Here is a 54597-nt window from a genome sequence, read left to right as displayed (position 1 = left end):
CCGCAGCCCGGCTCGGTTTCCAGGCTCACGCGTCCACCCAGCGCCTGCACCGCTTCCCTTACCACGTCCATGCCCACGCCGCGCCCCGAGAGAGACGAGGGGGCCTCCCTTGTGCTGAAACCGGGGCGGAAGACAAACTCCAGAAGTTCCTCTTTGCGCAGCCGCTGCGCCTGCTCCGCCGGCACCCAGCCCCGGGCGGCAGCCTTTTCCCTTATCGCCTCTAAGTCCATGCCCCTGCCGTCATCTTCCACCTTCACCAGGATCCTTTCCCCGCGGCGGCTGGCCGCCAGCAAGAGCTTACCCGCCTCGGGCTTGCCCGCCCTTCTCCTCTCCTCCGGCTCCTCCAGGCCGTGATCAAGGGCGTTGCGCACTAGGTGGAGGAGGGGGTCGTAAATGGCCGCTGCCACGCTGCGGTCAATGGTTATCTCCTCGCCCTGGGTGAGAAACTGCACCTTTTTCCCCAGCTCCTGGCCGACCTCCCGCACCACCCTCCTGAAGCGCTCGAAAACCATGCCCACCGGCATGAGGCGCATCTCCATTACTGCGTCCTGCACGTCCCAGCTAATGCGCGAAAGGCGGGCGTGCCGCTCTTTGAGCTCCCTGACCACCTCCGCGGAAACTCCCAGACCCTCCAGGCGGCGCAACAGGTAGAGCAGCCCGTTACTCTCAATGATCAGTTCACCGGCAAGGCCCAGGAGGCGGTCGATTTTGGCTTGCTCCACCCTCACCGTCTGCGCTTCCGCCCATTCCTTCCCTCCTCCTTCCCGGACCGCCTGTATTGCGGGGGCTTCCCTCTCCCTAGCCTGCTGCCCGAGCAGAACCTCCACTGCTTCCCTGGCCGCCCTTTCTGAAACGTGCTCCCCCAGCACCAGGCTAACCCAAAGTTCCTCGCCGCGGGAGGTTACCTCCACCTTTTCCAGCCATCCCCTGGTCTCCATTTCCGCCAGCACCGGCCAGAGGTTGCGCCCGGCAATTTCCTGCGGCCCCAGCTCCAGCAGGCGCTTTTCGCCTGCCCGCTCACTTGCCGCCATGCGCTCCCCCACCTCTTTGGCCGACCACCATCCGGCAGACGGCCTGCAGCTCCGCAGGGTCAACGGGCTTCACCAGGTACAGGTCGGCGCCGGCCTTAAAAGCCTCCAGGCTGTCCCGGGAGCTGGCCCGCGTGGAAATGACGATGATGCTTACCTTTTTGCCCTCCGGTGTGCGGCGGACCTCGCGGATGAAGTCGTAGCCGTGCATGCGCGGCATGTTCACGTCCACCAGCAGGAGGTCAAATCCTCCCTCCATGAACCTCTCCAGACCCTCGTAGCCGTTGTCGGCCACCTCCACCTCAAAACCCTCTCCGCGCAGGATCTCCGCATGGTAGGCTCTCACCGCGCTGGAGTCATCTACCACCAGTGCCCTCGCCAAGACTCCAAACCCCCTCAACCCGCCTTCTGGTATATGATGGCATTCTTAAACCTCACGGGCTTAAAAACGGTGGTGATCCTGCTCATGGACTCCGAGTGCCCCAGGAATATGTACCCGTTGGGCTCCAGGGCCTGGTAAAAGTGGAGGGCCACCCGGCGGCGGGAAGCGTCGTCAAAGTAAATGAGCACGTTGCGGCAGAAAATGGCGTGAAAGCCCTTCATCTGCCGCATCCTCGCGTCGTCCATCAGGTTTACCTGATAAAACTTCACCCTCCTCTTGAGCAGCGGGGAAACGGCGTAGCCCCCATTTACGCGGGTAAAGTAGCGCGTAAAGTAAACATCCGGCACCTGGCGCACGGCGTAATCGTTGTAAACCCCTTCCTGAGCCCTGGCCAGGACCTCGGTATTGATGTCCGTGGCGTGTATTTCCCACGGGTAGCCCTGGGCCATTTCTTCCATGATGATGGCCAGGGTGTAGGCCTCCTCACCGGTGGAGCACCCCGCGCTCCAGATTTTGATCCCCGCCCTGCCCGCGCCGTTCCCCACCCAGAGGGGCAAGACCTCCTCCGCAAAGCACTTCAGCTGGTCGTACTCGCGAAAAAAGTAGGTTTCGTTCACGGTAAGGCTGTTTAAAAGCTCCTGCCATAGCTCGCCGCGGCCAAACCTCAGGGCGCTAAAATACTCGTTAAAGCTGCTGTAGCCTCTGGAGGCCATGTGCTGCTCCACGCGCCGCTCCACGTAATACTGCTTCTGGGGCTCAAAAAGGATCCCCGTCTGCCTGTAGATAAACTCCCGCAGCCTGTCAAAGTCAGCCTTCCGCAAGCCTCCGTCACCTCAATTCTCCAGCATCTCCAGAGCGCGGCGCACCGTAAAGGACAGGAAAGGGTCCTTAAACCTCTCCGCAGCGGCGCGCAGCAATTCTGCGTCCCGCTCTTCCCCTACCTCCCCCAGGTACTCCACGGCCGCCGCCACCACGTTGACGTCCTCATCCTCGCTGATTACCCGCCGGAAAAGGTCCGCGCCCGAAGCGCAGTTACTCTTGCCCAGGGTGTGCACGACCGAAACTCTCACGTCCCTATTTTCGTCCCTTAGAAGCCTCTCCAGCACCTCTAGGGAATCCTCGCTGCAGCAGGCGCTTAACACCTCCATGGCCGCGCTTACCGCGGAGGCTTCCCCGCTCTTTAAAAGCGCGGCCATTTCCTCCGCCACCGCTCTCGGCTCGCACCCCAGGAGGGCCCCGGTAATGGCCTCGCGCACCAGGGGGCTCTGCTCCCTCTTTAAAGCCCCGGCCAGGCACCGCACCGCTTCTCCGGTTCCCAGAGCGCCCAACCGCCAGGCAGCGTCCATCTTTTCCCCCTCATCCGGAGAGGAGGCCAAAACGTGCCCCAGTTCCTCCACCGTCTCCCTCGCCGCACCGCTCACTTTCTTTTCACCTTCCTTTCCAAGATGGCCGGAATTTCATAACACGGCACCACCACCTCCGCCCCTCCCCTCTCCAAGGCCGCCCGGGGCATCCCCCACACCACGGCCGTCTCCTCGCTCTCGGCAATGGTAAACCCGCCCCGCCGGCGCAACTCCGCCATGGCTTCTGCCCCGTCGTCCCCCATGCCGGTGAGGAGAATCCCGATCATCCTCTGGGGGGAGAAGGCTTCCATGGCCGAGCGCATGGTCACCTCCACCGAGGGCTTGAAAAGGGTGCCCTCGGGCCTGTGGCTCAGGTGGCAGCGCAGCCCGCCTCCGGATTCCCGCAGATGCAGGTGGTACCCTCCCCGGGCCACGATCACCTTGCCCGCCTCCACCTTCGCCCCCTCCGAGGCCTCCTCGACCTTCACGGCACAAACCCGGTCGAGGCGCTGAGCAAAGCTGAGGGTAAAGTGGGGGGGCATGTGCTGCACCACCACCACGCCCAGGGGAAGCCGCGGGGAAAGCCGGATGAGCACTTCCTCCAGCGTGCGCGGCCCGCCCGTGGAGACGCCTATGACCGCCAGCCATTCCAACCCGGGCAGCCCCGCAGGCGCAGCCGGCTTCTGCCGCGCAGCGGTGGCATCAGGCCGGGCGGCAGGACGGCCCCTCACCCTGGCCCGTGCCGCCGCTCTCACCTTGTACACGATTTCCTCTGCCAGGTTCTTTATACCCAGGGATACGGTACCTCCGGGCTTGGCCACAAAATCCACGGCGCCCAGAGCCAGCGCCTCCAGGGTTACCTCCGCACCCTCCTGGGTCAGCGAGGAAACCATGACCACCCTAGCCCTTGTCCTGTCCACGATGTGGCACAGCGCTGTAAGCCCGTCCATCTGGGGCATGTTCACGTCCAGGGTGACCACGTCCGGCTGCAGCTCCAGGGCTTTCGCCACACCCTCCTCGCCGTCCCTGGCCGTGCCCACCACCTCGATGTCGCCCGCTGCCTCCAGGATTTGGGCCAGAGCGCGCCGCATGAAGGCCGAGTCGTCAACTACCAGCACGCGTATCTTCCTTGCCAACGCTTTCCGCCTCCGCCAGCGATGCCGCGTATTCCTCTTCTTCCCAGGAAAGCACCTGCGTGGAGTCGAGGATGAGGACGTTCCTGGAGGCGTCCAGTTTGGCAATCCCGCTCACAAAGCACCTCTGCAGGCCGGCCACGACAATGTCCGGCGCGGGCTCCACCTGCGAGAGCGGCACCTTGAGCACCTCCCTGACACCGTCCACCAAAAGCCCGAGCACCGTGCTGCGGCCCTCGCAAATGAGGATGCGCGACTGCTCGTCCAGTTCCTTCGGGGGGTAGGCAAAACGCAGGCGCAGGTCCACTACCGGCACGATGGTCCCGCGCAGGTTCAGCACGCCGCACACAAAGGGCAGGGAGCCCGGCACGGGTGTTACTCTGGTGCCGCGGATGATCTCCCGCACGCTGGCTATGGGTAGGGCAAACTCCTCTCCGGCCAGCAAAAAGGTAACCAGGTGCTGCTCAGCCTCGGAGTGCCTCCTGCCCTCCTCGCTGCCTTCTTCCGCCCCGCCTGCCGTCACGCTCAGGGCTTCTTCGCTGACGAGTTTGGAGGCGTCCACCACAAAGACCAGGCGGTCTTCCCCCACGCGGCAGACGGCGCTAACCTCCCCATTTTCACGGTCCCTGAACAACCCGGGCACCGGCTCGAGGGATTTTTCGCTGACCCTTAGCACTTCCGCCACGCTGTCCACCACCAGCCCGGCCAGGAGGTTGCGGCCGGCCCCCAGGTAGGCCACCACTACCCTCCCTCCTTCCTCCTCGGGCAGTCCGAACAGCCGCCGCAGGCTTAAAAGGGGCAGAACCTTCTGGCGCAAGGAAATCACGCCCAGCACGTAGGGGGGCGCACCAGGAAGGAAGTTAACCTTTTCCGGCAGGTGCACGATTTCCTTCACGTCGGCAATGTCCAGGCCGTATTCCTCACCGCCCACGCGAAAAGTGAGGAGCTGCTTTTCTTCCTCCACCTGCCTTGCCCCTTCCTCCTGCCCCGCAGCAGCCCCGCCGAAGGTGACCCCGCTGCCGCCCCGGCAGCTTTCTTCCCCTGCGGAGCCGAAAAGCCCCCCCGGCTCCAGCAGCAAAACGAGCCGGTCCTCCAGCTTGGCTGCCCTGGTTATCAGGTCGGCCCCTGCCGTATTGCCTTCCTCCCGGCGGAATTCCTCGACGCTGGATAGCGGCACGTCCACCACGCCGTCCACGCGGTCCACAATGAAGCCCGCCTGGCGCTCCTTAAACCTAACCACCACCACCCGACTGCCCTCATCGCCGTTGCCGGAAGGCAACCCCAGCCGCACGCGGGTATCGTACACCGTCAGGATGGTCCCCCGCAGGTTGGCCAGCCCCTTTATGTAGGGGGGTGCCAGCGGCACCCTGACCACCGCGGGCACCCTGATGATCTCCTGAAGGTACTCGATGGCTATGCCGTAGCTTTCCTCCGCCAGCCGGAAAACCACGTACTGCTTGCTTCCACCGCCCATACCTCACACGCTCCCCGGCCGCCGGCTAGCCCTGCTGGAGTTCGTCTGCCAGGGCGGCAATTTCTTCGATGGCCTGCGAAAGCTCCTTCATGCCTTCCGCCTGCTGGCGGCTGGCGGTGGCCGCCTCCTCCGCCGCCGCGCTGGCCTCGTGGGCCGCGGAAGCTATCTGCTCCACGCCCTTGGCCGCCTCCTCCACCCGGGCAAGCGACTGGGCGGACATGTCCCTGACCTCCTGCACGCCCCTGGCCACGGCCGCCATGTCCCGCTCGATTGTATCGAGGTCGGCCACGGTCTTCTTGGCCTTTTCCACTTCTCCCCTGATCACCTCACCGATAGCGGTGATGTCCCTCAGGACGTTCATGACCTGCTCCTGGATGCCCTTGACCATTTCCTTTATCTGCTCCGCGTTGCGGGCACTTTCCTGGGCCAAATTCCTTATGTCCGAGGCCACCACGGCAAAGCCCTTGCCGTACTCCCCAGCGCGCGCCGCCTCGATGGCCCCGCTCACCGCCAACATGTTGGTCTGGATGCTCACGCTGGCAATGGTGTCCACAATCTTGTCGATCTGGCGCGCGTACCGCTCTAGAACGGTGACCTTGTTGACGTTTTCCAGGTTGGTGGCCGCTGCCCGGGATATGCCGTCAATCAACTCGTTGACCCTGACCTTGTTGGCTGCCAGCAGCTGGCTGAGTTCCTCCGTCTGCTTCAGGGACTCCTCGGCCTCCCTGGCAATGACCTGCATGGACTTTTCCACCTGCTTTATGGCCGCCGAGGATTCTTCAGCTGCCGCCGCCTGCTGCTGGGCCCCCCTGGAAATCTGGTTCAGCGCGGCGTTTATCTCCTCCGCCGACTTGGTGGCCTCCTCGATGGCCGCGGAAAGCTCTTCAGCTGCCGCGGCCAGCGCCTCGGCGCTCTTCACCACATCGGTGGAGGTCTTAAGATCGTCGGCCATGTCGGCCAGGCTCGCGCTGCTCTCGCTTATCTCCGCAAGGGCTTTCGCCTGCTGCTCGACACCCCGCAGGGCTTCCTCCGTGGCGCCGGCCTGTTCGGCGGCGGTGGCGGCTATCTGCTCGCTGCCCTTCTGGAACTCCGCAATGGCCTTTTCCACCTCCACCATCAGCCGCTCTACGTTCCCGGCACCTTCCACCACCCTGTCCATTGCCTCGGCTATCTTGGCCAGCTCGGCCGTAATTACCTTACCCTTCTCCGTTTCGCCCCGAGCCACCTCCGCCGCCCTGCTGATGGCCTCCGCCACCACTTTGACGTTTTCCTGAATGCTGTTCACTATCTGCCGAATGTCGCTGGCGGCCTTTTCCGAAGTCTCGGCCAGCGTGCGCACCTCGTCGGCCACCACGGCAAAGCCCCGCCCGTGCTCCCCGGCGCGCGCCGCCTCAATGGCTGCATTTAGCGCCAGGAGGTTGGTCTGGTCGGCTATTTTCACCACCGCCCGCACGATTTCCCCGATCTTCTCCGCCTCCTCCTCCAGCTGGGCCACCAGGCGGGCCGACTCCTCGCTCCTAGCCGTGTTGTCGTCCACGCCCCTGACCAGCCCTTCAATGTCGGAAGAGGTCCTTGTTACCAGCTCCTTTATGGCCTGGCAGCGCGCCAGGGACTCCCCGGTCATCTTCACCGCGTGACGGGCCTGCTCGCCGATGGCCCTCACGGCCGCCAAGGACTGCTGGGTGGCACTGCTGGCCTCCTGCGCCCCGCGGGCGATCTGCTCCATGGAAGCGCGGAGTTCCTGCACCGCCCCGGAGGCCTGTTCCACGCCGGACGACAGTTGCTCGCTGGCGCTAGCTATGCGCTCCGCTATCTGCTGCTGCTTGGCATAGGTGCGCGCCTGCCTCTTGCGCGCCTCCGCCGCTTTCCTCTCTGCAAGCGTTGCACTTACGACCCCGCCCTTTCTCTCGCCAGGAAGCGGGGCCAACGTCCTCCTCTCCTCCACGCAAGTACCCTCCTCCAGATTAGGTATACTGGCAAATTTAGCCTTTTACCAAAGTTCCGGTGTGCCAATACCGGCACCAAATCCTCCTATATTTGAAAAAATTCGGAATCATCTGTATCGTCTGTGCAACTCATAAAAACTTGCTCCGTTCCCTCCCCCTCCTTGCTACACGTATCGACATTTTTCGTCATGGAAATACGTCGGGGCGCCATCCTCTGCCTCCCTTCTGCAGGAATGACGCCCCGCACTTTTCCTGCTGCGTGCCTCTAGAAAGTACGACTCTTTCTTCTTCTTCTTCTTCTTCTTTTACTGCTCCCTCAAGAAAAGCCACGAGACGGAGACAACCCAAAGCACACCAACAGAAGGAAGCCCTTACCCCCAAATAAAGCCTTTTTGATTACCGCAAGGAGCCATCTCTACAAGGCCCGCTACCGGGCTCAGCAAATTATCCTCGTGCGTTTCCCTCCGCAAGGACTTCCTTAAACAACACCTGTCGAACTACTGTCCTAGAACGCCCTTGTATCGGTTACTCCCAACACATTAGCAGTCGGCTATGCCGGACAGGTTATGCATATCGCATCTCCTGCATTAAGTTATTATGCGATATGTCTATTTTTGAGGAAATTATCTCCCGTATGTTTAACAAAGTCAAAAGCCCGGGGGATCCAGTTTTCATTGTATTTAGCTTTTAAACACCAATTTACTCGTCGAATCTCGTTTTTTCTCCCTTTTTGTCAGATAGAACCGGCCAGGGAACTCTGTTAACGCAAAAACTACTGCAACTAGGTAAGCAAAAAGGAGGAGGGAGAATTTTTTACTATTAAGCTCTTTGTCATACATGCCATTTTTGGTTAAAGTGAAATCGTACAGAATTATAGAAGCTTGTACATAGACCAGCTTCGGCCAAAAGAAAGGTATTATCAGAATTTGCATAGCATCACGCCAATCTAACCGCATTCCGTCAAGAGCCGGTGTAAGCCTTCGATCCGGCTCTCGTTTTCTTTTGGGGATATTATGCAATTTATCGCCAAAGTTCTACACATTTTTACCAATCGCCTAAAACTTTTCCGGGAGGTGAACCATAAGCAAAAGGCCTTAAGGCCTTTAGCCCAGCATCGTCATGGGAGGGAAGAACATGTTGGGAAAACGCCTGCGGTTTTACCGGCAGCGTAAGCGTCTGACCTTAAAGCACGTGGAGGAAAAAACCGGCCTGCACGCCTCCACCATCTCCGGCTACGAGCGCGGCGTGCGCGAGCCCTCCTACCAAGTGCTCCGCCTGCTGGCCGAAGTGTACGGCATCCCCGTGGCCTACCTGGCACTGGACGAGCGGGAAATCAGGGAAGTGATACCTGCAGAAATTGCCGGAACCCTGGAGCTTCTCACCAAGAGGCCGGACATTGCCGACTTCGTGGAGGAGATTAAGGACTTCCCGCAGTCCCTGGTGAAAAAACTGCACGAGGTCGTCCGCGACATCAGAAACCTCCAGCAGAGCCCGGGAAAGTGAGAAAAGCCCCCTGACCCACAGGGGGGGAGGAATCCTGCCAAAAGAAAAGGAATCCTGCCAAAAGAAGTAGAATTATTGTAGACAAAACGCCAAGCGAGGGGAGAACAGGCAAAAATGCACGCTCCGCAAAATTTGTCCGCGCTGGCCCGTAAAATCGGCCGCACACCGGCCGAAACCCAGCTGTGGGAGGAATTCCTGGGAAAACTCTTTGCCGCTGAGGGCGCGCAGGAGGAAGCGGCCCTGACGTCCACGCTGCGCTCCCTGGCGGAAGAGCTTGAGGAAGAGCCGCTGGCGGCGAAAATTGCCGCCCTGGCCGCAGAGCTGCCGGAGTTCCCGGCCACCAGGGTCTTTCAGCTGGCGCTTAAGGCCTGCGGGGAAAAGCGCCGCGAGCAGGAGGAAACCCTCAGCCACCTAAGGCAGATGCTTGCCGAGCTGGCCACCCCCATCATCCGCATTTGGACGGATATGCTCCTGGTGGCCATGATTGGCAACATCGACAGCCAGCGCGCGCAGGACATTGCCGAAAGGCTCCTAAACCGCGTCAGCTCCACCAGGGCCAAGGTAGTCATCGTGGACGTCACCGGCGTGCCCATGATCGATACGGTGGTGGGCGGCTTCCTCATCGAGATGTTCAACGCCACCAGGCTACTGGGGGCGGAAGTAATCCTTACCGGCATCAAGCCCGAAGTGGCCCACACGCTGGTCAAGCTGGGCGTGGACTTCCAGACGGTGTCCATCGCGCGGGACCTGGAGGACGCCCTGCGGCGGGGTATTGCCCTCACCATGGAAGAAACCCGCAAGAGGCGCGAGCTGGCCCTGAGCCTGGCCAAAAGCGGGGTGGGGGAGAACGATGAAAGAGGCGCCTTCTAACCCCGAGCAGGTGGTGCCCGTTTTACAAATTGCCGACTTTTTGCTGGTGCCCATTCAGATAGACCTGGACGATAAAACCGTAGGCCTTCTACAGGAGCAGCTCTTAAAAGAAATCGCGCGCACGAGGGCAAAGGCCATCATCCTGGACGTGCGCATGGTGGAGGTCATCGACAGCTACATCTCCTACACCCTCTCCGAAACCGCCGCCATGGCCCGGCTCATGGGGTGCCGCACCATTCTGTGCGGCATCCGCCCCCCCGTGGCCTTAACCCTAGCCCAGATGGGCATAGCGCTGGGAGAGCTGAGCATAGCCCGGGACCTGGAGCACGCCCTGGTTCTGGCCCAGGCGCCTTAGAAGCTGGTGGGTGAACCATGGATTTGGAAAAGCTCGAGGCCATTCTGGCCAGCCAGTCCCACGAGTTTGACGTGGTGGTGCGCATAGCCAAAGAGGAGGACATTGCCGTGGCCAGGCAGATGGCCAAGAAGCTGGCCCAGGAAATGGGATTTTCCCTGGCCGACACCACCAAGGTAGCCACCGCCGTATCCGAGCTGGCCCGCAATATCTACCGCTACGCCCAGCAGGGGCGCATCATGCTCCGGAAAAAAGAAGAGGGCAAAAGCGGCCCCTCCATGGAGATCATTGCCGCCGACCAGGGCCCCGGCATCCCCGACGTGGAGCTTGTGCTCACCAAAGGCTACACTACCTACGAGCGCAGCCTGGGCATCGGCCTCTCCGGCGTGAAGCGCTTGATGGACTCCTTTGCCATCTACTCGGCCCCCGGCAGGGGAACGGTGGTGGTGGCCGAAAAGAGGAGGCGCCGCTTTTGAGCCTCCGCACCCTGCAGGCGGAAGGGCAGGGCTGGAGCTTCTGGGGCTGCTGGAGGCCGCGCAGGGGAGAAGAGGCCGGGGGAGATTTTTGCTGGGTGCGGGCGGCAGAGGGCGGCGTTCTGGCCGTCGTGGCAGACGTCCTGGGGCACGGCGAGGAAGCCCACGCGAGCGCCCGGGAAATGCTGGAAGCATTGGAAGAGGTGATGGGAAGTTCCCCGGAGGCCTACTTCGGGGCAGCCGAGGCTGTGGCGGCGCGGCGGAGAGGGTGCGCCCTCTTCGTGGGTTTTTTCGCGCCTCTTGTTTTGCGGTACATCATGGTGGGCAACATGAGAGGGTGGCTTGTGAGGAGCCCCCGCAAAGCAGATCTCCTTTTTACCCAACCCGGCGTGGTGGGGGGGCGCAAAGTAACGCCCGCGGTGAGGGAAGTCAGCCTCGCCGGGGTAGAAGGCGTCATCGTTTGCTCCGACGGTATAAGGAGGGGGTTCGTGCCCGCCCTGCACCACGGCCTGCCGGAGCGGTGGGGAATGGGGCTGGTGCTGTGCATCCTGGAGAAGTTCGGCCTTCCGGAAGATGACGCCAGCGTGCTGGTGGGAAAGAGGTGGAGGTAAAGGTGGCCGTAGAAAGCTTTTACGAAACTTACAAAAACTATCTGGAGCGCTACGTGTGCGAGGGCGGGGCAGAGGGCGTTCTCCTGGAAGCATACAGCTACCTGACCGGCCAGCTCGGCGAGCACCAGATCCAGACGTCCAACATCCTGGACGTGCACACGCGCGCCTTAAGAGAGATTATGGGCGTCCGCCGCGACAGCGACGCCATTCAGTGGATCTACATCGACCGGGCCACGGAGTTCCTGGCGCAAATACTGGTGGTCATAGACACCTTCCTCCTCCAGCTCAAAGACCGCATCGAGCGCGACCCTCTCACCGGCCTTTACAACCGCCTGGCCCTCTACCCTGATCTCAACCAGATGCTCAAAGAGGCCCAGGAAAGGGAAAGCCCGCTGGTAGTGGCCATGCTGGACCTGGACAACTTCAAAACGGTCAACGACGAATACGGCCACCACGCCGGCGACGAGGTGCTGCGCGCAGCAGCCGTGATCATCAAGAAAAGCCTGCGCGGCGGCGACAAGGTCTTCCGCTATGGAGGGGAAGAGTTCCTCGTCGTGCTGCCCAATACAGACCTCAACAGGGCGGTGATCGCCCTGGAAAGAATACGCAGCCAGATAGCCGCCAACCTCACCATCCCGGGCACGAAAAGCTCCATCACCACCAGCATCGGGGCAGCGGGTTACCGCGGAAAAGGATCGATATCCCCCAACGACCTGATCATGCTGGCTGACAAAGCCCTCTACCAGGCCAAGAAAAAAGGCAAAAACGTGGTTGTCTGCGAAGGGGAGGTACCTCCCAAGAACTGAGAGAAGGGAGTCCGCTCTTGTCAAGATGCTGACGGAAAAAGCACTGGCCAGCTTACTAAAAATTTTGCAGGAACAACCTCCCTTGCTCCCCGAAGCCGAGCACAAGCAGCTGGAGCACCTCCTCGCCCGTATAAAGGGGGCTCTTGGTGACCTCCCCCGCCTGGCTTGCTACTGCCAGGAGGCCTTCCAAAAGGGGCAGGCCCTCTACGGGCAGGAAAGGACCGTGGAAGAGGTGCTAGGAGCGCTGGTGTCCATCGGCAACCTTTTTCTCCGGGAAACCCTCCAGCGTGCATCTTTTCCTTCCCAGCCGCAAGAACTGCAGGCGCTCTTCATGGCCGCCCTCCTGGAGCTGGGCTGCCTCTACCTTGGTTACCAGGAGGAGTCCCTCAAATCCCTGCGCCTGCTTACCGAGGTTGACCCGCTGACCGGGCTTTTAAACCGGGAGCCCTTCCAAAAGGAACTGGACAGGGCTCTGGAGTACGCCCGGCGCCAGAATGAATCCTTAAGCATCGTGTGGGTCGACGTGGACAACCTGCGCTTCATTAACGACATTTACGGGTACGTGGTGGGGGATGCCGTGCTGAGGGCCGTTGCGGGCACCATCAAGGAGATTTTTTCCTCCCCGGAGATGGTCACCTCCAGAACGGGTAGCAACTCCTTCGGGGTCATCTGCCCGGCTAGGGACCTGCGCGAAGCGCTCTCGCTGGCCGAGCAGCTCCGCCAGGAAGTGGAAAGGCAGCGGCCCGTGGAGGAGGACCTGGGCGTCACCGTAAGCGTGGGCGTCTCCTCCTTTCCCCTCCATGGCTCCTCCGCCAACGACCTTTTAACGGCTGCGGAAATGGCCGGAATTATGGCCAAGCGGCGGGGGAAGAACCGCGTGGAGGTACTGGAGGTAAGCAAGGGCCAGGCGGAGCTGACCCAAAAACACGAGAAGAGCGTCCTCTTAAAAGAGGCCCTGCTGCACGACGATGGCATCATCCCCTACTTTCAGCCCATCGTCGACACCACCACCGGCAGTACCGTGGGCTTTGAAGTGCTGGCCAGGATCTCCCTCCAGGGCCAGCTTTACCCCGCGGCCTTTTTTGCCGAGCTAGCCGAGGACACCAACCTCATCCACCAGGTCACCATAAGATGCCTGGAAAAGGCCCTGGCCAAATTCAGCCAGAGGAGTGCCGAGCACCTCATCTTTATCAACTGCGCCCTGCAGGAAGTGGAGCAGGAGGACGTGGTGAACAAATTCCTGGGCCTCCTGCGTCGTTATCACCTGCGGCCGGAGCGCCTGGTGGTGGAGCTGACGGAAAGGCAGGCCGTGAGGGACATAGGCAAGGTGCTTGCCTTTGCCCTGGAGCTGCAAAACGCGGGCATCAGGCTGGCCCTGGACGACTTCGGCAGCGGGTTTTCCTCCTTCCTTTACCTGCGCTACTTCGACTGCTACTTTGTGAAGATCGAAGGCTCCCTGGTGAGGGACCTCACGCGCAGCTCCAGGTGCAAGTTGATTGTGGAGCAGATGGTGGCTTTGCTGCGCAAGCTGGGTATTGAGCCCATAGCCGAATGGGTGGAGACGGCTGAGACGTGCGAAGCGCTTAAACGCCTGGGGGTCACCCTGTGCCAGGGCTATCACCTGGGCAAGCCTTCTCCGGAGATCTCCGCCTGAAATCCTCCGGGCAGGTAAAATATTTTGCGGGAGGTAAATTATGGACGGCATCTCCCCATCCGACTTCGCTCAGGCTGTGTGCGAGCTGGCGGACTATTTTCCCGTGGGCATAGCCCTGGTCGACGAAAGCGGTGACGTGCTCTTTGCCACTCCCATGGCGGAGAATATCTTTAAAGAAACAAAGATGGGGGCAGAAGAGGTTGTCAAGTGGTGCGTGGCGAAGCCTGCCCAAACCATAAAATCTTCCCCCCAGAGGTACTACCGTTGCTGGAGCCGCAAGCTCAGCCCGGTTCCGGGGGCAAAAGACAGGTACCTCCTCGTCTTTTCCGACGTTTCGGCCGAGCACAACCTCATGAACCTGCTTAAAACCGCCAAGGAAGAGGCGGAGCAGGCCCTGGCCGTCATGCTTCCCGACCTGCGCCTGGCCGCCCGCCTGCAGTCAATTGTGGAGTACACCGACGAGTACGACCCCCGCACAGGCAAAATCCGCATTACGGGCATCATCTCCCAGGGCGTTTACCGCCACGTCATCAACATCCTCAAGCTCATTGCCGACACCTTCAACCAGGGGCTGATGGAACTGCCGGGCATGGAAAAGAACTCCCTCGTGGCAGCGGCCATTTTCCACGACCTGGCCAAGGTGCAGCCCGTTTTAAAGCCCGGCGACGTGGTCAACCCGCGGGAGGTCTTCGAGCCGGGCCACCTGCACGCCTTTAGGAGCGCCGCCCTGGCCGAAGGCATTTACAGGCTGAGCCCCGATGTGGTGCTCCTCATCAAGTACCACCACCACTCCGAGGAAGAGCTGCCGCCGGAATTCCCGCCGCACCTCCTGCCCATGTACCGCTTCTTTCGCCTCATTGACGGGCTCTCCGCCGCCATCACCAGGCGCGGGGCCAGAGTGAAAATTACGGTGGAGGCCACGAAAGTTCATGTGGCGGAAAACAACCCCGTACCCGCTTACAACCGAAACCTGACCATGGATCTCTACACGGGCCAGGCCATCGCGCAGCCCCTCGGCCCGTAAAAAAGCCCCGGTGGCAGGCTTTCACCGGGGCTTTAGCCTTTACAGGCTGCCGACGGGCGGTACCGGCGGCCGCGGTGGCATGGTGGGCGGCATGGGCGGGCCAGCTAGAGGAGCACCCACGGATACGGCCCCCACGGCATGGATAGGGATGACCACCTGGGTGGCCGCGCCTCCGGGGGGCATCACGTGGACCTCCAGGTAGTCGATGCCCACCGCGTGCAGCATGCCCGTCACTTCCAGGGAGCCCACCTGGTGCCGCATCACGTGGCTCACGTACACCGTTACCTGCCTGCCCACCAGCTGGCGCAGCCGCTCGATGATGGTGAGGGTCACTTCCAGGTTCCCGTAATACTGCAGCTGCGGCTCGGACACAAAAAACACCCTCCTAGCACAAAATGGTTCAATAGCCATTTTATGCGGGAGGGTGGGGGAAGGTGTGACCCGCTCTCCCTTAAAGGCCGAGGTAAGCCGTCTTCACGTGCGGGTTGTTCAGTAACTCGTGGGCGGTCCCCGAGAGAACAACGGTGCCGTTTTCTAAAACATAACCTCTTGTGGACAGTTCGAGGGCGTGGTGGACGTTTTGCTCTACGAGTAGAACCGTAACTCCTTGTGCGGCAATATTTTTAATTAATTCCAGCACATGGTCGACCACTTTTGGTGCCAGGCCCAGCGACGGCTCGTCAAACATGATTAACTGCGGGTCGGCCATCATAGCCCGGCCAATGGCCAGCATCTGCTGCTCGCCGCCGCTCATGGTCCTGGCAATTTGTTTCCTTCTTTCCGCCAGCCGGGGAAGTAAGGTAAATATCTTTTCCAGGTTTTCCTTTCTCTTCTTGCGGCTCCGCGGCGTATATGAACCCAAGAGGAGATTTTCCTCAACGGTCATATTGAGAAAAAGCCTTCTGCCCTCCGGGACCTGGATTATCCCCTTTTCTACAATTTGGTAGGGCTCTAAGTGAGTGATCTCTTCACCATTAAAAATTATTTTGCCGGACCTGGGCTTTAAAACCCCCGATATCGTGTTTATCAAGGTGCTTTTTCCTGCGCCGTTTGCTCCCACGACACAAATGACCTCTCCCCTCTCCACCTGGAGAGAGACGTCCCTCAACACACACATTTCCCCATAAAAAACGCTTATTTTTTCAATTTCTAGCAGCGCCATATCTCTCACCCAAATAAGCTTTTATTACTTCCGGATTATTGGTTACCTCTTCCGGCGGGCCCTCGGCAATTTTTCGCCCGTAATCAATTACCACCACTCTCTGCGACAAGGCCATGGCCGCTTTTAAAACGTGCTCGATAAGCAAGATGGTAACGCCCGCACGGTGGATTCTTTTAATTACTTCAATTGCCTCATTAACCTCTGCGGGATTTAGACCCGCTAACACTTCATCCAGCAAAAGCAGTTTCGGTTCTGTAGCAAGGGCCTTGGCCACTTCAAGCTTTTTGCGGTCGACAATGGTAAGGTTTTTGGCCAGCATATCCTTTCTATGGTGTAGCCCAACCAGCTTTAAAACCTCCAGGGCTTTTTCTCTGCTAACATGCGTGTTATTTGTATGCAGAAAAGCGCCAACCATGACGTTATATAGAACGGTCTTGTTGCCAAATGGCTTCACTAGCTGAAATGTGCGCCCGATGCCCTTTTGGCACACCTGATATGGCTTTAAGCCCACGATATTTTCGCCATTAAAGTAAATTTCACCCTTTGTTGGCCTGTAGACACCACTTATAAGGTTGAAGACTGTCGTTTTTCCCGCCCCGTTAGGACCAATCAGGCCGACAATTTCGCCTTCGTTTACCGTGAAACTCAGATCATTTACCGCTATCAAGCCGCCAAATTTAATGGTAACATTTCTTAACTCAAGCAGTGCCCTATGCGGCATGCTTCCCCTCCCTTCTTTCGAGCAAATTAACCAGCCTGTTCCACAGGACCTCGAGAAACTCTATTAAGCCCCGCGGCTTGAAGATAACAAACAAAACCACCAGCAGTCCGTACAAGAACAGGTGCAGCCCCATTATCTGGTTGAAGACTACCCTGGTGATTTCACCTATAAGCGTCAGCACCAAACCCCCAAGGGCCGGGCCGAGTACGGTACCCCTGCCCCCGACTATGGCCAGGAAAACAATCTGGTTAGACATGATCGGCCCGGCAATGGCATTTGGTTCCAGGTAACGAATCAGCTGGGCGTAAAACACACCGCCAACACCGGCAAAGAAGGCGCTCAGCGTTGCGGCCACCAGTTTAACCCTGGCTGTATTTATCCCCAGGGCCAACGCCGCATCCTCATCCTCCCTCAGTGCCGTTAGGTAATAACCCAGCTTAGAACCGTCAATCCACCTGCAGATCAAGACGAGAATTAAAAACAACACTAAGATCAGGTAATAATAAGGCACTTTAGAAATAAATTGCATGTGCTGGGGAGCATTGCCTAACAGCGGGATCATGAAGCCTTCTGCCCCGCCAGTTTTCCACTTTCCTATGTGCGTGGTATTTGTCAGAATAACCCTGAACCCCTCAGCAAAGCCCACCGTGGCCAGCGCGTAATAGGCACCTCTCAGGCGCAAGGTTGGATACCCCACTAAGAAGCCCATCAAACCGGCCACAAGCCCTCCGATGAACATGCCAAACCAGGGCGAAATGCCCAGGTAAGCAAAAAGAAGCGAAGATGTATATGCCCCAGCAGCCACGTAAGCCCCGTGCCCTAAAGACAGCTGGCCGGCAAAACCGCCCACAATGTTCCAGGCCGTCGCCATATATGCCCAGAAAAGGACCATGGCCATGATATGGAGGTAATAAGGGCTTTTTACAAATAGCGGCAAGGCAAAAAGCAAAAGGATAAGTAATACTGGCAAGTAGTATCTTGGGGAAGCCAAGCGTGCCAACTTTTCATCACCTACCACTCGTATCTTGAACCAAACAGCCCGGAGGGCCTAAAGAGCAGAAACACCAAAAAGGCGAAATAAACCAAAATAGCTGTCCATGTAGCTGTCATATACTGGGCGGCAACAGACTCCACCAGACCAATCAGCAGACCCCCTACGAGGGCTCCGGGAACGCTACCCAGACCTCCCAGGACCACTATAATAAAGGCCTTGGTAATAAAGACCTCGCCAACGGTGGGGTGGGCGTAATAAAAGGGGATTAAAAAGATGCCCGTTAAGCCGGCAATGGCCGTACCAATCCCAAAAGCAATACCGTAAACTTTAGGCACATTTATGCCCATCAGTAATGCGACACCGCGGTCCTGGCCGGTTGCCCGCATGGCCCTTCCCAGCTCCGTTTTATTCAAGAACTGATAAAATAAAACGGTAACAATTAATGTTGCTATAAAAGCATATAGCCGGGGTACACTGATGGAAAGGCCGGAAAGATTGATACTGGCCCCCGAGTACGATGTCTGTGCCATCAAGTAATCGGCCCCAAAGACCATGAGGACAAAATTTTCTATGGCCACCGACAAGCCCGCGGTAAGCAACAAAGCACCTATAGGCTCTCTCACATCTTTTTCGGCATCAAGAACGGGCTTGATAAGGTAACGCTGGGTTAAGTAGCCTAATACAAACATCAGAGGAATTATTACTACTATGCTCAGGTAAGGGTCCAGCCCCATAATTCTCCATAACCAGTAAGACAGGATCATGGCCACCATTAAGAAGGCACCGTGGGCAAAGTTAATAATCTTCATTATGCCAAAGATCAGCGTTAAACCAAGGGCCAGTAAGCCGTAAATCCCGCCCATCAAAATGCCGTTAACCACTGCAGACAGCAAGCCCATGCCACCGACCTCCATAATCTTGCTTCAAGCGAGGGACAGCCGCAAACGGCCGTCCCTCGCTTCACTTTTAGCTACTTCTTGTCCCAGCCGGGGAACGGCCACACAGGCTTCCAACCCGGGCGGGCATCCTTTTCCGGCCACACCGTTACCCGCTCCATCTTTCCGTCCACTTTCCGGAACTGGCAGATTACCAGCGGAGCGTGAATCATTTGGCCGCTTTCATCAAAGGCAATTTCCGGCGCGTACATCTGCGTGACACCGCTGGTTAATTTCGTTTCCGCCAAAGCCTTGCGTATTGCTTCCGGATCCAGGGAGCCCGCTCTCTCCAAAGCGTCTTTAATTACATACATGGCTACATAGGCCTTTACGGCTTCGGCATTCATGTCGTAACCGTACTTTTGCTTGAACTTCTCGTTAACTTCCTTTGAAAACGGCCGGTTCACATCAGGCTCCCAGGTGGATATATCGAAGAAGTATTCGCAATTGTCCCCTGTGGTTTTAAAGTATACCGGGTCGGCAAAGCCGCCGCTTGTCCCAATAAAGGCCAGGGGCTTAACCTTGTGCTCGGCAAAGGTATTGGTCAGCAAAGCCGCGTCTGACACATATGAGCACAGGAAGATGATGTCAGGCTTTAATTGCTTTACTTTCAACACCACCGGTGTCAGGTCAGAAGAGTTGCGCGGGTAGGGCTCCTTTAGCACAATTTGCAGGCCTGCCTCTCCCAGGTATTTTTCCCAGCCCTTGGCTGCACCCTGGCCCCAGGCAGTATCTTCGTATATGAGGGCCACTGTTTTAACAGGTGTACCGAACTTGCTTGCCATATCCTGGATAAATTTTACCTGTTCCCTGTTCCTCCAGCTGGTTTTCTCTGCCAAGCGAAACACGTACTTAAAGCCACGCTCCGTGATTACGTCCTCAGAGGGAACGGGGACGAAGAACGGCACCTTGTAACGCTCGGTAACCTCGCTTACGGGAAGCGCCACACCGCTTTGATAGGTACCGGTTATAAGGGCAACCCTTTCCTGCGTGATAAGGCGTTCGGCTTCGGCCACCCCCGTTGCCGGGTCACCTTTACTATCGGCAAAGATCATTTTGATTTTCGCCCCGCCCAGGGACTTGATGCCCCCTGCCGCGTTTATTTCCTCCACGGCCATCTCCCTGGCTTCTTTGCCGATCTTGCCGAGAGGCGCTGCAGAACCTGAAAGTGGCAGAATATTGCCTATTTTTACTTCCTTTACTTCTCCCTTAGAAGCACCGCCGCCTCCGCAACCTGCCACCAGCAATGTCACCAAGAAAGCAACTAGCAGGAAAACTATCCCGGTACGCGCTTTAAAAAACATATCTACCAACTCCCCCCTTTTTTCCTACAGAACCTTGCGATAAACGGCCTCAATGTCCTCCCGGGTCATGGCCCTGGGGTTGTTGCTCAAAAGGCGCGTCTGCTTTTCGGCATCGACAGCCAGCTGCGCAATATCCTCCTCGGAGACGCCCACCTCGCGCAGGGACTGGGGTATGCCCACATCCTGCACCAGCTCCCTGACCGCCTTTACGGCCAGCATGGCGGCCTCCCGGAGAGACTTCCCGCCAACCGGCTCGCCCATGGCCTCGGCAATGCGGGCAAACTTGGGCAGGCTGCTCACGCAGTTAAACTCCATGACCGGCGCCAGGAGAAGGGCGTTGGAAACCCCGTGGCTCACGCCGAACCGCCCTCCCAGCGGGTAGGCCAGGGCGTGGACGGCCCCTACGCCGGCGTTGGCCAGAGATACTCCGGCAAAGAAAGACCCCATGGCCATTTTCTCCCGCGCCTCCAGGTCGCCGCCGTTAAACACCGCCGCCCGCAGGCTTGAGGAAATCAGCCTTACGGCCTCCAGGGCGTAAATGTCCGTGTGGGGCGTGGCCCGCCGGGCGGTGTAGGACTCGATGGCGTGCACCAGCGCGTCCACGCCGCTGGCGGCGGTGATCTTAGGAGGGCAGGAAAGGGTCAGCAGCGGGTCGATGATGGCCACCTTGGGCAGGAGGTAGCGGCTCACCACCCCTTTCTTTACCTTTTCGTCTTTGAAGGCAAAAATGGCGTTTTGCGTAACTTCGGAGCCCGTCCCCGCAGTGGTGGGAATCAGGATGGTGGGAAGGCCCTCACGCGGGATCAGTTCAATGCCCGCGTAATCCCTGATGCTGCCCCCGTTTGTAGCCAGGACGGCGGCTCCCTTGGCCACGTCCATGGGGCTGCCGCCGCCCAGCCCCACCAGCAGCTGGTAACCCCCTTCCCGCACCAGCTGCCCTACCTTGTCCACCGTCTCCGTGCTGGGCTCCGGCTCGACCTCCGCAAAGACCTCTACCCTTGCACCCCCCTTCTCGATGGCCTCCACCACTTGCCCGTCCAGGCCGGCCGCCTGCACCCCCGCATCGGTAACCAGCAGGACCCTGCCGGCCCCAAATCTCTCCACCTCCCTGCTCAAATTTTCCAGGGCGCCCCGCCCCATGTAGACGACTTCAGGCAACCTAAAGGGAAACACCAACGCCGCTCACCCCTTACCTTATTTTTCCACCAGCCAGTCCAGGTCCAGCTCATACAGCTTAGCCGCGGTGGGCCTCCCCGTGCCCGGGTCCCATCCGGCCATCTCGTAGAAAAGCCTCACGGCTGCTGCAAACCTGCCGGGGTCCAGGCCCGGCTCCCCGTCCCGCGGGCCGCCCTTTAAGGGAGAAAAGAACTTCTCCGGCAGCCTGTCGTCGGCAACGGTGAACCCCTGGCGGGCGTTAAACTCCTTGGCCATAGCTAGCATTCTCTCTCCCGCTTTTAAGAGTTCCCACCAGCTGGTCTGCCAGCCCGTCACTGCCTCCACAAGGGCCAGGAGCTTGTCCAGGGGGGTGACGCTCCTCGCCACATAACCGAAAACGCACACGCCCAGCATGTCGTAGGCGCCGTTTAAATAGCTGGTGTAGAGCACCTGCCTCACCTTGCGGTGGTCGAGATCCGTGGCGCCCACGGGCTCGCCCAGCCCTATGGAGGCCATCCCCCGCACGCCAAAGGAGTCCCGGGCGGTAAAGAAGGGGTCGTGCTGGGCAAACCAGTGGTCGGCGCCGTTAACCGCCAGGGCAAACTGGAGGCCGAGGCCGCTCTTCACCCGGGGGTCGTGCATGGGCACCTCCTGCCCCTTGACTTCCAAGAGGTATTTTTCGCTCTGCCTACCGAAGCGGGCCGCCGCGGCCCTGCTGCCCTCCGCCAGGAGGTTGCCAAAGCCCTCGCGTCGGGCAATCTTTTCGATCAGGGGCAGCAGCACTTCCTCGCGACCAAAGCGCAGCTCCAGGCCGTCGGTGAGGCTTTGGTCGATAATCCCCTCCTCGTAGCACTTCATGGCAAAGGAGATGGTCATCCCCACGGAGATGGTGTCCAGGCCGTAGCGGTTGCACAGCTCGTTGGCCTTGAGGAGCAGCGCTAAATTGCCGATGCCGCAGTTGGAGCCCAGCGCCGCCAGGGCCTCGTATTCCGGGCCGCCGTACCTGCTGTCCACGCGCAGGTCGCCCTCTTGGATCTCCACCACCCTCTTGCACCTTATGGGGCAGGCAAAGCAGCCCCCGCGCTTCACCAGATACTTTTCGATTAGCTTTTCCGAGCCGATGTCCTCCGCGCGGGCAAAGCAGCCCGTCTCCCAGTGGTTGGTGGGTAGGCACCCGCCCGCGTTGTTTGTCGTTATGCCCAGGGGCGTCCCGTGCTCGTGAAGGGCCGCGCTCAAGGGGTGGTTACGGTAGTTTTCCGCCACCCACCGCAGGATGCCGGCCACCGCTTCCCGGTCCTTCACTTCCACCGACCGGGTGCCCCTGACGGCAATGGCTCTCAGGTTCTTTGCTCCCATCACTGCCCCCAGGCCGTTTCTGCCGTTAAAGTGGGCCAGGTTATTGCAGATGTTGGCGAACCGCACCAGCCTTTCGCCCGCCGGGCCTATCTGCGCCACCTGGACCTTCTCGTCGCCCAGCTCCCACCGGATTTTCTCCTGCGCCTCGCCGGTTTCCAGGCCCCAGAGGTGGGAGGCATCCCTGATCTCGGCCTCCCCGTCCTTGATCCAGAGGTAGACGGGCCTTGCGGCTCGGCCCTTTATAACCACGGCGTCAAACCCGGCGCGCTTAAGCTCCGGCCCCCACCACCCTCCCGCTTCCGACTTGCCCAGCGCTCCCGTAAGGGGGGATTTGGCCACCACCGTGTAGCGCGGCGCGCAGGGAGCGCCGGTCCCGGCCAGCAGCCCGGGGGCAAACACCAGGATGTTTTCCGGCCCCAGCGGGTCGATAACCCTTTTGTTGCTCCTCCTTAACAGGTAATACAGGCCGATCCCGGGCCCGCCCAAATACCCGCGGTAAAACTCCTCCCCGGGCTTTTCCACCAGGATCTCCGCTTTGGTTAAATCCACCAGCAGGATCTTGCCCCTGAAACCGTAGCCCACCAAGTATGCCTCCCTGGTTTAAAAATTTAACCGCCGCCGAAGATCGGGTATAGCTCAAGGCAATCTCCCGGCAACAGCCGGCGGTCAAGCGAGGCCATCTTTCCGTTAACCAAGACCAGGCCCACCGCCCCGCAACTCACACCCAGGTCCTGCAGGACCTTCCTCACCGTCAGGCCTTCCGCGGCGGAAACCCGCAGCACGCCGCTTTGGTGGGGAAGGCAGCTTCTCAAGGCCGCATGCAGCCTCACCGTCACCATAACCGCAGCCTGCCCCTCGTACCGCAATTTCCATGGCGCCGCAGAGGTGCAATTCCGGTGCCAGAATTCTTTGACCGGCCAAAATTTCCGACAGTTCTTTATTTAACGGGCCTTGCCCGGTCCGCAGAAATACGGCCCGCCCCGGGGTGCACCCGGCCCCCTGTATACAAATGACCCACCCGGGCAAACCGGGTGGGTCATTTGTATACAGGCGAAACTGTCTTTTACGTGGGCAGGGAAATTCCGTACTTCTTTATCTTCCGGTAGAGGGTCTTTCTCGTTATGCCCAGCATGGCCGCCGCCCGGGAGATATTCCCGCCGGCCCGCTTTAAGGCCTCCTCGACGGCGCGCCGCTCTACTGTTTCCAAAGTATCCGCACCGCCGGGTACCGGCTCCCCTGAAACCCTTACCTCCCCTTTTTCCAGGCTTTTCTTTATGCCCGGGTAGCTCAAGACGTCCTGCGCCTCAATGCGCCGGCTGGAGCGGCTGAAGGCCATCACCGCGCAGCGCTCCAGCACGTTCTCCAGCTCCCGCACGTTTCCCGGCCAGTGGTAGGCCTCCAGCAGCTTCAGCGCCTCTTCGGAAACCTCGAAGGAAGATCCCAGCCTCCTGGCGTGTTTCTGGCAAAAGTGCCCGATCAGCTCCCAAAGGTCCTCCTTGCGCTCTCTGAGCGGGGGAATTTCAATGGTGATGACGTTAAGCCGGTAAAAAAGGTCCTCGCGGAAGTTGCCCTGCCTCACTTCCTCCCACAGGTCGCGGTTGGAGGCGGCGATGATCCGCGCTTTGAGGGGTATTTCGCTCGTACCCCCAATCCTCGTGAAGCTGCGGTTCTGGAGCACCCGCAGGAGTTTGGCCTGCATGGCCATGGACATGGCGTTAACCTCGTCTAAGAAGAGGGTGCCGCCGGCGGCCAGCTCGAACTTGCCCGGCTGCCCCTCGCGCTTTGCCCCGGTAAAGGCACCTCCTTCATAGCCGAAAAGCTCGCTCTCAATGAGCTCGGCGGGAATGGCCGCGCAGTTAATGCCCACAAAGGGCCCGTCACTCACGTTGCTGGCGTTGTGAATGGCCTGGGCAAACATCTCCTTCCCGGTCCCGCTCTCGCCCAGGATTAGGATGTTGGAGGGCAGGGCGGCCGCCTGCCGCGCGAGGCTCACCGCTTGGGAAAAGTTGGGGCTCCTGCCGACGAGGTCCTCAAAGGTAAAGTAGGCCTTAAAGCCGGCGAGATTCTTGATGAACCCCCGCGCGTGCGTCAGCCCCTTGAAGACCGCCAGCACGCCGTTGACCCTGCTGTTGTCTTCGCTGCTGGTAATGGGCACCACATTGCCGATGACCGTCTTGCGCTTGTTCTTGACCTGGAAAACCAGCTCCTTGTTCAGGTAAGCCTCCCCGGTGCGCAGCGCCTCGCGGATGATGGGCTGGGGACCCAGGATCACCTCCACCGCCTGGTCGACGGCCTCCTGGGGGCTTACGCCCAGGATCTGCCCGGCGGGCCTGTTAAAAACGGTGATCCGCCCCTCGCCGTTTAAGGCAATCAAGCCGTCGAAGATGGAGTCCACAATGCTCTCGATGTACTTGCCGGCCAGCTCTTTTTCCCGGCGCAGGCGGTTCTGCCGCCAGCTAAACTCAATGGCCTTGCTCAAGGCAATGGCCATGCCCAGCGTGTGCTGGTGTACCTTCAGGTAATGCCCCGCCACGTTAATGATGCCCAGCAGCCCCTCGTGCTCGTCAAATATGGGGGCCGCCGAGCAGGTCCAGTACTGGAGCTGGGCGTTGTAGTGCTCCGGGCCGACCAGCTGGATGGGGCGCCCCAGGATGGCCGCCAGGTTGATGGCGTTGGTGCCGGTGGCCTCCTCGCTCCTGCTCACCCCGGGATAGGAGCCCTGCCTCTTGGCCATCTCCAGGACCTCGGGCTCCCCAAACTGCTTGAGGATGTACAGGTCCCGGTCCAAGAGATCCACGCGAAAGCCGGAGCCCTTTAAGTTGGAGGCAAAGGCGTCGAGGAAAGGGGAGGCAATCTCGATGAGCTCCCTGTTTTCCTCCAGCTTCCGCTTTAAATTTTCCGGCGTGAGGGATATGGGGTACAGCCTGTAGGGGTCAATCCCCCGCTCCCGCGACCGCTTCCAGGAGCTCAATACCTCCGGCCTGATAAACCTGGCCTTATCAACCTTGCCCGTCTTGATAAACGTCTCCCAGTTTTGCTTCAGGCAGGTCAGGTAACCCAGGAAATTCCTGTACTCGTAAAGCTGCCTCTCCGCCAGCTCCTCAAACTCCCGCGGCAGGATGAGGTCCTTTGCCTCCCTGTCCCGGAAATACATCCCGCTTTCACCACCCGCCTTCTTCTCCGGAGGAAACCAGGGCACCCTGCGCCGCCCGCTTTTACTTTAGTAAACCGGCCGGCCAAGCGCCGCCAAGTGAAAAACGCCGGGCAACGGATCCCGGCGCCGCGCGCCATGCCGCGCTGGCAGGCTTGAGAAGCCTAGCTGCTGGCCGCCCCTTCTTCCTTCCCTTCCTCCTCGGCAACCTCCTCTGCTTCCGCTTCCACCACCGTGGCCACCACCTCGTCGGGGTCGGCAAGCACCTTCACGCCCTCCGGCACGACCAGGTCGCGCACGAAGATGGTGTCTCCCACGTCGAGGCCGGAAACGTCCACGGTAATGGCCTCGGGAATGGCCGTGGGCAGGCAGGAGATCTCCACCTCGCGCAGCTGGTGCTGGAGGATGCCGCCCTTCTTTATGCCCACCGGCTCGCCGACCAGCTCCACCGGCACGGTGGTGGTGACCTCCTCGGTGAGGGAGATCTGGTGAAAGTCCACGTGGATGAGCCTGCCGGTCAGCGGGTCGTGCTGCATCTCCTTGATCAAAACCTTTTCCTGGCGCTCCCAGCCGTCACCGGCTATCTTGAGGTCCAGCACTTTGCTCCTGGTCACTTCCCCCCCGAGTAATTTGCGCAGCTCCCGCAGGCTGATCTCCACGGGCAGGCTGCCCACCGCCTTGCCGTAAACCACCGCCGGTATCTTTCCCTGCGCGGCCAGCCGGTTGCGGTAGCCCTTGCCGCGGCCGGCCCTCACCTGTGCCACCAAAACAGCTTCCACCCTTAACCCAACCTCCTTTTACGTAAAGTATTCCCTCCCCGCCGGTTCTACGGCTGCGATGAGGGGCATAAGGATTCTTTTAAGAACCTCGGAAGCCGCCGCTGGGGAGGCATAGGTCATGCGCAAGAGCAAGCAGTTCCACGGAATGCTGGTCATCAGCCTGCAGGAAGGCAAGCAAATCGGCGTGGTGCGGGGCCTGGTGGTGGATCCGGAAAGAAAAGCCGTGGCCGCCCTCGTGGTGGAACAAAAGCGCCTGCTCTTTAAGGAGCAGAGGTTCCTGCCCTTCTCCCGGGTGCACAGCGTGGGCGAAAACGCCATTACCGTGGACCAGAGCAGCAAGGTGGAAAGATCGACCGCGCTGCCCGATGTGGTCAGGCTGGTCAGGGAGCGCGTAAACGTCACCGGGGCCCGCCTGGTTACCGAAAGCGGCACCCTCCTGGGCCAGGTGGACGAATATTACGTGGACCTGGAGGGCGGGGAGATCGTGGGCCTGGAATTTTCCGGGGGGCTTCTCTCCGGCGTCGTCTCCGGGCGGGCCTTCCTGGACAGCATTTTTGTGCGCACCATGGGCAGGGAAGTAATTGTGGTCAAGAACGAGGCCCTAGCCCACCTGATAAAAATCGAGGGCGGCCTGGCTACCTCCTTAAGCCAGGCCTGGGCCGCCACCCGCCGCAAAACCCGCGCCCTGGGCGAGGCGCTCTCCCACACCTGGGAGCGGTTCCGCGGCGCTAAAAGTGAGGGTACCGCCCCTCCCCCCGGGCCCAACGGGGAGGCGCAGTGCCCGGAGGACCACCTGACCCGCTAGCCCGCGCCAAAGCCCCGCCCTCAGTCAAAAAGCTTGCTCACGGAGAGGTCCTCGTGAATGCGGATGATGGCCTCCCCCAAAAGGGGGGCCACGGAAAGCACCTTGATCTTGTCGATCATCTTCTCCGGCGGGATGGGGATGGTGTTGGTCACCAGCACCTCCTTGATGGGCGCCTCCTGGAGGCGCTGCACCGCGGGGCCGCTTAGCACGGGGTGGGTGCAGCAGACGTAGATTTCCTCCGCTCCCCACTTTTTCAGCGCCTCAGCGCCCTTGGCAATGGTGCCGGCGGTATCGATGATGTCGTCAATAACGATGACCTTCTTGCCTTCAATTTCCCCCACAATGTTCATCACTTCGGCCACATTGGGCTCGGGGCGCCGCTTGTCGATGATGGCGATGGGGGCGCCGATGCGCTCGGCCAGGTCCCTCGCCCTGGTCACTCCCCCCAGGTCTGGGGAGATGACCACCACGTCCCGCATTTTCTTTTGAATGTAATACTGGGCCAGTATGGGCACCCCGGGCAGGTGGTCCACGGGGATGTCAAAGAAACCCTGGATCTGGCCGGCATGGAGGTCCATGGTAATCACCCGCCGGGCGCCGCTAGCCGTAATGAGGTTGGCCACCAGCTTGGCCGTAATGGGGTCCCGCGCGCGGGTTTTCCTGTCCTGGCGAGCATAGCCGTAGTAGGGGATGACGGCGGTGATCCGCCTGGCGGAGGCCCGCCGTACCGCATCCACCATCACCAGGAGTTCCATGAGGTTCTCGTTTACCGGGGGGCAGGTGGGCTGGATGATGAAGACGTCCGCCCCCCGCACGCTCTCGTTGATCCTTACCTGGATCTCCCCGTCGGAAAAGCGGGTCACTCTGGCCGCGCCCAGGTTAACGCCGAGGTACTGGGCAATTTCCTCGGCCAGCCCGGGGTTGGCATTGCCGGTAAAAATTTTTAGCTCTTTGCGGGACGACATTGCTTAACCCCCACCACCCTTTTCACCCCGCCGGGCCGGCAGGTGCAAACAACGAGCAATTTTGCCACGGCGAGCTTGCCGACCAACGAAAAGCTTTTTGCAGGCAAAACTGCTCGTTGCTTTAACCCTCACCGCCAGTATCCGGCTTTTTCTTCTTTCTGGCCTGCCAGTTGGCGATGTTTTTCTGGCGCCCCCGGGCAACGCCCAGCGCTCCCGGCGGGACGTCCCTGGTAATGGTGGAGCCGGCGCCTATGTAGGCGCCCGCCCCTATCTTTACCGGCGCCACCAGGTTCGTATTGCTGCCGATAAAGGCGCCGTCGCCGATTTCCGTGGGCCACTTGCGCTCCCCGTCGAAATTGCAGGTGATGGTGCCGGCGCCGATGTTCACCCCTTCCCCCACGCTGGCGTCTCCCACGTAGCTCAGGTGGGGGATCTTGCTCCCCCTGCCCACCACCGCCTTCTTGAGCTCCACAAAGCTGCCCACCTTTACTCCCGGGGCCAGCACGCAGCCCGGGCGCACGTAGGCATAGGGGCCGACGGTGCAGCCGTCGCCGAGCTCGCTGTCCTCCACCACCGCCTGCTGGATGACCACGCCGTCTCCCACGCGGGCGTTGACCAGGCGCGCGCCGGGCCCGATGGTGCACCTTGCGCCGATCACCGTGCGTCCCTCGATAAAGGTAAAGGGATAAATCACCGTATCCCGGCCCACGCGCGCCTCCCGGTCCACAAATGTGGTGGCCGGGTCGAGGACGGTCACCCCGGAGAGCATCAGCTCCTCCAGGATGCGCCGGCGCAAGAGGCCCTCCGCGCGGGCCAGCTGCACCCGGTCGTTGACCCCCTCCACCTCCCGGGGGTCCTCCGCCACCACGGCGTACACGGCCAGGCCGCGGGAGACGTAATTCTCCACCACGTCCGTCAGGTAATACTCGCCCTGTGCGTTCTCCCGCCCCAGGGCCGCCAGGGTTTCAAAGAGGCCGGCGGCGGCAAAGCAGTAAACCCCGGTGTTGACTTCCTTTATGGCCAGCTCTGCCGGGGAGGCGTCCTTTTGCTCGACGACCTTGCGCACGCGCCCGGCCTCGTCCCGCACCACGCGCCCGTAGCCGGTGGGGTCCTCCAGGTAGGCCGTCAGCAGGGTGGCGCTGGCCCCGCCGGCCAGGTGGGCCTCCACCAGCCGCCTGAGGGTCCCGGACGCCAGTAGCGGGGTATCCCCGCAGGTTACCAGGATATGGCCGTCAAACCCCGCCAGCAGGGGGGCCGCCTGCAGGAGGGCGTGGGCCGTGCCCAGCTGCTCTTCCTGGTAAACAACCTGCGCCCGGCCCTCCACGGCCCGGGCCACCATTTCCCCCCCGAAGCCCACCACCACCACGATCAAGGAGGGCCCCGTCCCCTCCACGGCCTCCAGGACGTAGTGGATCATGGGCCGGCCGCAAACGGGGTGGAGCACCTTGGGGATGTCCGACTTCATGCGCCTGCCCTGGCCCGCCGCCAGGATTACCGCCGCCAGCACCCTTATCCCCGTCCTTCGCATCAAAGGGCTGCCTGCGGCAGCCCTGTCAAAATTAGCGCCTTAACATTTATTCAACAAAGCGCGGGGATTTCCTTTTCCGGGGCGAGTTTTAAAACTATTCTTTAATTTGGCCGGACTTAAATGGCCTGCTTGTAGGCTTCCAGCACCGCGCTCTCAATGATGGCCCTGGCGGAGGCGTTAATGGGATGCGCGATGTCCCGGAACTCGCCGTCCGGGGTCCGGCGGCTGGGCATGGCCACAAAGAGTCCCTTGCTGCCTTCAATTACCTTGATGTCGTGGATGACGAACATGTTGTCCAGCGTCACCGATACGATGGCCTTCATTTTCCCCTCGGGGAGGATCTTGCGCACCCGTACGTCCGTCACCACCACTTTCCCTCACCACCTTTCCCTGATCATTTATCGCCTTAATCCCGGCAGATTAAACCTGTTTTCGCTATGAATGGTAAAAATTCCTGCTATTTTGCTGAAAATTTTAGAAAACCTTTTCCGCGGCGTAGCCCTCCCGCTCCAGGGCGGCCATCACCGCCTCCACGTGGGCGGCATCGCCCGTCTCCAACAGGAGTTCCACCTCGGCCTGCTTCAAGGGCACGCGGGGCTTGATGCGGTCGTGGTTGACGGCCATGACGTTGGCCCGCGCGGCCGCCACCACCGCCAAAAGCCGCTGCAGGCTGCCCGGGCGGTCGGAAATCACCGTGCGCAGGCGCAAAATGCGCCCGGACTTCACCAGGCCCCGCTCGATGATGATGGAGAGCACGTTGACGTCGATGTTGCCGCCGCTCAAGAGGAGGGCCACCTTTTTTTGGGCCAGGGAAAGGCGGTGCTGCAGCAGGGCGGCCAGGGTCACCGCCCCCGCCCCCTCCACCACGATCTTGGAGCGCTCGAGCAGCAGCAGGATGGCCTGGGCAATTTCCTCCTCCTCCACCAGCACCACGTCGTCCACGTAGCGCCGGATGACCTCCATGGTAAAGGAGCCGGGCCGGCGCACGGCGATACCGTCGGCAATGGTGGCGAAAGGGGTGCTTTCCGCGGGCTTGCCGGTGCCCCGCAGGGAAAGGTACACCGCCGGCGCCCCGGACGACTGCACCCCCAGCACCTTCACCTGCGGGCAAAGACTTTTCACGGCCACGGCCACCCCGGCAATGAGGCCCCCGCCCCCTACGGGCACCACCACCGCGTCTAAGTCGGGGCAGGCTTCCAGGAGCTCCAGGGCAATGGTGCCCTGGCCCGCCGCCACCAGGGGGTCGTCAAAGGCGTGCACCATGACGGCGCCGGTCTCCTCCTGGATGCGGCAGGCGCGGGCATAGGCCTCGTCGTAACCGGCCCCCTCCAGGACGACGTGTGCGCCGTAGCCGCGGGTGGCCGCCACCTTGGAGATGGGCGCCCCTTCCGGCATGACCACCGTGGCGGCAATACCGGCCCGGGCGGCGGCATAGGCCACGCCCTGGGCGTGGTTGCCCGCCGAGGCGCAGACCACCCCCCGCGCCCGCTCCGCCGGGGCCAGGGACATGATCTTGTTGTAGGCCCCGCGGATCTTAAAGGAGCCCGTCTTCTGCAGGTTCTCCAGCTTAAAGAAAACCCTGCACCCCGTGAGCTGCGAGAAGGTGGCCGAATAGTCCAGGGGCGTGACGTGGGCCACCCCGCGCAGGCGCTCCCGGGCCTCCCGGATCATGGGCAGGGTCAGCTCAAGGGCCATCTCTCCTACCCCCGCAAAACCGCCGCCACCATTTCCAGGTCCGCCGGCTTATCCACGTCCACGCCCACTTCCGCGTAACGGCTGATGACCACCTCGCCGCGGATGCCCATGAGGCGCGAGACGCGGTCCCGGGCTTCCTCGATGCTCAGGCGGCGCAAAAGGTAGCGGAGCAAAAATACCGCCCCGAGCAGGCGGCAGAGCTTCCAGGGGCTCTTGCGGGCGGCAATGAAGCGCTGGCCAAAGCCGAGGCAGCGGGGCACCACCTCCGGGTTGACCAGGAAGAGGTTGCCGCCGGTAAAGACGCCGTCCCTCAAGCGCACGTAGGTGCGCCGCGAGGGGCCGGGAAAGCTCCTCTCCACCGCCTCCCTGGGCACCACGGGGTAGTAGAGGTCGGCCTCCCGGCCCCGGCACTGCTCCAGGAAATCCTCCACGGCCCGGGGCGTGAGCAGGGGGATGTCGGAGCTGGCCACCAGCACCCTGCCCGCGCCCGGCAGCCGCTCCAGGGCCCGCAGCACGTTCTCCAGCAGGTCCTTACCCGGGGGGACCAGCTCCACCGGAAACCCCGCAAGGCAGCCTTCCAGCTCGCGCGGGCCCACCACCACCACGCGGCCCACCCCCCGCGCCGCAAGCAGGGCCTCCACCACGTACTGCACCATGGCCTTTGGACCGATTGGGATAAGGGCCTCATAGGGCACCGGGCTGCACTCTTTCAAGGGGCCGCTGTTGGGACTGCCGGCCAGCACCACCGCGTCGACCATCTTACCTCTTGTCCTCCCGCAAGGAGTTGAGGAAGATTTGCTCAGCGTTTTCGATGTGCTCTCGCGCCAGGGCCTGGGCCAGCTCCACGTTGCGCTCGCTGATGGCCTCGACGATCTTCTTGTGCTCCTCCATGGCGTGCTTGTAGCGGCCCGGGCGCGAAAGCGAGGTCAGCCGGAAGCGCTGGATCTGGTCGGCCAGATTGGTGATGATCTGGATCAGCTTCTGGTTGCGGCTGGCCCTGTAGATGAGCTCGTGAAACCTGGCATCCACGTCCACCAGCGTCTGGATGTCGCGGTTGCTGGCCTCCTGGGCCTCCACCAGCAGCCGCTCCAGCTCCTCCAGCTCCTCCTCGGTGATGCGCTCGGCGGCCAGGCCGGCGGCCAGGGCCTCCAGGGTGGCGCGCACCTCAAAGACGTCGGCAATGTCCTTGATGGAAATGCCTGCCACGTAGGCCCCCTTGCGGGGCACCATGACCACAAAGCCCTCCAGCTCCAGCTTGCGGATGGCCTCCCGCACGGGCGTGCGGCTGACGCCCATCTCCTCGGCCAGCTGCACCTCCATCAGCCGCTCCCCGGGCCGCAGCCGCCCCTGGATGATGGCCTCCCGCAGGGTTTCAAAGACCAGCTCCCGCAGGGGCTTGTAGTTGTCCAGCTTGATGGGAAACAGCCTGGGCTCTTCCACGGAAGTCAGCTCCTTTAAACCGCTCGTCACACCTTTAATTTTACCTTCTCCAAGCCGCACCCCGCAATGCCGCGCGCAAAAGGCTTCCTGCCGCCCTGCCCGGTCCGGCCAGGCATCCGGCAGGCAAAAGCCGGGGGCTCAAGGCCGGGAACCCAGCCGCCGCCACGTTACGGCCCGGCGGCAAAAGCGGGCCACCGCCACCCGGCCCAGGCCGGCGGGGAGCCTTTGTGCCGCCCGGCTGGCCTCTTTTAAGCCGGGGAAGAGGCCGAATACCGTGGGGCCGCTGCCGCTCATGGCCGCCCCCAGGGCCCCGGCATCCTCGAGCTTCTTCTTTATGAGGGGGATTTCGCGGCAGATGGAGGCGGTCACCGGCTCCAGGGCATTGCCCAGGAGGGCCGGCAGCATCTCCTCCTCACCGCGCCTTACGGCCTCCACCAGTGCGGGCGTGAAGGGAGGGAGCTCTGGCTGCAGGCGGTCGAATTCCCGGTAAATGCCGGCCGTGGAAACAGCCACCGGCGGGGTCACCAGGACCACCCCCAGGGGTGGGAGGGGCGGCAGCGGGGTAAGGACCTCCCCCTTCCCCTCCGCCAGCACAGTGCCGCCCTGCAGGAAAAAGGGCACGTCCGCGCCCAGCTCCCCGGCCAGCTCTGCCAGCTCCCGACGGCCCAGGCCCAGGCCCCACAGGCGGTTTAAGGCCACCAGCGCCGCCGCCGCGTCGGCAGAGCCGCCGCCCAGCCCCGCGGCCAGGGGGATGCGCTTGAAGAGGTAAATCCTGGCGCCCCCGCGGCGGCGCAGGCGGCGCGCCAGGAGCTCCGCCGCGCGCCAGACCAGGTTTTCCGGCCCGCAGGGCAGGTGAGGGTGGTCGCAGATGAGCTCCAGGCCCTCCGGCGCGGGCTCAAAGAGCAGGTGATCGCACAGGCTCACGCTCTGCATTACCGAGGCAATGCGGTGGTAGCCTCCGGGCAAGAGCCCCAAAACGTCCAGGGTGAGGTTGATCTTGGCGCAGGCGCGCGCGAAAAGCAATGCCCATCCCCCGCCTTGAAGAGGATTTTGTCCCGCCGGCGGCGAAAGAAGGGTGGCAGAGCTTTTGCCGCGGGGGGAAGGTGCCGTGCAGGTCATTAACGTCACCCCTGCCGCCGCGGGCTCCCTTTTGCGAGATCTCTTTTCCCCGGGGCAGGTGGTGGAAGTGGAGGTGCTTGAGGTACGGGAAGGCGCCGCCCTGGTGCGCGTGGAGGGGCAGGTCTTCTGGGCAAGGGGGGAATTACCTTCTTCCCCTGCCGCCTTCCCGGCCCTGGTGCATAAAATTGCCCGCGGGACCCTTTACCTAAAGCGACTGCCGCCTCCGGATGCCCCTTCGGGAAACCCCGCCGTTCCCGGCGCGCCGCCCGTCGGCGCCTGCGGCGCGGAGGCGCCCGCCTTCCGGACGGTACAGCTCCTTGCCTTCCAGGAGGGGGAGCTTTACCTGCTCGAGGAGCGGCGCGGCAGCGACACCGGCAGGGGGCCCGCGGCGCTGGCCCTGCGCCTGCGCACGCCCAACCTGGGGGAAACCTGGGTCTACCTGGCGGCGTGGGGCGGCGCTTTAAGCCTGAAGGTTCTTGCCGGAAGTGAGGGGCTCCTCCCTCTCTTTGAGGAGGGCGGCGATGAGCTGAAGGAAAGGCTGCTCGCCCTGGGCTTCGGCCGCCTCCACCTGGAGGTTGCCACGCAAAAGAGCGGCGGCCTCGAAGATCTGCTGGCCGGAGCCGCGCCTCCCCCCTACCGCCCCCTGGACGCGCGGGTGTGATCTTCTACCATGTAGAGAGGGGGTCTTTGCCTTGCACGGGCGCGCGAAAGAGCCCTCCCGGCCCAAGGCCGCCGCCGCCCTGGCTTACGACCCCGCAGAAGACAGGGCTCCCCGCATTGTGGCCGCGGGGAGGGGGCGCCTGGCCGCGCTCATCGAGGAGCTGGCCCGGCAAAGCGGGGTGCCGGTGTACCGCCACGGTGAGCTGGCCGAAGCGCTGGCCGCCCTGGGCGCCGGGCGGGAGGTTCCCCCGGAGCTTTACCGGGCCGTGGCCGAGGTCATTGCCTGGGTGTACGCCCTGGATAAGCGGGCCAAAACCTAATCCAGGGGGCAGAAAGGGCGGTTCTCGTCCAGGAGCAGGCAGCCGTCCCTTTCCCGGTGCGCCAGGCGCGCCGCCGCCGCGGCCACGATGGCCGCCAGGAGGTCGTCTAAGAAGGTGTTTACCTTCTCGCCCTTCTTCTCGTTGACCCGCCCGATGATCCCCGGTTTCATTTTATCCAGGTAGCCGAAGTTGGTAAAACCGATGGAACCGTATATGTTGACAATGCTTAAGGCCAGCACCTCGTCGATGCCGTAAAGCCCGTCGTCGCTACGCACCATGGAGGAAAGGGGCTCGCTCAGCATCCCCTTTTCGGCCAGCTCGTCTAACGAGAGGCCGGTAAACACGGCGTTCTGCACCTCGCGCTTTTCCAGCACCTGCTCCACGCTCTCCCGGCAGTCCTCCAGGGTCAGCCGGGGGATGTACTTGTGCTGCACGCTGTAAACCAGGGCGGCCAGATCCTCCACGGCCACCCCGCGCCGCGCCAGCCAGGCTATGGCCATTTGCTTTAGCTGGGCGTTGGTTAAGTGATTTTTTGATTCGCTATTTTCCGGAACCTTTGCCGCTTCCACAAGCTTCACCTCCCTGCCGTAACCCGCCCTTTCATTATATCACGGGGCGGGCAAAATCCGTCGCCCCCTCATATCATGATCCGGGAGAAAATCCGCGAGGGAGGCGACAGACCGTGAAACCGGCCGGCACCCACCTGCTGGTGGAGACAGACCTGCGCCGCCTGCACCACTTCCAGGGCGACTCCCTGGTCAAGACCTACCCCGTGGCCGTGGGCAAGCCCTCCACGCCCACGCCCACGGGCAACTACCGCATTGTGAACAAAATCGTCAACCCCGGGGGGATGCTTGGCACGCGCTGGATGGGGCTGGACATACCCGGGGGCAACTACGGCATTCACGGCACCAGCGACCCCTCTTCCATCGGCAGGGCCGTCTCCAACGGTTGCATCCGCATGTTCAACCACCACATCGAGGAACTCTTCCCCCAGGTGGCCATCGGCACGCCGGTGCGTATTGTGGGCGGCGGGGAAAAGGCCGCCGGGGCGGGCACGAGTTACGTGGTGCAGCCCGGCGACACCCTCTGGCAGATTGCCCGCCGCTTCCAGGTCCCCTTAGACGCCCTCATCGAGCTAAACGGCCTGCCCGATCCCGACGCGCTCTACCCCGGGCAGGTGATCCTGCTGCCGAAAGTCTAAATTTTCTTCGCCTGCCTGGGGGCGGTGGGGGTTACCGCCGCCCCGCGCTACAATGCCCCGGCGATAAGGCCGGTCCCGGCGGGGACCGGCCTTATTAATGGACGTGCTAACTTCCGGGGCCATCTAATATAATTTAGCAGTCGGCTAACTGGCAGGTGAAGGTTTTGGCGGGAATTTTGTTCCTGGCCTTTCTGGCAGGATTTTCCACCTGCCTGGGGGCGGCGGCGGTGCTGGCCTGGGGCCGCCCGGGGCGGCGGCTTTTCTCCCTGCTCCTCGGCCTGGCGGCGGGCGTGATGCTGGCCGTGGTGGCCCTCGACCTGCTGCCGGAAGCCTTCCTCCACGGGGGCCCGGGCCGCACCCTTACGGGACTTGCCGCCGGCCTCCTCCTCATGCACGCCCTCGACCTATTCTTAAACGGGGAGGTGGCGGCAGCCCCCCCGGGCCTTCTTTACCTCAAGATGGGCTACCTCATTGCCGCGGGCATCGCCCTGCACGACCTGCCGGAAGGCCTGGCCATTGCCGCCGGCTTTGCCCGGCCGGGAAGCACGGGCCCCCTCCTGGTCCTGGCCATTGCCCTGCACAACATCCCCGAGGGCATGGCCACCGCCGCGCCGCTCTTTGCCGGCGGCCTTTCCCCCCGCAGGGTGCTGGCCTTAAACGGTCTGGTCAGCCTGGTCACCCCGCTGGGCTGCTGGCTGGGCATCTTCATGCTGCAGGCCCTGCCGGGCTACCTGCCCCTCCTCCTGGCCCTGGCCGCCGGGGCCATGGCCTACGTGGTCACGCAAAAGCTCCTGCCGGCCTGCATGGCCCTCTCGCTGCCTCTTGCCGCCGCCGGCTGCGGTGGCGGCTTCCTACTGGTGGCGGCCCTGAACCTACTTCTTTAGCAGCAGCCAGGCTCCCCCGGCCATGAGCAGCGCGCCCAGGAGGCGGTACCAGGTAAAGGGGAGCTTCTCCATGCCGAAGAGCCCCAGGTGGTCGATGAGGCTGGCGGTAAGGACCTGGCCCACAATAATGGCCGTGGTGGCGGGGGCCACCCCCACCCTAGGGATGCTGCGCATCACCGCGTAAATGATCAGCACCCCCAGCACCCCGCCGAGGTAGTAGTACCAGGGGACCTGGGAAAGGTTCACCGCCTGCCCGCCGCCCATCCCCAGGCCGAAAAGGAGCACGGCCACCAGCAAGAGACCCACCAGGTGCACGATAAAGGTGGCCTCCAGGAGCCCGACGATCTTGCTTAAGGCGGCGTTGATGGTGCCCTGCACGGCCATGGTCACCCCGGACAGGGCGGCAATTAAAAGGGCCAGCAGCTTGGCGCTCAAGGCCGGCACCTCCCGCTCTTTTTCCACCCCGCCCCGCGGGCGAAAGACTCCCGCGGTACGGCAAAGCTCCCTTGCCGGGCTTAATATGGGCGGCGCCGGCCCTCAATCGGCGGGTGCTCAAAAATTTTTAGCCGGCGTGTTCCGCCCGCTTTGTTTAATCTCTCCCCCGGCGGCAGAAAATATGTGCGGCCGGCCTGCAGAGAGCCGGCCGCGCGGGCCCTAGGCCCGCTTTTCCTTTTCCAGCTGCTCTCCCCACTTGAGCACGTTTCCCGCCGCGGCCCTTTTCTCGCCCGCGCCGGGCGGCGCCGGCTGGCGCCGCGGGCCCTGGGCGACGAGGTTGCCGAGCATGTTCAAGAGCAGGCCGGGGTCGGGGGAAGGCGGCTTTTCGCCCTGCGCCGCGGGCGGCGGGCCGCCGAGCACCTGCATGAGGGCGTGCATCATGGGGTGGGCGGCAGCGGCGCCCTGGGGAAGGGCAGCCGTCCCGCCCGCCTGCCTGTTCATGAGGCTCACGATGCCCAGGAGGTTTAAAAGCCCCAGCATGAGCATGGTGTCCAGCTGGTCAACGCCGTTTTGGGACTGGTAATCCAGCAGGGAAAAGAGCAGCTTTTCCAGCTGGCCGCCCTTAAACCTTTCTTCCTGGCTCACTGCGCCGGACCCCCTCCTTTCTAAAAAGTTCCCGCTCCCCGACCGGCCCTCCCGGCCCCGCGCCCCCCATACCAGTTTATTCACGCCGCGCACCCCGTGTTGCTGTCACCTAACGGCCCCCCAGGCACGTAGTATAACTCTAGGAAAATCCTGCATGGGAGGGAAGAGAGGATGGGCAACGGGGGGCTCTCGCCCAACAACCCCTTCACCCTTTTTTTAATCCTCATCCTGCTGGTGCTCTCCACCAAGCCGGAGGCGGAACAGCACCTTACCCAGCTGGCCGCCTTCATCCAGGCCACGCAGCACTCGGTGCAGGTTTTCAGGAGCGGCCTGGAAACCTTTTATGCCGCTGCCAAAAACCTCTAAGCCCAAAGGAGGGATCTGTGGTGCCGCCGGAAGACCGGGAGGTCACCGGGTTTCACCCGGCAGCCGTACCCCTGCTCTTCGTGCTCTCCACGAGGCCGGAAGTGGAGGCGAGGCTGGCCCAGCTGCTCCTGCTGCTGGAAGCCATCCAGGACGCGCTCAAAAGGTGGCGCGAGGGCCTGCACGCCTTGCAGGCCGGCGTAACGCAGCTCCTCAACAGCACGCCCCCGCCGCTCGGCGGGGGGCAGCCGGCCCAGGAAGCACCGGCCCAGGAGAAAGAGGTAAAGCTTTTATAAGCGGCGGGGTTCCTTTAAGGAACCCCGCCCGCCTTGTTCGGCGCATCCGGCGGGGTACTTGGCCCTTCCTCCCGCCCGGCGCGCCTGGCCATCAGGTTGATCATGCCCATGAGGTTGACCAGGCAGAGCAGCACCAGGGGATCGCTTTCGCGGCCCTTTTCCAAAAGGCGGAAGAGCACGGCCTCCAGGCCCTGGGGGAAAGCCTTTTCTTCCAAGGTCGTCTCCTCCCTCCTAAAAGAGGCCCGGCAGGTGGGGGAGGGAAAGTCCCGTTTTTTGGGCCACCTTTTCCCTCAGGTGCCGCCGCACTTCCCCGGTCGCCCCGTTAAAGGCCTCGCGCACGGCGCCGGCCAGCTCTCCCCGCGCCAAAAGCAGTGCCGCCCGCTCGCCCAAAAAAACCTCCCGCACCTGCAGCAGCCCGTCGACCGTCAGGCGCACCGCGCCGCCGCCCCCCTCACCGCTCACCACCAGCTGCCGCGCCTCTTCCACCAGCTCCTGCAACTGCTCGAGGAGTTTTCCCGTAGGAATAAACATTAAAATACCTCCCTGCCCGAAATAAAAAAAGAAAGCTGTGCCTAACAGCTCCAGCCAAACACAGGCCCGAGGCACCCCGGCCCGGGGAGCGTGATTTGGCCCAGGCCGCGGGAGCCAAATCACGCCGCTCAAAACCCGCCGGACTTCTTACGTGGGAAAGCCCCCTATGCACTCGAAGAGCACGTCATCGATTTTGACGGTATTGGTGTTGCCGGAAACCGGGTTGAAGCTAAAGCGCACCACCGCCGTGCGCGACCCGGACGGCGAGGCGGGCACGCTCAAGGTGAACTGCTGGTAGTTGCCGTCGGGGATGTTCACACTCCCCAGGCTGATGCTGGCGCCGTCAATCTGCACGCCGAAGCGGTCGTAAAAGCGTACCTCGGCCACCAGGCTAAACGCGCTGGTGGGCGTCCCGGGGGCTACGTTTTCCCGCGCCCAGAAGGTGAGCTTGTAGGCCCTGGCGGGGGCAATTCCCCGGCGCACCACCTGGAAGAGGGTGGCGGGGGAAGAGGGATCGTTTGTGCCCAATTCGGCGGCGTAGCTGCCGCTGTGCGCGGTGGTGGTGGGGCCCACGTTGTTCGAGGCATCCCAGAAGACGGGCTCGTTGTCCGCCCACTGCTCCAGGCCGGGATCTTCCAGCAGGTTGCCCCGCGGGCAGAGCTCGGGCGCCGGGCACAGCTGCACGTAGACCTGCCGCTCTTCCACCACCTTCACGCGCACGATGATCACGCCCGTCTGGTGGAGGCGGCTGGCCCGCACCAGCTCCCAGGAAACGTCGAATTTGGGCTTGGGGAACTGCACCAAAACGTTGTCCTCATCCAGCACCGGCTGGGGCTCCTTGAGCTCCACCATCTTGGTGAAGGGCACGTCTTCCGCAAAATGCTTGACTTCATCCCGCTGGTTGACGTAAAAGATCTGCTTGTGGAAAGTCCCTTTGACGATGAGCTTCTTCACCACGCTCACGTTGCCGGCAATGCCGTCAAAGTGGCTCTGCCATTCCTTGTTGATCTTGGGGTACCAGGCGCCGATGCTCTCGCGGACGAACACCGGCTCGGCCTCCAGGTCCTCCACCCGCCCGTCGATGTGGTCCACCTTCTTGCCCAACTCGGGCAGGGTAACGGTGCTGTCCACCACCACCTGTACCTCCTGCTCGGAGAGCACCACGGGCACCTTGATTTTCAGGCACTGGACCTCTTCCGGCTCCATGTAGGTGTACTGGATGGGCATAGGCGCATCAGACCTCCTTGCCGCAAAGCGTTTTTTACCCCTTGGCCGGGGGACAGGGCACAAGGATTTTGTCGCCGGGCATCAGGTGGTGCGGGTGCTTGCCGGGGTTGGCCTTAATGATGTCGTGCAGGTTGGCCCCGTATTTCTGGGCAATGCTCCAGAAGCTCTCCCCGGGCATCACCACGTGGGTGATGGTCTCTCCCGGCGGGCAGGGCACGGCAGGTCCCGGGGCCGCGGCGACCACCACTTCCCGCTGCAGCGTCTCCACCACGCGCACGATTACCTTGATAACCGCCTCCAGGATGATCTTCGGCCCCTCGGTGTCGGCGCGTAAAAACTCCACCACCGCCCGCGCATCCACCGTCATACCTTCCTTGGCACCGGGCACCTCTACAAAAGTGCGCCAGGTGAGGCGCCGCTCTACGGCGTGTACGGCCTGGTCGGGCGTCTTGCCCACATAGACCAGGCTCACGTCTAAGAAGCCGCGCACGATGACCTTGCCGTCAATGATGTTGGTCTCCGTAACCTTCACCTGCTGGACGGTGGTTTCCACGATCTTTTCGGCCACGGGCTTGGGGTCCGGCGGCTCAAAGGCCTCCCGCAGCACCACCTGGGCGCTGCCCTCGCCCACCACGTGGTCGATCTTCAAAAGCGCCGTCTCCGCGGCCATATCGTGCACCTTGGTGACCACGGTGAGCCGCTTGGGCCTGGTGGCCATGGCCGTAAGCTTTAAGACCAGGTCGGCCCGCACGCTCTCCCCGTCGGGCACCTCCACCTCGGCGCTCTCCACCTGGACGTCCACCCTTACGTCCGTGCTTTCGTCCGCCCCCGGAACCTCAATGAAGTCGCTGAAGTTGAAGCTGTGGTGGAACTGGTGTACCGGCTGGTCGGGTTCCGCGGCCACATAGAGCACCTGCACGGTGGCCACGCCGTCAACGATAACTTTGTTTTTGAGCACCTTCTTGCCGGTGATCTCCGCCGTGGCGTCCACGGCGAGTACCTTCTCTACCGGCGGCTTTTCCGCAGGCACGGTGAACTCCTCGCTGACGATAACCTGCTTTGTCCCGCTGCCCACCACGTGGGCCACCTTAATGGTCTCCTTGTCGCAGGTGGTCCCCGGCGGGCACTCTACGAGGACCTCTATCTCCTGCATCTCGGTGACCTTGACGAAAACGCTCAAAACCGCGGCCACCTCCAGCTGCCGCGGGTCCTTGGCGCCGGAAGCAACACTCACGTCTTCCACGGTCACCTTGCCCGTGGCGTCCATGCCCGGCATCACCCCGGGCAGCTCTACCATGGCCGTAAAGGGCAGCTGCTGGTGCATGTGGTGCACGGACTGGGCCGGCTCAAAGGCCACGTACACGATCTGCAGGTTCAAGACGCCCTCTACTATGGCCTTGTCCGGCACCAGCTCTATCTTCTTGATGCTGGCCGTTTTGTCGGTGGAGATGATCTTGGCTACGTCCGGCTTGGGGTCGGGCACGCCGACTTTGCCGCGCACCACCACCTGCTGGGTTCCCTCGTTGACCACCTGGTTAACCCGCAGCCGCTCCGTAGCCGGGGCGGCAGATCCAGCCATGGGGCACACTCCTCCCTTCCTGGTTGCTGGTCTATAATACATATATATGTGCGGCTCCTTTTTATGTGCGGGGGAGGCAAAAAAACCCGGCCCCCGAAGGGCCGGGCAAAAGGCTCTTTTACCCCAAAACGGCCGGTCAGCCCTTAAACAGCTGCACGAAGATCTTCCCGTAAACGCTGCCGGGTACCACCGCGATACCGATCTCCTTGAAGTTGGGGTTTAAGATGTTAGCCCGGTGGCCCGGCGAGTTCATGAGCGCCTGGTGGGCTGCCTCCACCGTAGAGGCGCCGGCCAGGTTTTCCCCGGCGTAGAGGTAGGTCACGTTAGATTTGCGCATCATCTCAAAGGGGCTGCCGTAGGTGGGGGAGGTATGGCTGAAGTAGTTGTTTTCTACCATATCCTTTGCTTTCAGCCTGGCCAGCTGCACCAGCTGCGGGTTCACCTTCAAGGCGGGCAGGCCGTAGCGCGCCCGCTCGGCGTTGACCAGCTCCACCATGCGCTGCTCGTCCGCGGTGAGGACCGCCGCAGGCGTCCCGGGCGCGGGTTGGGGCGGCGCCTGCTGCGGCGGGGCCGCAGGCGCGGGTGCGGCGGCACCTTCCGCCACCTTCCTGCCGGCGGCCAGCTGCACCACGTACAGCGTTTTGCCGCTCTTGGCCACCCCCACGCCGACCCGCTCAAGGTCTGCGCTCTCAACGACCTGGCGGTAGGCCGGGTAGAGCTTGATGAGGGCATTAAAGGCGCCGCTTACGGAGGAGGTCGCGAAGGCGCTTTCCTGCAGCGCCTCGTATCTCACGCCCCGCTGCGCCATCACTTTTGCGAGGGGCGGGGAAGAGAGGGCGGCAAAGCCCTGCCGGGCCACGTCCCGGGCCCTTTCCCGAGCCACATCCACCAGCAGGGGGTCCACCTGCCACGGGTCGAGGCCCCGGCCTGCGCGCCACTGGTTGATGAGGTCAACCAGCCGCGCCTCATCCGCGCTTAAGCCCACTTCCTGGGCGTAGGCAGCCGTAAGGCAAAGGCCCCCAAACAGCACGGCGGCGACCAACAGCGAAAACAGCAGCCTTGCTCCCCTGCGCATAACCACACTCCCTTTTATTAATAAGTTGGCGGTTAAGACAAGCCTACCAGAAAGAGCGGCCCGGCGGCAAAGCGGCTGTTTCCCTCTGTTCCGCCAAAAAAGGAAGGGGAGGCGCAAATCTTCCTCCCTGCGTCCATTAGGAGAATATTTATCCTCTATGGTTTAATTTAGGAAAAGCGTCGCGGCAAAAAAATAATTGCCCCCAGCCCTTCGGCCACGGCCAGGCACTCCGTACTCCCCTCTCCCGGAAAAAAAGTGGTGAGCACAAAATAGCCCCGGCGAAAGGCCTTTTTAAAGCGCCACAGCAAAAGCTCATCCATGTCCTGCAGGATCTCCAGCGTGCGCCCGTTGCCCCGCAAAAGCACCGTGTAGCGCAGGTTCGGGCGGCGCACGATGAGCAGCTGGAAGGAGCGGGAGGCGGACAAGAGGGCGTCTATTTCCCGTTTGAGGCGTCTGGCCACCTCCACGGCCTCCTCCCGGCTGCCCAGCCGGGGACCCACGGCCGGCAGCCTTCCCCCCAGCATGACCAGCACGATTTCTCCCATAATCACAGCTCTACCTCCAGGCGGGAAAGCACCTGGTCGATGCGGTTAAAAATGGTGTACTTTTCCGAGCCGGCAAACAGGAGCCCCACGGCCCGCTGCCGCTCGTCCAGCACCAGGGACCCGCTGTCCCCCGGCTGGGAGTTCATGTCCGTGACCACCTGATCGGTAAACCAGCCCTTGGCGTTGTCCCCCACGTCCACCTCCAGGGTAACGCTTACGGCGGTGACGGTACCGGCAGTGAGGCCGCTGGTGCGCCCGCTTTTGAGGACTTTGAGGCCGGGCGAAGCCTGGGCCAGCCCCTCCACCCTGCCCACTTCCAAAATTTCCTCTTCCACCAGGTCGGGCGCATCGGGCAGGGCCAGGGCCGCGTCGATGACGTTGGCGCCCTGGTAGCGCTTGAACATTTTCAGCTCGTAGTGGGGGCGCACGCCGCGAATGAGGCGGTTCCCCGCCCGCACCACGGCTGCCGCCACCGGGCAGTCGGCCTCCTGCACGGCGCGCACCAGCGGCGCAAAGCGCAGCAGCGTGCCGATGCGGTCCCCCGCCCCGCCGCCGTCGTAGGGTCCCGGCTGCAGCACGGGGTCGCCGACGAAGGCGCGCCCGTCTCTGCCGTCGGTGGCGTTGGCCAGGATGTGATTATTGCTGAGGATGAGCCTCTTCCCGGTGGTTCTATCCCGCACCACCGCGCCAAAGGTTCCGGCGGTCACCTTGTAGTGCCCGATGCTCACGCCCGGCCTGGCCGGGCGCACCCTTTCCGTGCGCAGGCCCAGGAGGCGCACCTCGCCTATCTCCACCACGTCCGTGGGCACCCCCTCGATCTCCCGCGGTACCCGGTGCGCCCGGGCCAGCTCCCCGGGGGGCACCTTCTTTTTCACGAAAACCACCAGCGCTTTCTTACCGGTGGCCTCCCCGGCCACCTGTTTAATGCCCACGCCCACGCCCACCACGTTGGGCAGCCGCAGGAGCTGCGGGCGCGACTTCTGCAGCGCGCGCAAGAGCCCTTCCATAAAAAATCCCCCCCGCTGTCACTGGCCATCATATGCAGGGAAGCGGGGAGGGGTTACTTAATAGGGCGATTTGGGCATGCCCAGGCGGTACTTGCCCCTTGTTTCCACGCCGCCGATGCCCGGGAAGCCGGTGATGGTGCCGGCCACAATATCCTTGACGGAAATGTAATCATATACTGAGGTGTAGGCTATTTTTTCCACCACGAAAACAGGGTCAAAGGCGTGGATGAGCACCCTCTGGGGAGAGCTGGCAAAGTTGGCCCCCGCCTCCAGGAGGGCCTCGTAGTGGGACTGGCAGGCCCCGGCAAAGATGACCAGGTCGTCAAGGCTTTTCTCGTACTCCCGCGCTTTTTTCACGGCCTGCACAAAGTAAAGGGAGCTGTGGTAGTTCCTGATGTCCGCAAAGTTCCTGGTTCCCTTCTCCACGCCGTCGTGGCCGGTGAGCACCAGGATGTCGGGGCGGTGTTTTTTTAAAAGGTCCACCACCACCTCGGGCTGCCTTTCTTCGTCCACCTGGTAGCCGTGGGCCGGGATGCCCAGCTGGCGGTAGGTGGTGAGGCACAGCTCCAGGTAGTCGCCGTCTCCGTCCAGGTGCAGGACGGACCCGGGCACGTCAAAGCTCCCCAGGTCGAGGGCGCTGGCCGCCCTGGTCATGATGCGCCGCCGGTCCTCTTCCCGGCGCTGGAAGATGCGCCGCAGGTGCTCGTGGTTTTTGGTCATGAAGGAGTGCCAGAAGGTGGCCACCTCGGCAGGCTCAAACTTCTTGAGGTCGTGCAAAGGGGCGGTGGCCGTCAGGCGCACGTCCAGGCCCTTTAAGCGGGCCACCGCCTCACCGCCGGCGTCCCGGAAGATCTCCACCACCTTGAAAAAGAGGTCGCAGCCGTAAGAAATCCGCCCCACAATGTCCCCTACTTTAATCTGGTCCACTTTCCTTCCCTCCCGGCTTTTTTCTCCCATGCTATGCAAAAATAACCAGGAGGGTGAGAAAAGAGGTGCTGGTTGCCGTCGTGCCGGCCAAAAACGAGGCTCCCTTCATAGCGCGGGTGCTGCAGAACCTGTTGGCCGTCCCCGTGGACCTAGCCATCCCGGTGGTCAACGGCTCCACCGACCGCACGCCGGAAATCGTGCGCCGCTTTAATTCCCCGCGCGTGCAGCCGCTTTTCTTCCCCGCACCCCTGGGCATAGACGTGCCCCGGGCGGTGGGGGCCGCCCACGCCCTGGCCGCGGGCGCTACGGCGGTGCTCTTTGTGGACGGCGACATGGCCGGCAACATCTTGGGCGCCTTAAGGGAGCTCGCGCGGGCCGTGGAGAGGGGCGGAGTCGACCTCGCCCTCACCAACTGTTACCCCCCTGCGGAGCTGGCCTTTGCCTCCGGCCTGGCCAGGCTGCTCCTGGAGGTGCGCCTGGCCTTAAACCGCGAGCTGGGCCTGGCAGGAGCAATCGGCACCGCCTCCCCCTCCCACGGGCCCCACGCCGTCTCCCGCCGCTTTTTAGAGCGCGTGCCCCTGCGCGAGCTGGCCGTGCCGCCGGTGGCCCTGGCCCTGGCCGCGCGGCAGGGGCTAAAAATAAAGGTGGGCGCCTGCCTCGCCCACCGCGAGCTGGGCTCTCCTTTCCGCGACGCCACGCACGCGCGCCTGGTGGCCGAAACCATCATCGGCGACTGCCTGGAGGCCCTGTGCGTGGCCCGCGGTCTCCCCCGCCGCCGGGAACTCTGCGGGATCAGCTACCCCGGCTACCACCCCCAGAGAAACATGCACCTTCTTTTTCCCGCATGAGCGCAAGAAAAGCCTCCACAACCCTGGGGTCGAAATGCCTGCCCGCCTCCCTGCGGATGTACTCCAGGGCCTTTTCCCGCGGCCAGGCCGGGCGGTAGGGCCGCTCCGAGCACAGGGCGTCGAAAACGTCCACCACGGCAAAGATGCGCGCCGCCAGGGGTATCTCCTCGCCCTTTAAGCCGCGCGGGTAGCCCGTGCCGTCGTACTTCTCGTGATGGCAGTAGGGGATGTCCAGGGCCGGGCGTAAGTGCTCTATCGAGGAGAGCATCTCGTAGGCGTACACGGGGTGGCGGCGCATGACTTCCCACTCCTCCGCGGTAAGGGGGCCGGGCTTTTGCAGGATGCTGTCCGGCACCCCCAGCTTGCCGATGTCGTGGAGCAGGGCGCCCCGGCGGATGTGCACCAGCTCCGCCTCGCCCACCCCCAGGGCCCGCGCCAGCTCCACGGTCATCTCCGTCACCCGCCGGCTGTGGCCCTCCGTTTCGCGGTCGCGCAGGTCCAGGGCGCGGGCCAGGGCCTCGATGGTGGCGTCGTAGGCCAGGGCCAGCTCCGCGCCGGTGCGCCGCAGGTCCTCCAGCATGGCCGCGTTGTCGATGGCCACCGCCGCCTGCCGGGCCACGGCCTCCATAAACTCGTACCACTCCCGGTCCGGCTCGCGGGGAGCGCGGCAGAAGGCCTCCAGCACCCCCTTGAGCTGCCCCCTGGCCAAAAGCGGCACGGCAAAGTAGGAGATGAACCTTTCGGCGGCAATTGCCCTGGCCCGCGGGCAGCCCTGGGCCGCCGCCAGGAGGTCGGGCACGCTTACCGTCTCCCCGGAAAGGGCCGCGCGCCCCGCCAACCCTTCCCCCAGGCGCAGGCTGATCTCTTCTATCTCCCGCGTGTAAAAGCCCCTCCCGGCGGCAAACTGCAGGGCCTGCAGGCCGGGGTTAAAGAGGAGGATGGCCGCCGCGTCCACCCCCAGCCGGTTGACCACCTGGTCCAAAATCACCTCAAAGGTCAGCCGCAGATCCAGGCTGGCGGTAATGGCCATGTCGATGCTGCGCAGGGCCCGCAGGTGCCGCAGGCGGCGCCCGGCCTCTGCAAAGAGCCTGGCGTTTTCCTGCGCCAGCTCTAATAAGCGCTCGTAGGCTTGCTTTCTCTCCAGGGCCCAGCCGAAAACGTCCGCCGCCAGACGCAGGAGCAAAAGGTCCTCCTCCCGCCAGCTCCCCGCGTGCCGCACGTTGTCAAAGCCCAGAAAGCCGGCCAGGTCCCCGCCGGCAAAAACGGGCAGCACCAGCAAAGACTTGATGTCTTGCGCCTTCAGGATCTCCTTTTCCGCCGCCGCCTCCGGGGGCAGCGCGGATACGTCGGCAATGTGGATGACCTCTTTCTGGCGCAGCCTGGCCACCCACCAGGGAAAGGCCTCGCCGGGCAGGTTCTGGAGGTTTTCCCTTTGCGGGCTCACCCCCGGCGCGCACCACTCGTGGGTGTTGTCCATGACCGTGCCCTTTTCGCGGAAGAGGAAGAGGTAGGCGCGGTCGGCATTGCTCAAGCGCCCCATTTCGGCCAGCGATTCGTTCACCGCCCGGTCGAAGTCCTCCGCCTGCAGGAACCGCGCGGATATGCTGGCCACCGCTTCCTCCAGGCGCAGCTTCCTTAAGAGGGCCTCTTCGGCTCTTTTGCGCTCCGTGATGTCCAGGAACGAGGCCACGCTCTGTTTCGTGCCCGGGATCACGGCCACGGTGAGGTAAACGTCCCGCACGTTGCCTTGGCGGTCGCGGAAGCGGGCCTCGTAGTTGCGGGGCGCAAGGGCAGGGTCGGTACGGCGCAAAATGTGGTACTCCTCCATCCTGCGGAGGTCCTCCGCGGCGGCCACGAAATCCCGCCAGCTCATCTTGCCTTCAATTTCCTCCCTGGCGTAGCCGGCCAGCCGGGCAAACTCCTCGTTGGCCAGGGAGATGGTGGAGTCTTCCTCCACAATGACGGTGGCCGTGCCGGTGTTTTCAAAAATGGCCCGGTACCTTTCCTCAGATCTCCGTGCCCGGCGCTCCGCCCGCTTGAGCAAAAAGGCGCCGCCGCCGGCCAACAAAACCATCGCCAGCATCAGAAAAGCGGAAAGGGCGGTAACGGCCAGGCTGCGGGCCAGCAACCTGTTGGCCTCGCCGTATACATGGGCGGCGGGTACCTCCAGGAAGGCGAAAACCCCGCCGCCCTTCGCCCCCGCGGCCAGGCGGCAAAAGGCGTACAGCGCCGGCGGCCTCTGCGCGTCGCCCTGCCAGCTCACCCCTTCTCCCCCTGCGGCCAGCGCCTCCTCCAGGGGCAGGCCGGGAGCTTCCTGCCCCACCCACTTCTCCCCGTTGGGCCAGCGGGCCAGCACCAAGCCCCGGTGGTCCACCACGGTGAGCACGGCCCCCGGCGGGAGGGGGCTCTCCGCGCAGAGTCTGTTTATCCAGGCCAGGTCCAGGGCCGCCCAGAGCACCCCTTTAATTTGCCCGGAAGCATCCTTCACCGGCTGGCCCAGGTGCAAAACGGGCCTGCCGGTGGTGCGGGAAACGGCAAACTCCCCCACGGCCAGCCTGCCGGTGGCCAGCGCCCTTTGAAAGTACAGCCGGTCGGCGGCATTTACCGGCCGGTCCGCCGGCACGGCGCTCACCAGGAGGTTTCCCGCCGCGTCCAAAAGCCCCATGTTGGCGCAGCAGGGCATTTGACCACACACTTCCGCCAGCAGACGGCGGCAGACCTCCACATCCGTTTCCCTCACCGCCGGGAAGCGGGAGAGCACCTCCAGCGTGCGGCCGCTGATTTCGATGAGCCTTTCCTGCTCGTCGGTAGCCCGGCGCAAAAAATACAGCGCCCTCTCCTCCACCTCGGCCACGGCGCGCCGGCGCTCTTCGGCGGCCAGGTAAAGGGTCAGGACCAGGGCGGGCAGAAAGGCCAGAAGCAAAACGGCCACCAGGCGCACCGCCCTCACTGCCGGGCACCCCTTTCATGCAGGCTTCCCCCTGCGCCCCCGGAGCCGCCGTTTTCCCGCACGGCCCGCTGGTAGGCCACGATCAGCGCGTCCAGCTCCTGGCTGACGCGTAAAAGCTCCTCGTAATTGCTGAAGCCCGCGCCGTGCAGCTTCTGCCGGAGGGTTTCAATTTCGGCCAGCAAGGCGGCAATATCCATCAGCGCACCGCCGTCCGGCGTGAGGTAAGCTGCACGGTGCGGGCTCCCCGCGGGAGGGTGGGTTCAGGGGAATTTGTCTTTAATATGCTACCAATACATAAAATGGCATTTAAGGAATAAATACCCCCCCCCCCCCCCCGTACACCTGTTCTCTTCCCCGGCATCCCGCGTGCATAACGTCAAATCCCCTCCGGTGAGCTTTGCAGAGAAAATTCGCCAGCCTTTTCTAATTTCCTCCATAAAGTTACACAAGCGCCCCGGGAGGATACCTGCCCGGGGCGCACGGGTGAGGCGGGGCCCTTTTAGCCCTCCGCCCTCTCAAACTGGTCCTTGCCCACGCCGCAGATGGGGCACACCCAGTCGTCGGGAAGTTCTGCAAAGGGCGTGCCCGGCGGGATTTTGCCCTCAGGGTCGCCCTTTGCCGGATCGTACTCGTAACCGCAGACGGTGCAGACCCACTTTTCCATAAACACTTTCCCCCTTTTAAAGTGCCGCTCCACAGAAAATAACCGTTCTGCCGGGATCGGCCCCAACGCCCCCCGCGTTAGCTACGCCAAGGCCCTCTTCTGGGCGGCCAGCTGGCGGATGTGCCTCTGCTCTTCGCGGATGAGGTTGTCCACCGCCGCGCGTTCCTGCTCCGGCACCAGGAAGCGCAGCTCGTAAAAGAGCACCAGGGAGTCCTTTTCAAAGCCGATGGCCATGTCCAGGGCCTCCCCGGGACCCGCCGCCCTGCCGGCCAGCTCCTCGGGGGAGAGGTCACGCGCAAAAACGTGGGCGTCTAAAAGGGCTTGCACGTATTCCTGGTATTCCCCGGGGTAGCTCTCCGGAGGCTGGTAGCCTTCCAGGCCGGAAAGCATGCGGCCGAAAAGATCCTCGTGGGCCTTTTCTTCCTCCGCCAGGGCGGCAAAAAGCTCTTTTACCTGCGGGTTGGCGGCCTTTGCCGCCAGGGCGCGGTAAAAGGCCTGCCCCCGCCGCTCAATTTGCCGGGCAAAGTCCACCACCTCGCGGGCACGGAAAAACCACATTTAGCCCTACCCCCTTTAGTAGCAGCCGCAGTAAACCTCGTAGTAGCTCTTGGGGTGCTCGCAGGCCGGGCACACCTCGGGCGGCTCCGTGCCCTCATGCAGGTAGCCGCAGTTGCGGCAGCGCCAGGTCACCTTCTGGTCGCGCTTGAAAACCTTCCCCTGCTCCAGGTTCTCGATGAGCTTCCTGTAGCGCTCCTCGTGGCCCACCTCGGCCCTGGCGATGGCCCGCAGCACGGCGGCAATCTCGGGGAAGCCCTCTTCCTCGGCCACCCGGGCAAACTCGGGGTACATCTGCGTGTGCTCGTAGTTCTCCCCGGCAGCCGCGCTCTTTAAGTTGGTCAGGGTATCGCCGATGACGCCCGCCGGAAAGTCGGCGCTTATTTCCACCTCGCCGCCCTCTAAAAACTTAAACAGCCGCTTGGCGTGCTCCTTCTCGTTGTCCGCCGTCTCTAAAAAGATGGCCGCAATTTGCTCGTAGCCCTCTTTCTTGGCCTGGCTGGCAAAAAAGGTGTAGCGGTTCCTGGCCTGGGACTCGCCGGCAAAGGCCGTGAGCAAATTTTTCTCCGTACGGGTTCCCTTCAAACTTTTCTTCATTCCTGTACCTCCTTAGTTCTTAATTACCGGTTTTTTATCCCCACTTGCCCTTGGAGATGTGGGTCTGGATCTCCGCCTTGGCCATCTGGGCCAGCACGCGCGCCTGCTCCCTGGCCGCCTTGAAAACCACCACGCACCCCGGGTCCAGGTTGTCCTTGATGCCCTCCTCGGCCAGGGCCTCCATCTTGCGCGCCAGCTCGATGAGACGCACGTGCAGGCTGTTGGAAAAGCGCGAGCGCGTGACCAGCTGCGCCTGCTCATCGTCAAGCTGCACAAACTTTTCCCTGGGCGCACCGCACTTGGGGCACTTTTCCGGCGGCTGCTCGCCGTCGTGGATGTACCCGCAGACCCCGCAGCGCCACAGCATATAATCACCTCCCATTAATTCTTGAAGATATATATTCGCCCTAAAAGTAATAATTCCTGCTTTCAATAGCTTAATTTTTCCTTGGTAATTATTTCGTATGCTTATCGGCCACGCTGGAGGCCCCAAAGGCCTCGGGCTTGATCTTGGCGGCAAAGCCGCTCCCCACCACCATACCCACCACTTCCCGGATGAGGTCCCTGGTCTCGCCCTGCGCGCCGATGTCGATGTGGATCTCCACCTGCAAATTTCCCAAACCGTGTTCGGCCAGGTACCGGGCAATGAGGCTGCCTACCTCCAAGCTGAGGGCGGTCTCGTAAAAGATCTTCTGCCGCAGGCTCTTGATCTTGCGGTGGTACTTCTTGCGGTAGTAGTAGCGGGCGCCCTTGCCCAGGCGGTGCACGATGACCGCCGTAATGAAGCAGGTTTCCTGCCTCACCTGGGAGTCGGAGCCAATAATGATCTTGTAGGCCGATGTGGGCAGGCCGGTAATGTAGCCCGTGATGTCGGCCATCATTTCCTCAAAGCTCAGCTTTCCCTTGGTGGGACTAATGAAGTGCACTGACCTCACCACGGCCCCCTTGGCCACCTTTTGCCAGGTACCCGCCACACGCCCGGGCCAGGGAAGCAAACTCCTCCAGGGAAAGCGTTTCCCCCCGCCGCCGGGGGTCAAGGCCGCACTCTTTCAACAAGACCTCCCACTCCCCGCGACCCCAGTCCGGGAAGATCCCTGCGCCGGCCAGGGCGTTGGCCAGGGTCTTGCGCCGCCGGCCGAAGGCCCCGCGTACGAGGGCAAAAAAAAGCTTTTCGTCGCCCACGTCCACGGGGGGCTCGCGGCGCCTGACCAGGCGCACTACGCAGGAGTCCACTTCCGGCGGCGGGAAAAAAACGGTGCGGGGCACGCGAAAGAGCACGCGCGGCCGGCTGTAATACTGCACCGCTACGGTAAGCGGCCCGTACTCTTTGGAGCCCGGCGCGGCCACCAGCCGGGCGGCCACCTCTTTCTGCACCATCACCACCATGTCGGTCACCTGAAAACCGCCGGCCAAAAGGCGCATCAGGAGGGGGGTGGTGATGTAGTAGGGGAGGTTGGCCACCACCTTATAGGGTGCCGGCCCCGCCGCCTCCGCCACCAGCGCGTCGAAATCCACCTTCAGCGCGTCCCCGTGCACCAGGGTGACGTTTTTGCGGTCCCCGAGCACTTCCTCCAGCAGGGGCAGCAGGCGGCGGTCCAGCTCCACGGCCACCACGTGGCGGCAGGTGGCCGCCAGGGCCGCCGTGAGGATCCCCGCCCCGGGCCCCACTTCCACCACCGCGTCGGTAGGCAAGAGGTTGCTCTGGGCCACCATCTTGCGTACGATGTTGCCGTCCATGAGGAAGTTCTGCCCCAGGGACTTGCGCAACACGATGCCGTGCTTTTGCAGTAGCTCCCTAATGCGGGCAGGTGCGGGCAGTTCCATGTCTGCTGCAAACCCCTTTTTCACATTATAACCCATTTCTGCCCGCCGGAAATAAGAAAAGGGGCCGTAAGCCCCTGAAGTTTTTCCTTGCACCCGCTTACCAAAAAACGCCGCTGAAGGCCCCGGCTTTTAAGCCTGGGGATGAAAGCGGCAGCCGGGTGCGATAAAATAAAAGCATGAGGCGAACAAACGTTGTCCGGGTTTTGCCCGGCAAGGAGCAAAAGCAGGTGCTTGAAACCATCGGGGATCGCTGCGCCGCCCTGTGGAACGCCGTCCAGTACAGGTGCAGGCAGGCCTTCTTCCGGGGGAAACCCGTGCCTTCCTACGAAACCCTGTGCGCGGAGTTCAAGGAACGCCCGGTGTATCGTGCCCTGCCCGCCCACATAGGGCAGGAGGTCATCAAAAAAGCAAGGAAGGCGTGGGACTCGTTCTTTGCGCTCTTGCGGCTGTGGGGGAAAGGCGAAATGTCAGAGCGGCCCGGCCTTCCGAGGTACTGGAAGGACCGCCGCACGGGAAGGCGCACGTTTTGCGTCATCCCCGTCAAGGCGCCCACGTCCTACGCGCTGGACTCCCGCACCCTCTCCCTCACCCTGCCGCGGGACCTCCGGGAAAAGCACGGAGGCCGCCTGGTCCTGCACACGAAGGGCGTGTTGCGCTTCCACGGTACCCCAAAAACCCTGGAACTCAGGTACGACCGGGTGAAGAGGCGCTGGTACGCCCACCAGGTGGTGGAAGTGCCGGAGCCGGTGAGAAGAACCCGGCCTGAAAAGTGCGCCGCCCTGGATTTAGGTGCCAGAACGCTTGCTGCACTGGCCGTCGAAGGATTAAACCGCCAAATCCTCTTCTCCGGTCGCGAAGTCTGGAAGGACTTCCTGTACTGGACGAAGCGCATAGCCGAAGAGCAGTCCAGGCTGAGCAGGGCCGGGCGCAAAACCTCCCGGCGGCTCCGGGGGCTCTATTCACACCGCGCCCGCAGGCTCAGGCACGCCTTCGTCGCCCTAGCCGCGGAAATCGCGCGCACGTTGTCCCGGCACCGCGTGACCATGCTGTTCATCGAAGACCTGACGGGTATCCGAGAAGACATGGACTTCGGGCCGCAGAACCTCCTGGCGCACAACTTCTGGGCTTTCAGGATGCTGAAGAACCTTATCACAGCCGCCTGCGTCCGGGCCGGGATAAAAGTCGTTCCCGTCGAACCGTGCGGAACCTCTTCCCGGTGTGCCGTCTGCGGATCCCCGGTCAAGCGTTTCGTCCGGCACAAGGCGGCCTGCAGCAAGTGCGGCTGTGTTTGGCACGCCGACGCCAACGCGGCGCTCAACATACTGCTTTCGGGCTCCTCGAAGGGGCACGGGGCGGAGGCCACGCAATTGCCACCGCTTGCCCTGCGGTGGGACCGCCACCGCTGGGCAAGCCGCTTCGAATCTGCCGCCGGTACGCTATATGCGGCGAGCGGCAGCCGGATGGCGGCGTAAGCCGCCTGAAGGAATCCCCGGGCTTTTTAGCCCTGGGGGGAAGTCAATCCAGCACGTAAACCCTTACGCGGCGCACCCCCCACCGCCGCGCCGCCTCCTCGCTTTCCAGGAAGACGTCAATGCGGTTTCCCCGGATATGCGAGCCGACGTCCAGGGCGGTGGCGTACCCGTAACCGTCAATGTACAGGCGCGTCCCCAGGGGAATCACCGCCGGATCCACCGCCACCACGCCGTAGCGCGCCGGAGCCCCGGTGGCCGTCACGCTGCCGGTGCTGTAGCTG

The 54597-nt window shown here is 62.5% G+C and carries 62 protein-coding genes (2 of these 62 running past the window's edge); 17 read left to right on the top strand and 45 right to left on the bottom strand.

The annotated features are described in order from the left end of the window. The 7 genes in view from G454_RS17235 to G454_RS0101650 are tightly spaced (at most 25 nt apart) and all read right to left on the bottom strand, a layout consistent with a single transcriptional unit that may run on beyond the window. Positions 1-1031 carry the 5' portion of a chemotaxis protein CheA gene (locus G454_RS17235; RefSeq protein ID WP_051275756.1) on the bottom strand. It extends 439 nt beyond the left edge of the window, so only the first 1031 of its 1470 coding nucleotides appear in the window; it begins with the start codon at positions 1029-1031; its stop codon lies beyond the left edge, outside the window. Beyond that, positions 1018-1410 (bottom strand): response regulator, encoded by a 393-nt coding sequence (locus G454_RS0101675; protein ID WP_027717192.1) that lies wholly within the window; start codon positions 1408-1410, stop codon positions 1018-1020. The genes G454_RS17235 and G454_RS0101675 overlap by 14 nt, the downstream gene beginning before the upstream one ends. A 14-nt stretch (positions 1411-1424) precedes the next feature. After that, positions 1425-2231 (bottom strand): CheR family methyltransferase, encoded by an 807-nt coding sequence (locus tag G454_RS0101670; RefSeq protein ID WP_027717191.1) that lies wholly within the window; start codon positions 2229-2231, stop codon positions 1425-1427. 12 nt (positions 2232-2243) lie between these two features. Next, positions 2244-2831, bottom strand: a complete 588-nt coding sequence (locus tag G454_RS20175) for a HEAT repeat domain-containing protein (RefSeq protein ID WP_051275755.1) — start codon at positions 2829-2831, stop codon at positions 2244-2246. After that, positions 2828-3889 carry a protein-glutamate methylesterase/protein-glutamine glutaminase gene (locus G454_RS0101660; RefSeq protein WP_027717198.1) on the bottom strand — a complete coding sequence of 354 codons (1062 nt, stop codon included), beginning with the start codon at positions 3887-3889 and terminating at the stop codon, positions 2828-2830. Before G454_RS0101660 ends, G454_RS20175 begins: the two co-directional genes overlap by 4 nt. Then, complete coding sequence (locus G454_RS20740) at positions 3858-5360, bottom strand: chemotaxis protein CheW (RefSeq protein WP_027717190.1); 1503 nt, start codon at positions 5358-5360, stop codon at positions 3858-3860. Before G454_RS20740 ends, G454_RS0101660 begins: the two co-directional genes overlap by 32 nt. 25 nt (positions 5361-5385) lie before the next feature. After that, positions 5386-7305, bottom strand: a complete 1920-nt coding sequence (locus tag G454_RS0101650) for a methyl-accepting chemotaxis protein (protein WP_027717189.1) — start codon at positions 7303-7305, stop codon at positions 5386-5388. A 1135-nt stretch (positions 7306-8440) separates the two neighbouring features. Between G454_RS0101650 and G454_RS20160 the strand changes: the two genes are divergently transcribed. The 8 genes from G454_RS20160 (at position 8441) to G454_RS22260 (ending at position 14599) form a co-directional block, all read left to right on the top strand. Further along, positions 8441-8809: a helix-turn-helix domain-containing protein gene (locus G454_RS20160; protein ID WP_051275752.1), complete on the top strand. Its 369-nt coding sequence runs from the start codon at positions 8441-8443 to the stop codon at positions 8807-8809. A 132-nt stretch (positions 8810-8941) separates the two neighbouring features. Further along, a complete protein-coding gene (locus G454_RS0101635) occupies positions 8942-9679 on the top strand; it encodes an STAS domain-containing protein (protein WP_245574270.1) in 738 nt (245 codons plus the stop codon). After that, entirely contained in the window at positions 9660-10034 is a 375-nt protein-coding gene (locus G454_RS0101630) for an STAS domain-containing protein (protein WP_027717186.1), read from the top strand. The genes G454_RS0101635 and G454_RS0101630 overlap by 20 nt, the downstream gene beginning before the upstream one ends. Before the next feature lie 17 nt (positions 10035-10051). Then, positions 10052-10507, top strand: a complete 456-nt coding sequence (locus G454_RS0101625) for an anti-sigma regulatory factor (RefSeq protein ID WP_051275751.1) — start codon at positions 10052-10054, stop codon at positions 10505-10507. Further along, a complete protein-coding gene (locus G454_RS0101620; protein WP_027717184.1) occupies positions 10504-11115 on the top strand; it encodes a PP2C family serine/threonine-protein phosphatase in 612 nt (203 codons plus the stop codon). Before G454_RS0101625 ends, G454_RS0101620 begins: the two co-directional genes overlap by 4 nt. Next, a complete protein-coding gene (locus G454_RS0101615) occupies positions 11106-11921 on the top strand; it encodes a GGDEF domain-containing protein (protein ID WP_245574269.1) in 816 nt (271 codons plus the stop codon). Before G454_RS0101620 ends, G454_RS0101615 begins: the two co-directional genes overlap by 10 nt. 25 nt (positions 11922-11946) lie before the next feature. Next, positions 11947-13575, top strand: coding sequence for a putative bifunctional diguanylate cyclase/phosphodiesterase (locus tag G454_RS0101610; protein WP_027717182.1), 1629 nt, complete (start codon positions 11947-11949; stop codon positions 13573-13575). A 40-nt stretch (positions 13576-13615) separates the two neighbouring features. Continuing rightward, a complete protein-coding gene (locus G454_RS22260; RefSeq protein WP_245574268.1) occupies positions 13616-14599 on the top strand; it encodes an HD domain-containing protein in 984 nt (327 codons plus the stop codon). Between the two features lie 39 nt (positions 14600-14638). Here the strand turns inward: G454_RS22260 and G454_RS0101600 are convergent, their stop codons facing one another. From G454_RS0101600 to G454_RS0101550, 11 genes are all read right to left on the bottom strand, one after another. Beyond that, entirely contained in the window at positions 14639-14971 is a 333-nt protein-coding gene (locus tag G454_RS0101600; protein ID WP_027717181.1) for a hypothetical protein, read from the bottom strand. 79 nt (positions 14972-15050) lie between these two features. Continuing rightward, entirely contained in the window at positions 15051-15716 is a 666-nt protein-coding gene (locus G454_RS0101595) for an ABC transporter ATP-binding protein (protein WP_483782828.1), read from the bottom strand. Positions 15717-15741: 25 nt separating this feature from the next. Continuing rightward, complete coding sequence (locus G454_RS0101590; protein WP_027717179.1) at positions 15742-16482, bottom strand: ABC transporter ATP-binding protein; 741 nt, start codon at positions 16480-16482, stop codon at positions 15742-15744. Continuing rightward, positions 16472-17380, bottom strand: a complete 909-nt coding sequence (locus G454_RS0101585; protein ID WP_211229891.1) for a branched-chain amino acid ABC transporter permease — start codon at positions 17378-17380, stop codon at positions 16472-16474. The genes G454_RS0101590 and G454_RS0101585 overlap by 11 nt, the downstream gene beginning before the upstream one ends. Positions 17381-17493: 113 nt before the next feature. After that, positions 17494-18375, bottom strand: a complete 882-nt coding sequence (locus tag G454_RS0101580; RefSeq protein WP_027717177.1) for a branched-chain amino acid ABC transporter permease — start codon at positions 18373-18375, stop codon at positions 17494-17496. A gap of 71 nt (positions 18376-18446) precedes the next feature. After that, complete coding sequence (locus G454_RS0101575; protein ID WP_051275749.1) at positions 18447-19715, bottom strand: ABC transporter substrate-binding protein; 1269 nt, start codon at positions 19713-19715, stop codon at positions 18447-18449. A gap of 24 nt (positions 19716-19739) precedes the next feature. Then, complete coding sequence (locus G454_RS0101570; RefSeq protein WP_211229890.1) at positions 19740-20888, bottom strand: iron-containing alcohol dehydrogenase; 1149 nt, start codon at positions 20886-20888, stop codon at positions 19740-19742. 21 nt (positions 20889-20909) lie between these two features. Next, positions 20910-22808, bottom strand: coding sequence for an aldehyde ferredoxin oxidoreductase family protein (locus G454_RS0101565; RefSeq protein WP_027717174.1), 1899 nt, complete (start codon positions 22806-22808; stop codon positions 20910-20912). Positions 22809-22834: 26 nt separating this feature from the next. Beyond that, positions 22835-23065 carry a MoaD/ThiS family protein gene (locus G454_RS0101560; protein ID WP_027717173.1) on the bottom strand — a complete coding sequence of 77 codons (231 nt, stop codon included), beginning with the start codon at positions 23063-23065 and terminating at the stop codon, positions 22835-22837. A 224-nt stretch (positions 23066-23289) separates the two neighbouring features. After that, positions 23290-25380, bottom strand: coding sequence for a sigma-54-dependent Fis family transcriptional regulator (locus tag G454_RS0101555; RefSeq protein ID WP_051275748.1), 2091 nt, complete (start codon positions 25378-25380; stop codon positions 23290-23292). Positions 25381-25541: 161 nt separating this feature from the next. Further along, the gene (locus tag G454_RS0101550) at positions 25542-26156 is read right to left on the bottom strand and encodes a 50S ribosomal protein L25/general stress protein Ctc (RefSeq protein WP_027717171.1); all 615 of its coding nucleotides are present in this window, start codon (positions 26154-26156) and stop codon (positions 25542-25544) included. Between the two features lie 118 nt (positions 26157-26274). Here G454_RS0101550 and G454_RS0101545 point away from each other — a divergent pair, with 118 nt between their 5' ends. After that, on the top strand, positions 26275-26961 hold the full coding sequence (locus tag G454_RS0101545) for a PRC-barrel domain-containing protein (protein WP_027717170.1): 687 nt from the start codon (positions 26275-26277) through the stop codon (positions 26959-26961). Between the two features lie 20 nt (positions 26962-26981). Here the strand turns inward: G454_RS0101545 and G454_RS0101540 are convergent, their stop codons facing one another. The 7 genes from G454_RS0101540 to ispE form a co-directional block, all read right to left on the bottom strand. Next, on the bottom strand, positions 26982-27926 hold the full coding sequence (locus G454_RS0101540) for a ribose-phosphate diphosphokinase (protein WP_027717169.1): 945 nt from the start codon (positions 27924-27926) through the stop codon (positions 26982-26984). Between the two features lie 121 nt (positions 27927-28047). Beyond that, positions 28048-29454 carry a bifunctional UDP-N-acetylglucosamine diphosphorylase/glucosamine-1-phosphate N-acetyltransferase GlmU gene (glmU, locus tag G454_RS0101535; RefSeq protein ID WP_035106444.1) on the bottom strand — a complete coding sequence of 469 codons (1407 nt, stop codon included), beginning with the start codon at positions 29452-29454 and terminating at the stop codon, positions 28048-28050. Between the two features lie 116 nt (positions 29455-29570). Beyond that, entirely contained in the window at positions 29571-29825 is a 255-nt protein-coding gene (spoVG, locus tag G454_RS0101530) for a septation regulator SpoVG (protein ID WP_027717167.1), read from the bottom strand. A 103-nt stretch (positions 29826-29928) separates the two neighbouring features. Then, positions 29929-31149 (bottom strand): threonine ammonia-lyase, encoded by a 1221-nt coding sequence (ilvA, locus tag G454_RS0101525; RefSeq protein WP_027717166.1) that lies wholly within the window; start codon positions 31147-31149, stop codon positions 29929-29931. A gap of 5 nt (positions 31150-31154) precedes the next feature. Continuing rightward, positions 31155-31907, bottom strand: a complete 753-nt coding sequence (locus G454_RS0101520) for a nucleotidyltransferase family protein (RefSeq protein ID WP_027717165.1) — start codon at positions 31905-31907, stop codon at positions 31155-31157. A gap of 1 nt (position 31908) precedes the next feature. Then, entirely contained in the window at positions 31909-32619 is a 711-nt protein-coding gene (locus G454_RS0101515) for a GntR family transcriptional regulator (protein WP_425387421.1), read from the bottom strand. 108 nt (positions 32620-32727) lie between these two features. After that, positions 32728-33612, bottom strand: a complete 885-nt coding sequence (ispE, locus tag G454_RS17215; protein ID WP_035106403.1) for a 4-(cytidine 5'-diphospho)-2-C-methyl-D-erythritol kinase — start codon at positions 33610-33612, stop codon at positions 32728-32730. Between the two features lie 64 nt (positions 33613-33676). Here ispE and G454_RS0101505 point away from each other — a divergent pair, with 64 nt between their 5' ends. Both G454_RS0101505 and G454_RS0101500 read left to right on the top strand, forming a co-directional pair. Beyond that, a complete protein-coding gene (locus G454_RS0101505) occupies positions 33677-34369 on the top strand; it encodes a flagellar hook-length control protein FliK (protein WP_156896608.1) in 693 nt (230 codons plus the stop codon). 31 nt (positions 34370-34400) lie between these two features. Beyond that, the gene (locus G454_RS0101500; protein ID WP_027717162.1) at positions 34401-34688 is read left to right on the top strand and encodes an EscU/YscU/HrcU family type III secretion system export apparatus switch protein; all 288 of its coding nucleotides are present in this window, start codon (positions 34401-34403) and stop codon (positions 34686-34688) included. Here G454_RS0101500 and G454_RS0101495 read toward each other — a convergent pair. After that, a complete protein-coding gene (locus tag G454_RS0101495; protein WP_027717161.1) occupies positions 34685-35188 on the bottom strand; it encodes a phosphatidylglycerophosphatase A in 504 nt (167 codons plus the stop codon). The two genes, G454_RS0101500 and G454_RS0101495, sit on opposite strands and share 4 nt — an antisense overlap. A gap of 182 nt (positions 35189-35370) precedes the next feature. Between G454_RS0101495 and G454_RS0101490 the strand changes: the two genes are divergently transcribed. After that, positions 35371-35892 (top strand): L,D-transpeptidase family protein, encoded by a 522-nt coding sequence (locus tag G454_RS0101490; RefSeq protein ID WP_027717160.1) that lies wholly within the window; start codon positions 35371-35373, stop codon positions 35890-35892. Between the two features lie 164 nt (positions 35893-36056). Next, positions 36057-36776: a ZIP family metal transporter gene (locus G454_RS0101485; RefSeq protein WP_027717159.1), complete on the top strand. Its 720-nt coding sequence runs from the start codon at positions 36057-36059 to the stop codon at positions 36774-36776. On the opposite strand, the gene G454_RS0101480 is transcribed toward G454_RS0101485, so the two are convergent. Next, the gene (locus G454_RS0101480) at positions 36765-37220 is read right to left on the bottom strand and encodes a DMT family transporter (RefSeq protein WP_245574274.1); all 456 of its coding nucleotides are present in this window, start codon (positions 37218-37220) and stop codon (positions 36765-36767) included. The genes G454_RS0101485 and G454_RS0101480 overlap by 12 nt on opposite strands. Before the next feature lie 210 nt (positions 37221-37430). Further along, positions 37431-37856, bottom strand: coding sequence for a hypothetical protein (locus G454_RS0101475; protein ID WP_027717157.1), 426 nt, complete (start codon positions 37854-37856; stop codon positions 37431-37433). 171 nt (positions 37857-38027) lie between these two features. On the opposite strand from G454_RS0101475, the gene G454_RS0101470 reads away from it, so the two are divergent. Further along, complete coding sequence (locus G454_RS0101470; protein WP_027717156.1) at positions 38028-38222, top strand: hypothetical protein; 195 nt, start codon at positions 38028-38030, stop codon at positions 38220-38222. A 20-nt stretch (positions 38223-38242) separates the two neighbouring features. Continuing rightward, positions 38243-38515 carry a hypothetical protein gene (locus G454_RS0101465; protein WP_027717155.1) on the top strand — a complete coding sequence of 91 codons (273 nt, stop codon included), beginning with the start codon at positions 38243-38245 and terminating at the stop codon, positions 38513-38515. A gap of 14 nt (positions 38516-38529) precedes the next feature. Here G454_RS0101465 and G454_RS0101460 read toward each other — a convergent pair whose 3' ends face one another. The 8 genes from G454_RS0101460 to yabG all read right to left on the bottom strand — a co-directional run bounded on the left by G454_RS0101460 (position 38530) and on the right by yabG (position 45406). Next, entirely contained in the window at positions 38530-38730 is a 201-nt protein-coding gene (locus tag G454_RS0101460; protein ID WP_027717154.1) for a hypothetical protein, read from the bottom strand. A 16-nt stretch (positions 38731-38746) separates the two neighbouring features. Then, positions 38747-39046, bottom strand: coding sequence for a YbaB/EbfC family nucleoid-associated protein (locus G454_RS17210; RefSeq protein WP_035106401.1), 300 nt, complete (start codon positions 39044-39046; stop codon positions 38747-38749). A gap of 147 nt (positions 39047-39193) precedes the next feature. Next, entirely contained in the window at positions 39194-40273 is a 1080-nt protein-coding gene (locus G454_RS0101450) for an SPOCS domain-containing protein (protein ID WP_027717153.1), read from the bottom strand. 34 nt (positions 40274-40307) lie between these two features. Further along, positions 40308-41852, bottom strand: coding sequence for a DUF3794 and LysM peptidoglycan-binding domain-containing protein (locus tag G454_RS0101445; RefSeq protein WP_027717152.1), 1545 nt, complete (start codon positions 41850-41852; stop codon positions 40308-40310). Positions 41853-41988: 136 nt separating this feature from the next. Continuing rightward, positions 41989-42927 (bottom strand): CAP domain-containing protein, encoded by a 939-nt coding sequence (locus tag G454_RS0101440; protein ID WP_027717151.1) that lies wholly within the window; start codon positions 42925-42927, stop codon positions 41989-41991. 167 nt (positions 42928-43094) lie between these two features. Further along, positions 43095-43478, bottom strand: coding sequence for a hypothetical protein (locus G454_RS0101435; protein WP_027717150.1), 384 nt, complete (start codon positions 43476-43478; stop codon positions 43095-43097). Next, entirely contained in the window at positions 43475-44479 is a 1005-nt protein-coding gene (locus G454_RS0101430; protein ID WP_027717149.1) for a chymotrypsin family serine protease, read from the bottom strand. Before G454_RS0101430 ends, G454_RS0101435 begins: the two co-directional genes overlap by 4 nt. A gap of 57 nt (positions 44480-44536) precedes the next feature. Continuing rightward, positions 44537-45406, bottom strand: a complete 870-nt coding sequence (gene yabG, locus G454_RS0101425) for a sporulation peptidase YabG (RefSeq protein WP_027717148.1) — start codon at positions 45404-45406, stop codon at positions 44537-44539. 53 nt (positions 45407-45459) lie between these two features. Between yabG and G454_RS0101420 the strand changes: the two genes are divergently transcribed. Next, positions 45460-46254, top strand: a complete 795-nt coding sequence (locus G454_RS0101420; RefSeq protein WP_211229889.1) for a glycosyltransferase family 2 protein — start codon at positions 45460-45462, stop codon at positions 46252-46254. Here G454_RS0101420 and G454_RS17205 read toward each other — a convergent pair. From G454_RS17205 to rsmA, 8 genes are all read right to left on the bottom strand, one after another. Beyond that, positions 46199-49204 carry an HD domain-containing phosphohydrolase gene (locus G454_RS17205; RefSeq protein ID WP_051275746.1) on the bottom strand — a complete coding sequence of 1002 codons (3006 nt, stop codon included), beginning with the start codon at positions 49202-49204 and terminating at the stop codon, positions 46199-46201. The two genes, G454_RS0101420 and G454_RS17205, sit on opposite strands and share 56 nt — an antisense overlap. Beyond that, complete coding sequence (locus G454_RS0101410; RefSeq protein ID WP_027717146.1) at positions 49201-49401, bottom strand: aspartyl-phosphate phosphatase Spo0E family protein; 201 nt, start codon at positions 49399-49401, stop codon at positions 49201-49203. The genes G454_RS17205 and G454_RS0101410 overlap by 4 nt, the downstream gene beginning before the upstream one ends. A gap of 302 nt (positions 49402-49703) precedes the next feature. Further along, on the bottom strand, positions 49704-49868 hold the full coding sequence (rd, locus tag G454_RS17200; RefSeq protein WP_084413182.1) for a rubredoxin: 165 nt from the start codon (positions 49866-49868) through the stop codon (positions 49704-49706). Positions 49869-49949: 81 nt separating this feature from the next. Continuing rightward, the gene (locus tag G454_RS0101400) at positions 49950-50426 is read right to left on the bottom strand and encodes a ferritin-like domain-containing protein (protein WP_027717145.1); all 477 of its coding nucleotides are present in this window, start codon (positions 50424-50426) and stop codon (positions 49950-49952) included. Positions 50427-50441: 15 nt separating this feature from the next. Next, a complete protein-coding gene (gene rbr / locus G454_RS0101395; RefSeq protein ID WP_027717144.1) occupies positions 50442-51020 on the bottom strand; it encodes a rubrerythrin in 579 nt (192 codons plus the stop codon). A gap of 34 nt (positions 51021-51054) precedes the next feature. Beyond that, positions 51055-51402 carry a rubredoxin-like domain-containing protein gene (locus G454_RS22540; protein ID WP_425387420.1) on the bottom strand — a complete coding sequence of 116 codons (348 nt, stop codon included), beginning with the start codon at positions 51400-51402 and terminating at the stop codon, positions 51055-51057. 73 nt (positions 51403-51475) lie between these two features. Then, on the bottom strand, positions 51476-51946 hold the full coding sequence (locus G454_RS0101385) for a ribonuclease H-like YkuK family protein (protein WP_027717142.1): 471 nt from the start codon (positions 51944-51946) through the stop codon (positions 51476-51478). Further along, positions 51933-52844 (bottom strand): 16S rRNA (adenine(1518)-N(6)/adenine(1519)-N(6))-dimethyltransferase RsmA, encoded by a 912-nt coding sequence (rsmA, locus tag G454_RS0101380; protein WP_027717141.1) that lies wholly within the window; start codon positions 52842-52844, stop codon positions 51933-51935. The genes G454_RS0101385 and rsmA overlap by 14 nt, the downstream gene beginning before the upstream one ends. Before the next feature lie 176 nt (positions 52845-53020). Between rsmA and G454_RS0101375 the strand changes: the two genes are divergently transcribed. After that, positions 53021-54316: an RNA-guided endonuclease InsQ/TnpB family protein gene (locus G454_RS0101375; protein ID WP_027717140.1), complete on the top strand. Its 1296-nt coding sequence runs from the start codon at positions 53021-53023 to the stop codon at positions 54314-54316. Positions 54317-54359: 43 nt separating this feature from the next. Here the strand turns inward: G454_RS0101375 and G454_RS0101370 are convergent, their stop codons facing one another. Then, positions 54360-54597, bottom strand: partial view of a resuscitation-promoting factor gene (locus G454_RS0101370; protein ID WP_035106389.1) — the 3' portion only. 725 nt of this gene lie beyond the right edge of the window; 238 of the gene's 963 nt are visible here — the last part of the coding sequence; its start codon lies off the right edge, out of view; it ends in the stop codon at positions 54360-54362.

The sequence above is a fragment of the Desulfovirgula thermocuniculi DSM 16036 genome (genome assembly GCF_000429345.1).
In the GTDB taxonomy this organism is placed as follows: Bacteria; Bacillota; Desulfotomaculia; order Desulfotomaculales; family Desulfovirgulaceae; genus Desulfovirgula; species Desulfovirgula thermocuniculi.
Note: the sequence above shows the minus strand (reverse complement) of the source record. Positions and strands in the feature narration are given on the sequence as shown.

What these genes read in the sequence shown, in the direction of transcription:
- G454_RS20740 (WP_027717190.1), bottom strand. Translation starts at nt 5,360, where the DNA reads ATGGGCGGTGGAAGCAAGCAGTACGTGGTTTTCCGGCTGGCGGAGGAA.
- G454_RS20160 (WP_051275752.1), top strand. Translation starts at nt 8,441, where the DNA reads ATGTTGGGAAAACGCCTGCGGTTTTACCGGCAGCGTAAGCGTCTGACC.
- G454_RS0101630 (WP_027717186.1), top strand. Translation starts at nt 9,660, where the DNA reads ATGAAAGAGGCGCCTTCTAACCCCGAGCAGGTGGTGCCCGTTTTACAA.
- G454_RS0101625 (WP_051275751.1), top strand. Translation starts at nt 10,052, where the DNA reads ATGGATTTGGAAAAGCTCGAGGCCATTCTGGCCAGCCAGTCCCACGAG.
- G454_RS0101610 (WP_027717182.1), top strand. Translation starts at nt 11,947, where the DNA reads ATGCTGACGGAAAAAGCACTGGCCAGCTTACTAAAAATTTTGCAGGAA.
- G454_RS22260 (WP_245574268.1), top strand. Translation starts at nt 13,616, where the DNA reads ATGGACGGCATCTCCCCATCCGACTTCGCTCAGGCTGTGTGCGAGCTG.
- G454_RS0101595 (WP_483782828.1), bottom strand. Translation starts at nt 15,716, where the DNA reads ATGTGTGTGTTGAGGGACGTCTCTCTCCAGGTGGAGAGGGGAGAGGTC.
- G454_RS0101590 (WP_027717179.1), bottom strand. Translation starts at nt 16,482, where the DNA reads ATGCCGCATAGGGCACTGCTTGAGTTAAGAAATGTTACCATTAAATTT.
- G454_RS0101585 (WP_211229891.1), bottom strand. Translation starts at nt 17,380, where the DNA reads ATGGCCATGGTCCTTTTCTGGGCATATATGGCGACGGCCTGGAACATT.
- G454_RS0101580 (WP_027717177.1), bottom strand. Translation starts at nt 18,375, where the DNA reads ATGGGCTTGCTGTCTGCAGTGGTTAACGGCATTTTGATGGGCGGGATT.
- G454_RS0101575 (WP_051275749.1), bottom strand. Translation starts at nt 19,715, where the DNA reads ATGTTTTTTAAAGCGCGTACCGGGATAGTTTTCCTGCTAGTTGCTTTC.
- G454_RS0101560 (WP_027717173.1), bottom strand. Translation starts at nt 23,065, where the DNA reads ATGGTGACGGTGAGGCTGCATGCGGCCTTGAGAAGCTGCCTTCCCCAC.
- G454_RS0101555 (WP_051275748.1), bottom strand. Translation starts at nt 25,380, where the DNA reads ATGTATTTCCGGGACAGGGAGGCAAAGGACCTCATCCTGCCGCGGGAG.
- G454_RS0101545 (WP_027717170.1), top strand. Translation starts at nt 26,275, where the DNA reads ATGCGCAAGAGCAAGCAGTTCCACGGAATGCTGGTCATCAGCCTGCAG.
- G454_RS0101540 (WP_027717169.1), bottom strand. Translation starts at nt 27,926, where the DNA reads ATGTCGTCCCGCAAAGAGCTAAAAATTTTTACCGGCAATGCCAACCCC.
- glmU (WP_035106444.1), bottom strand. Translation starts at nt 29,454, where the DNA reads ATGCGAAGGACGGGGATAAGGGTGCTGGCGGCGGTAATCCTGGCGGCG.
- ilvA (WP_027717166.1), bottom strand. Translation starts at nt 31,149, where the DNA reads ATGGCCCTTGAGCTGACCCTGCCCATGATCCGGGAGGCCCGGGAGCGC.
- G454_RS0101520 (WP_027717165.1), bottom strand. Translation starts at nt 31,907, where the DNA reads ATGGTCGACGCGGTGGTGCTGGCCGGCAGTCCCAACAGCGGCCCCTTG.
- G454_RS0101495 (WP_027717161.1), bottom strand. Translation starts at nt 35,188, where the DNA reads ATGGCCATAGCCTGGCTGGCGCGGCGCGGGGTGGCCGTGGAGGATCTG.
- G454_RS0101470 (WP_027717156.1), top strand. Translation starts at nt 38,028, where the DNA reads ATGGGCAACGGGGGGCTCTCGCCCAACAACCCCTTCACCCTTTTTTTA.
- G454_RS17210 (WP_035106401.1), bottom strand. Translation starts at nt 39,046, where the DNA reads ATGTTTATTCCTACGGGAAAACTCCTCGAGCAGTTGCAGGAGCTGGTG.
- G454_RS0101450 (WP_027717153.1), bottom strand. Translation starts at nt 40,273, where the DNA reads ATGCCCATCCAGTACACCTACATGGAGCCGGAAGAGGTCCAGTGCCTG.
- G454_RS0101445 (WP_027717152.1), bottom strand. Translation starts at nt 41,852, where the DNA reads ATGGCTGGATCTGCCGCCCCGGCTACGGAGCGGCTGCGGGTTAACCAG.
- G454_RS0101440 (WP_027717151.1), bottom strand. Translation starts at nt 42,927, where the DNA reads ATGCGCAGGGGAGCAAGGCTGCTGTTTTCGCTGTTGGTCGCCGCCGTG.
- G454_RS0101430 (WP_027717149.1), bottom strand. Translation starts at nt 44,479, where the DNA reads ATGGAAGGGCTCTTGCGCGCGCTGCAGAAGTCGCGCCCGCAGCTCCTG.
- G454_RS0101410 (WP_027717146.1), bottom strand. Translation starts at nt 49,401, where the DNA reads ATGGATATTGCCGCCTTGCTGGCCGAAATTGAAACCCTCCGGCAGAAG.
- rd (WP_084413182.1), bottom strand. Translation starts at nt 49,868, where the DNA reads ATGGAAAAGTGGGTCTGCACCGTCTGCGGTTACGAGTACGATCCGGCA.
- G454_RS0101400 (WP_027717145.1), bottom strand. Translation starts at nt 50,426, where the DNA reads ATGTGGTTTTTCCGTGCCCGCGAGGTGGTGGACTTTGCCCGGCAAATT.
- rbr (WP_027717144.1), bottom strand. Translation starts at nt 51,020, where the DNA reads ATGAAGAAAAGTTTGAAGGGAACCCGTACGGAGAAAAATTTGCTCACG.
- G454_RS22540 (WP_425387420.1), bottom strand. Translation starts at nt 51,402, where the DNA reads ATGGGAGGTGATTATATGCTGTGGCGCTGCGGGGTCTGCGGGTACATC.
- rsmA (WP_027717141.1), bottom strand. Translation starts at nt 52,844, where the DNA reads ATGGAACTGCCCGCACCTGCCCGCATTAGGGAGCTACTGCAAAAGCAC.
- G454_RS0101375 (WP_027717140.1), top strand. Translation starts at nt 53,021, where the DNA reads ATGAGGCGAACAAACGTTGTCCGGGTTTTGCCCGGCAAGGAGCAAAAG.